Here is a 57,091-nt window from a genome sequence, read left to right as displayed (position 1 = left end):
AGGCTTGCAGAAGCGCGTCGCCGATATCCTCGACAAGCATGGCCTGGACTGGCACATCGACTGGGCGCTGTCCGGTCTGCCGTTCCTCACCGAACCGGGCGCGTTGCTGGACGCCGTCGCGTCGAGCATCAAGGACATCACCGGTCGCGAAACCAAAGCCTCCACCAGCGGTGGCACCTCCGATGGGCGCTTTATCGCGACCATGGGTACACAGGTGGTTGAACTGGGCCCGGTCAACGCGACGATCCACCAGGTCAACGAGCGCGTGCTGGCCGCCGACCTCGACGTGCTGACCGAAATCTACTACCAGACCCTGATCAAGTTGCTCGCCTGATGCTTGCCTGCCCGATCTGCAGCGAACCGCTGAACGCGGTGGACAACGGCGTGGCCTGCCCCGCCGGGCATCGTTTCGACCGCGCGCGCCAGGGTTACCTGAACCTGTTGCCGGTGCAGCACAAGAACAGCCGCGACCCTGGGGATAACCTGGCGATGGTCGAAGCCCGGCGCGACTTCCTGAACGCCGGGCATTACGCGCCGGTGGCCAGGCGTCTCGCTGAGCTGGCGGCGCAATACGCGCCGCAGCGCTGGCTGGACATCGGTTGTGGCGAGGGTTACTACACCGCGCAAATTGCCGAGGCGTTGCCGAACGCAGACGGTTACGCACTGGACATCTCCCGGGAAGCGGTCAAACGCGCCTGCAAACGCAACCCGCAGCTGACCTGGTTGATCGCCAGCATGGCGCGGGTGCCGTTGGCGTCCGGCAGTTGTCAGTTTCTCGCCAGCGTCTTCAGCCCGCTGGACTGGGAAGAAGCCAAGCGCCTGCTCAGCCCCGGCGGCGGTTTGATGAAAGTCGGGCCGACCAGCGGCCACCTGATGGAATTGCGCGAGCGGCTGTACGACGAAGTGCGTGAGTACACCGACGACAAGCATCTGGCCCTGGTGCCGGACGGCATGGCGCTGCAACACAGTGAAACGCTGGAATTCAAGCTGACGCTTGCAAGTGGTCAGGATCGCGCCAACCTGTTGGCCATGACGCCTCACGGCTGGCGCGCCAGTGCCGAACGCCGGGCGGCGGTCATCGAACAAGTGGAACCGTTCGAGGTCACTGTTTCGATGCGCTACGATTATTTTGTTCTTCAATCTTAATTTTTGGTCTTGAGCAGCAGCTTGAGGCCGGCTAAATCCGCGAATGGATTTTTCAGACCCGCAGTGAGGACATCCATGCGCCAACCCGATATCGAGATTTACCTGAAAGACGCCGACGTCGACCACAAGGCCGTATCCGCCTGGCTCGGCGCGGCTCTGGGCCCGTGCACCGATTGGGTTCAGAAAGGTCAGACCTACAAGTGCAAGGCTGGCAACGTGCCAGTGACCTGGCTGCCGAAAGCGGTAGGAAAATGGAACAGCCTGTACCTGGAAAGCGACCAGACCCCGTGGGAAGACGACATCGCCTGCGCCCGCGCCGCGTTTGCCGCGCTGAACGTAGAAGTACGTTGCGCGCCGGGCAGTTGGGTCGAGGAAGAAGGTGAAGAGACAGCGGATCGCTGGATGCGCATCAGCGCCGATGGCGAAGAAGAGATCACCTGGAAAACTGCTTAACCCATCACACCACGAACCTGTCGGAGCGTGGCTTGCCCGCGAAGCTTTTAGCGTCAGTGATGACGCCTTCGCGGGCAAGCCTCGCTCCTACAGTAGGTTTTGGGTGATCTTGAGGGTGGGTTTACAGCCCCACCACATCCTCAGCCTGCAACCCCTTCTCCCCCGTCACAACGCCGTACTCGACCTGCTGGCCTTCAGTCAGCGAACGATGCCCCTCACCGCGAATCGCGCGGTAGTGCACGAACACGTCCACCCCGTCCTCGCGCTGGATGAAACCGTAGCCCTTGGCGTCGTTGAACCACTTCACGTTGCCGGTTTCGCGTGTTGCCATTTGTTCATACTCCCTTTTTATTATTGATCGGGCTTTTCGCAGGAAAGCCTCGGGAACGTCAGCCTGCGCATACCGGTCCCATGAGGGTGACGGCGACAGTGCGCCGAGTATATGTCAGACATTTAATCTCTCAATAGCACTTTGATTGCCGCTTTTTTGCCGATTTTCAGTGAATCCGGCACACTATCGACCGCCCGAGCAAACGCTCGGTTTATTCCACTCACGCAGAAGCCGTATGACCCGTTCCCCGTTCCGCCGTCTTGTGTTTGGCACCCTGCGCCGACTGCTCTATCTCTGGGTTCGCTCGGAGACGATCAATCAGTCGTCGTTCACCCTCAACCTCGACCGCAGCCGTCCGGTGTTCTATGTCCTGCAAAACCCTTCGCTGACCGACCTCGCCGTGGTCGACACCGAATGCAGCAAGGCGGGCCTGCCGCGCCCGGTGCTGCCGGTGTCTGTCGGCAATCTGCTGGAACCTGCCGCGTTCTTTTACCTGACACCGGAGCCCGACTGGCTCGGTCGCCAGGACAAACGCGGCGCGCCACCGACCCTGACCCGACTGGTCAGCGCCCTGAGCCAGAACGCTGCCGAAGACGCGCAGATCATTCCGGTCAGCGTGTTCTGGGGCCAGTCGCCGGACAGCGAATCGAGTCCGTGGAAGCTGCTGTTCGCCGATAGCTGGGCGGTTACCGGGCGCCTGCGCCGCTTGCTGAGCATCATCGTGCTGGGGCGCAAGACCCGCGTGCAATTCTCCGCGCCGATTCACCTGCGCGAACTGATCGAGCACGACAAGGGCCACGAGCGCACCGTGCGCATGGCCCAACGGATTCTGCGGGTGCACTTCCGCAACCTCAAAGCCGCGGTGATCGGCCCGGACATTTCCCACCGTCGCAACCTGGTCAAAGGCCTGCTCAACCAGCCGCTGGTCAAGCAAGCGATCCTCGACGAAGCCGAACGCGAGAATATCTCCCCGGAGAAAGCCAAGGCCCAGGCCCTGCGCTACGGCAACGAGATCGCCTCGGACTACACCTACACCGCGATCCGCTTCATGGAAGTGGTGCTGAGCTGGTTCTGGAACAAGATCTACGACGGCATCAAGGTCAACAACATCGAAGGCGTGCAGAAAGTCGCCCCGGGTTACGAAGTGATCTATGTGCCGTGCCACCGCAGCCATATCGACTACCTGCTGCTGTCCTATCTGCTGTTCCGCAACGGCCTGACCCCGCCGCACATCGCCGCCGGGATCAACCTCAACATGCCAGGGATCGGCGGCCTGCTGCGTCGTGGCGGCGCATTCTTCATGCGCCGTACGTTCAAGGGCAACCCGCTGTACACCTCGGTGTTCAACGAATACCTGCACACCCTGTTCACCAAAGGTTTTCCGGTCGAGTATTTCGTCGAGGGCGGCCGCTCGCGCACCGGGCGCATGTTGCAACCGAAAACCGGGATGCTCGCGATCACCTTGCGCAGCTTCCTGCGCTCCTCGCGCATGCCGATCGTGTTCGTGCCGGTGTACATCGGCTACGAGCGCGTACTGGAAGGCCGGACTTACCTCGGCGAACTGCGTGGTGCGAGCAAGAAGAAAGAATCGATCTTCGACATCTTCAAAGTCATCGGCGCCCTGAAGCAGCGTTTCGGCCAGGTGGCGGTGAACTTCGGCGAGCCGATCAAACTGGCGGAATTCCTCGACAGCGAACAGCCAGACTGGCGTCAACAGGAACTCGGCCCGCAGTTCAAACCGGCCTGGCTCAACGAAACCACCAACCGCCTCGGCGAGAAAGTCGCGCAGCACCTGAACGAAGCGGCAGCGATCAATCCGGTCAACCTCGTGGCGTTGGCATTGCTCTCCACCAGTCGTTTGGCACTGGACGATCGCGCCATGGCGCGGGTGCTGGATCTGTATCTGGCGCTGCTGCGCAAGGTTCCGTACTCGCCGCACACCACGCTGCCGGAAGGTGACGGACGCGCGTTGATCGAGCATGTGAAGGACATGGACCTGCTGTCCGAGCAAAGCGATGCGCTGGGCAAAATCCTCTATCTGGATGAGCAAAACGCCGTCCTGATGACTTACTACCGCAACAACGTGCTGCACATTTTCGCGTTGCCGGCGTTGCTCGCGAGTTTCTTCCAGAGTGCGTCGCGCATGAGCCGCGAGCAGATCCTGCGCTACACCCGCGCACTGTATCCGTACCTGCAATCGGAGCTGTTCATTCGCTGGTCGCTGGACGAACTGGATGCCGTGATCGATCAATGGCTCGAAGCGTTCGTCGAGCAAGGCCTGCTGCGTTTCGAGAACGACGTTTACCTGCGTCCGGCGCCAAGCTCGCGGCATTTCGTGTTGCTGACGCTGCTGTCGAAGAGCATCGCCCAGACCTTGCAGCGCTTCTACATGACGGTCTCCCTGCTGCTCAACAGCGGCCAGAACAGCATCAGCGCCGAAGAACTGGAAGACCTCTGCACCGTGATGGCCCAGCGCCTGTCGATCCTGCATGGCTTAAACGCGCCGGAATTTTTCGACAAGAGCCTGTTCCGCCACTTCATCCAGACGATGCTCGACCTCGACGTGCTCAAGCGTGACGAGGCCGGCAAGCTGAGCTATCACGAACTGCTCGGCGAACTGGCCGAAGGTGCGGCGAAACGGGTGTTGTCGGCGGAGATCCGCTTGTCGATCCGTCAGGTGGCGTTGCATCGCAGCGAAGATGCGGCGGATCTGGTCGCCACACAGCCCGAGACATAACGCAAAACCCTGTGGGAGCGGGCTTGCTCGCGAATGCGGTGTGTCATTCAGCAATGATGTGACTGATACACCGCATTCGCGAGCAAGCCCGCTCCCACATTGATACGGAGATAACCGATGAAAAAACTCTCTCTATTGGCCATGACCGCTTTGCTGGGGGCCTGTCAATCAATGCAACCCGCCGCCAAAACCAGCCTCGATGGCGAAGTCTTCTACCTGCAACGCATCGCCCTGCCGCCGACTGCCACCCTGAGCGTCAGCTTGCAGGACGTATCGCTGGCCGACGCTCCTGCCGTGGTACTCGACGAGCAGAAAGGCCCGGTCAAAGGCCAGGTGCCACTGCCGTTCCATCTGAGTTACGATCCGGCCCAGGTCAAACCCGGCCATCGTTATTCCGTCAGCGCGCGAATCGAAGTAAAAGGCCAACTGATGTTCATCACCACCGAACATCACGCCGTACAACTGAATGGCAGCGACCCGCAGCCACTGAAAATTCGCGTCGACGCCGTCCGTTAATTCTTTTTTTGCTCATTTTTTTCCGAACAAGGAAGCCGCCATGTTCCGCCCTACCCTTCGCTTCGCCGGCCTGTGTGCAGGTTTGATGATTTCCGCCAGTGCCATGGCGCTGTCACTCAGTGACTTGTCGCAAAAGGACGCTACCGGCGGTCTCAAGGATGCCCTGACCCAAGGCGCGCAACTGGCCGTGAAACAACTCGGCACGCCGGGCGGCTTCAGTAACAACCCGGACGTGAAGATCGAACTGCCGGGCAAACTGGGCAAGGTCGCCAGCAAAATGAAACAGTTCGGCATGGGCGATCAGGTCGATCAGCTGGAAACCAGCATGAACAAAGCGGCGGAAACGGCCGTGGTCCAGGCTCAGCCGATCCTCGTGGATGCCGTGAAGAAGATGACGGTCGACGATGCCAAGGGCATTCTCAGCGGCGGTAATGACTCCGCCACGCAATACCTGAACAAAACCAGCCGCGAACAGATCCGCGCCAAGTTCCTGCCGATCGTCAAACAAGCCACCGACCAGGTTGGCCTGGCCAAGCAGTACAACTCGTTCGCCGGACAAGCCGCGACCATGGGCGTGGTGGATGCGAAAAGCGCCAACATCGAAAGCTACGTGACCGAGCAGGCCCTGAACGGTTTGTTCGAGATGATCGGCAAACAGGAAGAAACCATTCGCCAGAACCCTGCGGCGGCGGCGACCAGTTTGGCGAAGAAGGTGTTTGGTTCGCTCTAAGCCTCAACACAACGCCATTGTGGGAACGAGACCGGCTTGCCGGCGAATACAGAGTGTCAGTCGAATTTGATGTCGATTGACACACCGCGTTCGCCGGCAAGCCGGCTCCTACAAAGGCGTGGTACATCCGCGAAAACAGGTCGGCTGTCAGGCCGCCATCGTCGGAACGCCGCCCGCAGCGAGCCGGCTCCTACAGGGGATCGGCGTACACTCGCTTCTCACCACTCATCAGGCCGAGCGTTAGCTCGCCTGCAGCTCTTGATCTTGATCCACCCGCCCCTTCGGGAGGCCGAGTGGAGGTTCTGCGCAGTGGGCAACCCGGCATGGATGCCGGGTTAGCCGCCCCCGGCCATGGATGGCCGATGGCGGCGGCCCACGGAGCAGGACCGGAGCGAGGGTACGCCGAGCCTTAGCGAGGGGCCGGACGCCGGGGCGAGCCTTTTTGGGTACTTTTTTGGCGTTTGAAAAAAGTGCCTCGCCGTAAGGGCGAAACCATAAGCGGCCGTAACCGCAGAAATGGATATGTACTTAATAACCAAGAACCTGGTCGGCCCGAAGGCCGCCAAGACCACCCATCAAACCGTTTCTTTCTTGATGCGGAACCACGCCGCATACAGCGCCGGCAAAAACAGCAACGTCAACGCCGTCGCGACAATCAATCCACCCATGATCGCCACCGCCATCGGCCCGAAGAACACGCTGCGTGACAGCGGGATCATCGCCAATACGGCGGCGAGTGCGGTCAGCACGATCGGCCGGAAACGACGCACCGTGGCTTCGATAATCGCCTGCCACGGTTTGAGCCCGGCGGCGATGTCCTGCTCGATCTGGTCTACCAGAATCACCGAGTTACGCATGATCATCCCGGACAGCGCGATGGTCCCGAGCATGGCCACGAAACCGAACGGCTGGCGGAACACCATCAGGAACAGGGTCACCCCGATCAATCCCAATGGCGCTGTAAGAAACACCATCACCGTGCGTGAGAAGCTTCGCAGTTGCAGCATCAACAACGTCAGCACCACAACGATGAACAGCGGCACACCGGCCTTCACCGAATTCTGCCCACGGGCGGAATCTTCCACGGTGCCGCCGACTTCCAGCAAGTAGCCGTCAGGCAGTTCCGCGCGGATCGGATCGAGCGTCGGCATGATCTGCTGCACCAGCGTCGCCGGTTGTTCCTTGCCATAGATATCGGCGCGGACCGTCACGTTCGGCAAGCGGTTGCGGTGCCAGATGATGCCTTCTTCAAAGCCGTATTCCAGCGTCGCGATCTGCGACAACGCCACGCTGCGACCGTTGTCGGTCGGCACCGCCAGGCTCGGCAGCAACGACAGTTCAGTGCGCTCATGCAATGTGCCGCGCAGCAGGATTTCGATCAACTCGTTGTCTTCGCGGTACTGACTGACGCTGGAACCGGTCAACGAGCTTTGCAGAAACTTCGACAGATTCGCGGTGCTCACGCCGAGCGCGCGGGCGCGGTCCTGATCGACATTCAGATAAACCACTTTGCTCGGTTCTTCCCAGTCCAGGTGGACGTTGGCCACATGGGGATTCTCGCGAACCTTGGCCGCCACTTTTCGAGCCAGGGCGCGGACGTCCTCGATGTGTTCGCCGGTGACCCGGAACTGCACCGGATAGCCCACTGGCGGGCCGTTTTCCAGACGCGTCACCCGCGAACGCAGGGCCGGGAATTGCTCGTTGAGGGTTTCGATCAGCCAGGTGCGCAAGGTTTCGCGGTCCTCGATGGTCTTGGCCAGGACGACAAACTGGGCGAAGCTCGCCGCAGGAAGTTGCTGATCCAGCGGCAGGTAAAAGCGCGGCGAACCGGTACCGACGTAGGCCACGTAATTATCGATGCCAGCGTGATCCTTCAGTAAACCTTCAAGGCGTTTAACCTCGTCGGCGGTGTTGCTCAGCGAAGCGCCTTCGGCCAGTTTCAGATCGACCATCAACTCCAGTCGTCCCGAGGCCGGGAAGAACTGCTGCGGTACAAAACGGAACAACACGATGGAGGCGATAAACAACACCACTGTCAACGTGATCACCGTTTTGCGCCAGCGCACGCACCACTCCACCAGGCGTCGGACACGTTCATAAAAAGGCGTGGCGTACGGATCAGGCTGACCAATGCCGTGTTTCGCTGCATGAATCTTCGCCAGGTCCGGCAGGAGTTTTTCCCCCAGATACGGCACGAAAACCACGGCGGCAATCCACGACGCCAGCAGCGCGATGGTCACTACCTGGAAGATCGAACGCGTGTACTCGCCAGTGCCCGATTGCGCAGTGGCAATCGGCAGGAAACCGGCAGCCGTGATCAGCGTGCCGGTGAGCATCGGGAACGCGGTGCTGGTCCAGGCGTAACTCGCGGCTTTGATCCGGTCAAAGCCCTGCTCCATTTTGATCGCCATCATTTCCACGGCGATGATCGCGTCGTCCACCAACAAGCCCAACGCCAGCACCAGCGCGCCAAGGGAAATCTTGTGCAGGCCGATGCCCAGGTAATACATGCAGGCGAAGGTCATCGCCAACACCAGCGGAATCGCCAGCGCCACCACCATGCCGGTGCGTACGCCGAGGGAGAAGAAGCTCACCAACAGCACGATGGCCAGGGCTTCCACCAACACTTGGACAAACTCACCGACACCGGTTTTCACCGCGGCGGGTTGATCGGAAACCTTGCGCAGCTGCATGCCGGCCGGAAGGTTTTTCTGGATCCTGGCGAACTCGATTTCCAGCGCCTTGCCCAGCACCAGAATGTCGCCGCCGTCCTTCATCGCCACGGCCAGACCGATGGCGTCTTCGGCCATGAAACGCATGCGCGGCGCCGGAGGATCGTTGAAACCACGACGCACGTCCGCGACATCGGAGATACGGAACGTGCGATCACCGACGCGAATCGGGAAGTTCCTGATCTCTTCGACCGTCTGAAAATTCCCCGAAACCCGTAGCTGCAATCGCTCACTGGTGGTTTCAAAGAAACCGGCCGTGGACATCGCGTTCTGCTCTTCAAGTGCCTGCTGCACCGCCGCCAATGGCAAACCGAGGGTGGCGAGTTTGACGTTGGAGAGTTCGATCCAGACCTTCTCGTCCTGCAACCCGAGCAGGTCGACCTTGCCCACATCCTTGACCCGTTGCAGCTGAATCTGGATTCGGTCGGCGTAGTCCTTGAGCACCGCGTAATCAAAACCGTCGCCGGTCAGCGCGTAGATGTTGCCGAAGGTGGTGCCGAATTCATCGTTGAAGAACGGGCCCTGAATGCCCGGTGGCAAGGTATGACGAATGTCGCCGATCTTCTTGCGGACCTGGTACCAGAGATCCGGAATTTCCACCGAGTGCATGGAGTCACGCGCAACGAACGTCACCTGGGATTCACCCGGTCGAGAGAACGACACGATGCGCTCGTATTCGCCGGTTTCCATCAGCTTCTTTTCAATGCGTTCGCTGACCTGGCGCGACACTTCCTCGGCGGTGGCCCCCGGCCAGTTGGTGCGGATCACCATGGCCTTGAAGGTGAACGGAGGGTCTTCGCTCTGGCCCAGTTTGGTGTAGGAAAGTGCGCCGACGATGGCCAGCAACAGCATCAGGAACAGTACGATCTGGCGGTTACGCAGCGCCCATTCGGAAAGATTGAAACCCATCGGGGATTACTCCTTGCCCGCTAGATTGACCACGCGGTTGGAGCGATCCACCGGGCGCACTTGCTGCCCGTCGTGAAGCACATGCACACCGGCCGCCACCACCCAGTCACTGGCGTTCAGGCCTTCGAGCACCGGCACGGTTTTCTCGCCGAACGGGCCGACCCGGACCGGCGCTTTCTTCAGGGTGTTGTTGGCGCTGAGCACCCACACGTAGGTGGCACCGTTTTCGGCGGTAACCGCCGAGAGCGGTACCGACAGCGCCACGACGTCGGCAGTCTGGATAAACACCCGGGCGCTCTGGCCGAGCTCGGCCGGAACCTTGCCGGCAGTAAACGCAATGCGGGCGGCGAAGGTGCGGGACTTGGGATCAGCGGCGGGCGACAACTCACGGATGCGCCCGGCAAAACGCTGGTCAGGTTGGGTCCAGAGTTCCACCGACACCGGCTGGCCGACCTTGAAACGACCGAAGCTCTGTTCCGGCAGGCTGATCAACACTTCGCGCTCGCCATCGGTGGCGAGGGTAAACACGGTTTGACCGGCGGCGACGACTTGCCCGACTTCCACCGCTCGCTTGGCCACCACACCATCCTGAGGCGCACGCAGCACGGCGTAGCTGGCCTGGTTGGTCGAGACGTTGAATTCAGCCCTGATCTGCTTCAGGCGCGCTTCACCGGATCTGTATAGATTTTCGGAATTGTCGTACTGCGAGCGGCTGACCATCTGACGATCCATCAGGGTCTTGTAGCGATCGCGCTCGGCACGTACGAGATTGAGATTGGCTTCGGCCGCCGCGACCTGAGCGCGGGTGGCTTCCAGTTGCAGGCGGACGTCCTGGGGATCGAGTTCGGCCAGCGGTTGATCGGCCTTGACCCGCTGTCCTTCTTCGACCAGTCGTCGGCTGACTTTGCCGCCAATGCGAAACGCCAGATCCGGCTCGTAGCGAGCACGGACTTCACCGGGATAGCTTTCCATCGCCTGCGCCGAAGGCTCTGGCTGCACCACCATGGCCGGTCGGACGGTGACTTGCGGCGCCTCTTCGTGACCACACGCAGACAATAAAAGCGCCAGACTGACTGGCAATGCGAGGGGCAAGGCATAGCGGAACATGGTGAAGGACCTTTCGCTAATGGTGCTTGGAATAATTATACTGACCAGTATGTTATTAATAGCAAACTCACCAGTCCAGTATTAAAAGCGAATAATGCCGAACAACTTTTCAGCACCCAATGGTCCGGGCCGCCCCAAGGATCTGGCCAAACGCCAGGCAATCCTCGATGCGGCGAAAATCCTGTTCCTGAGCAATGGCTATGCGAGCACCAGCATGGACGCCGTCGCGGCCGAAGCTGGCGTGTCGAAGCTGACTGTCTACAGCCATTTCAACGACAAGGAGACGCTGTTCTCCGCCGCCGTTGTCGCCAAATGCGAAGAACAATTGCCTACGCTGTTTTTCGAATTGCCTGACGGCATTTCAGTGGAGACGGTGCTGCTGAATATCGCGCGCGGTTTTCATCACCTGATCAACAGCGATGAATCGGTGAACCTGCACCGGTTGATGATGACGCTGGGCAGCCAGGACCCGAAACTCTCGCAGATCTTCTTCGAGGCCGGGCCAGAACGCATGCTGCATGGCATGGAACGGCTACTGACCAAGGTTGATCAGAGCGGTGTGTTGAGCATCGACAAGCCACGTAACGCGGCGGAGCATTTCTTTTGCCTGCTCAAGGGCGCGGGGAATTTTCGGTTGTTGTATGGCTGTGGCGAACCGTTGACCGGGGATGCGGCGGAGGAACATGTGCGGGAAGTGGTGGAGTTGTTTATGCGGGCTTATCGGCCAGAGACAGCCTGTTAATTATTGGGTGTCTGGACTGGCCTCTTCGCGGGCAAGCCTCGCTCCTACAGGGGCCGCGGTGCTTTTGTAGGAGCGAGGCTTGCCCGCGAAGGGGGCGACGCGGTCTTAAGGCTTGAGCGCCTTCTTCGGATAAATGTCATACCGACTGGATTTCCCGTCCAGCGCATGGCTCGGCTTCGGCCCGGCAATGCACGGCGCCTTGCGCGGACGCTTCACCACCACCCGGTGGCTGGCCAATGCCAACGCCGCTTCGAGCAACGCCGGTGCATCCGGGTCATCCCCCACCAACGGCCGGAACAGGCGCATTTCCTTCTTCACCAGCGCAGTTTTCTCACGATGGGGAAACATCGGGTCGAGGTAGATGACCTGCGGCGGCTCGCCTTCCCAGTTGCGCATGACTTCGATTGAGTTGCCCTTGAGCAATCGCATGCGCGCCACAATCGACGCGACGTCGAAATCTTCCGCGCCGCGCGCCAGGCCATCTTCAAGCAAGGCGCCGATCAGCGGCTGACGCTCGATCAGGCTCATCTCACAACCCAGGCTCGCCAGCACGAACGCGTCCTTGCCCAGCCCCGCCGTGGCGTCCAGCACCCGCGGACGCACGCCCTGGGCGATGCCGACCGCCTTGGCGATCATCTGACCGGTGCCACCGCCGAACAACCGGCGATGGGCGGCGCCACCCTCGACGAAGTCCACCCGCACCGGTCCCGGTGCGTCCGGGCCGAGCTGTTGCAGTTGCAAACCCTGTTCACCCACCTGCAAGGCAAATTCGCCGTCATCGACCTGCAAAGGCAGGCCCAGGCGCTCGGCCCATTGCTCGGCCTGTGGCTGAAAAGCCGTGCCCAGGGCCTCGACATGGATGCGGCAAGCCGCCGGTTGCTCAATCATGGGAAAACACGCTCAAAAAAATTAATGATCGGCAGAAACGGCCGATAACAAAACTAACGAGCATTTTGCCAGAGCTGAGCGTCGACCGAGAGAAATGTCAGACATTCAACGCACATCGATAGGTTACATCTCGCCCCACGGCGATTTTGGCCTGCGAAACTCCCAAGCACTGAGCGGCGTCAGTCACCTGTGGCAGGATTTCTTTGCCCAGGCCCTGGCCGAACAGTCGGGCGATGTCGTTCCGGCGTCTCTCAACTTTCCACCGGTCGATCTCGAAAGCCCGGAAGAACCCACGGTTGGCAGCGAACTGCTGGCGCACATCGTTTCCCAGCGCGAATGCGATGTGAAGGAAACCCAGGTCAAGCCACCCGAGCCGCTGTTCCTGCCGATCGCCGAGTTCGAAATGGACCTGGCCGACAAACCATTCCCACCGTTCCCACCGGAAGAAATCGCTGCCCAGCAAAAGCAGCAGAACTTCGAAAGCGGCTGGGTTCGCCCGATCGTACTGACGGCGGGGCAACCCGTGCCAGAAGCCGGCCCGGCGCCGCAACCACGCCCACTGCACCTGCCGATCGCCGAATTCGAAATGGACCTGCTGGACAAACCATTCCCGCCGTTCCCGCCGGAAGAACTGGCGGAACAACAGAAAAACTTCGATTTCGATATCGGCTGGGCGCGCCCGATCGTGCTGCAGAACCTGCGTATCGCCGCCTGACCCTCAGCAACACCCCCACCTCGCGTAGCCGCATCAGTTTGTAGCGGGTGAGCGATCACCCGCAAAAACCGCGTTGTCAGCCTTTGAACAATTGATTGGCCTGTGCGTATGGCATCGACCGCGAGGTAAAGCCGAACGTGCCCGAAGTCTTGATCTCTTCGGCCGCGCGGTAGAATTCGCCAAGCGCTGCCAGCGCAAGCGCCGAACCGACACTGATACGCTTGACGCCCATTTCGCTCAACTGCTCGACCGTCAGTTTCAACCCGCCGGACATCAACACATTGACCGGTTTCGGCGCCACGGCGCGCACTACCGCCAACACGTCTTCAGCACTGCGCAAACCTGGCGCATAGAGCACATCGGCGCCCGCTTCGGCAAAGGCCTGCAAGCGGCGAATGGTGTCGTCCAGATCGGGATTGCCATGCAAAAAATTCTCGGCCCGGGCCGTCAACGTGAACGGGAACGGCAAACTGCGGGCGGCGGCGACGGCGGCTTCGATTCGCGCCACTGCATGCTCGAAGCAGTAAATCGGCGCGTCTGCACGTCCCGTGGCGTCTTCGATCGAACCACCGACAGCGCCTGCTGCAGCGGCTCGCAGAATACTTTGGGCGCATTCGGCGGGGTCGTCGGCAAAACCGTTTTCCAGATCGACCGCAACCGGCAGGTCCGTCGCCGCGACAATCGCCCGAACGTTCGCCAGGGTATCGTCCAGCGTCAGCCCGCCATCGGGTCGCCCCTGAGAAAAGGCAAAACCGGCACTGGTGGTCGCCAGCGCCTCGAAGCCCAGGTTGGCGAGCATTTTCGCCGAGCCGGCGTCCCACGGGTTGGGAATGACAAAAGCCCCGGCGCGTTCATGCAGTGCTTTGAAGGCTTGGGCTCGAAGGGTTTGCGCATCCATTGGCAGGCTCCTGAAAAAGGCAGGGAATCCGCCTCAGAGCAGGCCAAGTTGCTCCGCGGCGGGCTCTCTGTATAGCTCAGGCAGCGGCGGCAAGCCAGGTAAACGCAGCATCAGCTTTGCGTGAAAACGTTGCGCCAGTTTCGCCGCCAGCAGGTTGTCGGCGGTGTGCAGGAAGATATACGGCGTGCGCCCTTCTTCGATCCACAGGGCGATTTTCTCGACCCAGGGCACCAGGAACGGGTCGTTGGCTTCCAGTTGCGGATGGCCAATGAAGCGCACTTGCGGGAATTGCGTGAAGGCCGCCGGACGTGGCGGAACCCTGGGTTTCTTCGATTGGGCGTGGAGCACCGAAGGATCGGTGGACGTGCAACTGAACAACGCCCGCGGATCGAGGCAGATACGTTCGACACCGCGGTCCAGCAGCAGGCGATTGAGCGAGCGCTCGGCCTCACCCTTGGCGAAGAAATCGTCATGCCGCACTTCGATGGCCAGCGGCCGGTCCACCGCGTCGATAAAACCCGCCAGCTCGTGCAATCGTTGCGGCGTAAAGCTTTTCGACAACTGCAACCACAGCGGCGAGACCCGCTCGCCCAAAGGGCTGAGCAATTGCAGGAAGGTTTCGGTGGCGGTCAATTGTTCGCGCAGGTCACCGCCGTGGCTGATGTCGCCGGGGAACTTGGCAGTGAAGCGAAAGTGTTCGGGCATGGTCTCGGCCCAACGCTGCACGGTGCTGGCAGCCGGGCTCGCGTAGAAGGTCGTATTGCCTTCCACGGCGTTGAATACTTGAGAATACAGATTGAGAAATTCGGAGGTTTTCGCGTCTTGCGGATAAAGATAATCGCGCCAGGCGTTTTCACTCCAGGACGGGCAGCCGAGGTAGTAAGGCAGCCGCATCAGATATACAGGTCGAGACCCATCACATCCGAATCCCAATCGACAAAATTGGCGGTGCTGAGATAGCTGGCCAGGGCCATCGCGACGCTTTTGCTCATGGCGCGGTGGTAAATCATGTCTTGTTGGCGCGCCGGCAGATTGCTCAGGCGCTGCGCGGAGGCTTTGGCGGCGCGGGCGGCCATTTGCTCTTCCGAAGGGAATTCCAGCTCGCCCTCGATATCGACGGATTCGTCTTCAACCACATGCCCTTTGCGAGGCTTGCGCTTGATGGGGTAGGACTGAGAAGAAAGGCCGTCTATGCGCATAATGTCATGCTCGGTATCAGTGATGGCAGTTTAGTGGCGCATAGCCCACTTCGCAAACCGCTTGGTGATAACTAGAACACAGAATTGCGAAAAGGTTTAAAGGCGGGGGGATAAAACGACGATTGGTTACATCCCCTAAATCGCCTTCGCGGGCAAGCCTCGCTCCTACAGGGGCCGCGCAAACCCTGTAGGAGCGAGGCTTGCCCGCGAAGGAGACAACTCGGTATCGCTGATTAACGCGCCTTGGGCGTCGCAACCTTGTCCCGCAGATAAACCGGCTGCGCCTCGTCCGCCACAATCGCTTCACCCCGTTCCCAGGCAAATCGCGCCAAGGTCAGCAGGTCTTCGGCGTGAGGCAGCATGCCCGCGTCCTGACCGCTCAGGCTGACGGCGATGCGTTCGGCATAACCCCAACCGGTGCCGGCGCCAAACCAGTCACCGCTGGCATCCGCCGGCAACGCCGCCACTTCCGGCGGCAATACGGCTTCGTTGCCGACCAGTCGCATCTCACCCGCCGTTTCGCGGTAGCAGCCCCAGTACACTTCATCCATGCGCGCATCGATGGCGGCCGCGACCTGGCTCACACCGTGTTCGCGATACGCCCGCTGCGCCAGCACCGCCAGGTTCGACACCGGCAGGACCGGGCGATCCAGGGCAAACGCCAGGCCCTGTACCACGCCGATGGCGATACGCACGCCAGTGAATGCGCCCGGCCCACGGCCAAAAGCGATGGCATCGACCGCTTGCAAGGTGGTCCCGGCATCGGCGAGCAATTGCTGGATCATCGGCAACAGCTTCTGCGCATGCAGGCGCGGGATCACCTCGTAATGGCTCGTCACTTTGCCGTCATGCAGCAAGGCAACGGAGCAAGCTTCAGTCGCGGTGTCCAGGGCCAGCAAGGTGCTCATCGATGTTTCCGTAAGAGAGGTCAGAAAAAGTGCGCCAGTATAAACAACTACGGCCCGCAAGCGGGCCGTAGAAGATGAAGCGATTCAGACTTTTCAGCTCAGCGCTTCAAGCACCTTGCCGGTGATCGCTTCAACCGAACCGACGCCAGCAATGTGGCTGTACTTCGGCTTGCCTTGAGCCGCCGACAGCTTCTGGTAGAAATCCACCAGTGGCTTGGTCTGCGAGTGGTAGACCGACAGGCGATGACGCACGGTTTCTTCAGTGTCGTCCTTGCGCTGCACCAGATCTTCGCCGGTGATGTCGTCTTTACCAGCAACTTTTGGCGGGTTGTAGACGGTGTGGTACACGCGGCCGCTGGCCTCGTGAACACGACGACCAGCAATACGCTGAACGATTTCTTCGTCATCGACCGCGATTTCGACCACGTGGTCCAGCTCGACGCCGGCCTTCACCAGGGCTTCAGCCTGAGGAATGGTGCGCGGGAAACCGTCGAACAGGAAACCGTTGGCGCAATCCGCCTGGCTGATGCGTTCCTTGACCAGATTGATGATCAGGTCATCGGAAACCAGGCCACCGCTGTCCATGACGCTCTTGGCGATCAGGCCCAGCTCGGTGCCGGCCTTGACCGCAGCACGCAGCATGTCGCCGGTGGAGATTTGCGGGATGCCGAACTTTTCGGTGATGAACTTAGCCTGAGTACCTTTACCGGCCCCGGGAGCTCCCAGCAGAATGACGCGCATCGATGTGCTCCTCAATTTTTATATAGATAACAAAGGATTCGCCTCGTGGGGCCAATCTCAAAACAGGGTCGTGACCGCCCAAACGGCCAAAGGCTGATCAAGATACACAGCAGATCCTACGCACACAAGCCGTCGAAAGTCGGAGAAACCCGCGCCTTGCGTGACCTTGCGACGGGGTACCCCAAGTCGCAACCCCATCATTAAGTGTCGCCTTGCAGCACTTTCCAACCCCGCGCAAACCGGCACTCGACGCCCGCGTCGAGTGCCCGAACCCACGACGAAAACCTTAGCCGGTATTTCGCAAACCGGCGGCAATCCCCGCCACAGACACCAGCAACGCCTGTTCTACCGGGCTGCCCTGCGCCACTTCCTGCAGGCGCGAACGTGCCAGCAACTCGGCCTGCAATAGATGAAGCGGGTCGAGGTAGGTGTTGCGCAAGCGGATGAATTCGAGGGTAGCTGGGCTATGTGCCAGTAGCTGCGACTGACCGGTCAACCCCAGAACAATCGAACACGCCTGCGACAATAGGTCGCGTAAGTGCGCACCCAAAGGCAGCAGATCCGGCTCGACCAGCCGCTCATCGTAGGAGCGGGCGATATCCGCGTCGGCCTTGGCCAGGACCATCTCCAGCATATCGATGCGCGTGCGGAAGAACGGCCACTGCTCGCGCATTTGCCCCAGCAGCTCGCCTTCGCCGCGCGCCAGCGCCTTGCTTAACGCGGCTTCCCAGCCGAGCCAGGCCGGCAACATCAAGCGGGTCTGGGTCCAACCGAAGATCCACGGGATCGCCCGCAGGCTTTCGATCCCGCCGGCGCGGCGCTTGGCCGGGCGACTGCCCAGTGGCAGGCGCCCCAACTCCTGCTCCGGGGTGGACTGGCGGAAATACTCGACGAATTGCGGATTTTCCCGCACCACGGCGCGGTAAGCACTGACACCGTCTGCCGCCAATTCGTCCATCAAATGGCGCCAGGCGGGTTGTGGTGGTGGCGGTGGCAACAACGTCGCCTCCAGCACCGCCGCCAGGTACAGGTTGAGATTTTGCTCGGCGATGTCCGGCAGGCCGAATTTGAAACGAATCATTTCCCCCTGCTCGGTGGTGCGGAAACGCCCCGCCACCGACCCCGGCGGCTGCGACAGAATCGCCGCGTGCGCCGGACCGCCACCACGCCCTACGGTGCCACCGCGACCGTGGAACAACAGCAGTTCCACTTGCTGCTCGCGGCAGATGTCGACCAGACGTTCCTGAGCCCGATATTGCGCCCAGGCCGCCGCCGTGGTGCCGGCGTCCTTGGCCGAGTCGGAATAACCGATCATCACTTCCTGCGGCCCTTGCAGGCGCGCGCGATAACCCGGCAGCAGCAACAGTTTTTCAATCACCGGACCGGCGTTATCAAGGTCGGCAAGGGTTTCGAACAGCGGCACCACGCGCATCGGCCGCAAAACACCAGACTCTTTGAGCAGCAGTTGCACGGCCAACACGTCGGAAGCGGCGCCGGCCATGGAGATCACGTAGGAACCAAGCGAAGCGCCCGGCGCGGCGGCGATTTCCCGGCACGTGGCGAGCACTTCAGCGGTGTCGGCGGAGGGTTTGAAATACGCTGGCAACAACGGCCGACGGTTGTTCAACTCGCGCATCAGGAAGGCGATGCGCTCCTCTTCGCTCCAGTCTTCGTAGCGACCGAGGCCGAGGTAATCGGTGATTTCCGTCATCGCCGCCGTGTGACGGGACGAGTCCTGACGCACATCGAGGCGCACCAGGAACAAGCCGAAGGTCACCGCACGACGCAGGCAATCGAGTAGCGGCCCATCAGCGATCACGCCCATGCCGCACTCATGCAGCGACTGGTAGCAGAGCTCCAGCGGGTCGAGCAAATCGCGGTTGTTTTGCAGCACATCCGCGGGGGCCGGCGTGGCGGTCGTCAAGGATGTGTGGGCCCAGCTTCGAGTGGCGCGCAGGCGTTCACGCAGTTGTTTAAGGACGGCACGATAGGGTTCGGCGCTGTCACCGGCCTTGGCTTTCAGCGCGTCGCTGGCCTGTTGCATCGACAGTTCAGCGGCGAGGTGATCGACATCGCGCACGTACAGATCGGCGGCCATCCAGCGTGCCAGCAGCAACACCTCACGGGTCACGGCAGCCGTGACGTTGGGGTTGCCATCACGGTCGCCGCCCATCCACGAAGCAAAGCGAATCGGCGCGGCTTCCAGCGGCAAATGCAGGCCGGTGGCGTCATGCAGGGCCTTATCAGCCTTGCGCAAATAGTTCGGGATCGCTTGCCACAGCGAATGCTCGATCACCGCGAAACCCCATTTGGCTTCGTCCACCGGTGTCGGGCGGGTGCGACGGATTTCTTCGGTGTGCCAGGCTTCGGCGATCAGGCGCTGCAATTTCGATTGAATCTGCTCGCGCTCGGCGCTGGTCAGGTCGCGGTGATCCTGAGCGGCAAGTTGCGCGGCGATGGCGTCGTATTTCTGGATCAGCGTGCGGCGCGCGACTTCGGTCGGGTGCGCAGTCAACACCAGTTCGATTTCCAGGCGCCCCAACTGTCGTGCCAGGGATTCGGCCGCATGACCTTCGGCCAGCAGGCGCGTTAGCAACTCCGGCAACACGCGCGCCTCGAACGGCGCGGGCTGGGATTCTTCGCGGCGATGGATCAGTTGATATTGCTCGGCGATGTTGGCCAGGTTGAGGAACTGGTTGAACGCCCGCGCCACCGGCAGCAATTCGTCTTCGCTCAGTTGATTGAGGCTGGCGCTCAGTTCGGCGTCCATCGAACCGCGACGGTCGGCCTTGGCGCCTTTGCGGATCTGCTCGATTTTGTCGAGAAAATCGTCCCCGTACTGTTCACGAATGGTGTTGCCCAACAGCTCACCCAACAGGTGAACATCCTCGCGCAAGCGTGCATCAATATCGGTCATCAGCCGTTCTCCAGCGAAAAATCCGGGGTGCCTTGTGGTTCAAGAGTGCCGCCGTAAAGCGCTTCTTACAAGCACACGACGAAGGGACTTTAAACCCCGGGCACGCAAGCTAGTCTGAAGAGTAAGCCGCACAACGGCTTTCGCCGGCCATGGCCGGACACTTACCCGCCCTGCCATGAGCAGGCGTGCCATGAGGTTTTTATGAAAATCCGCGAGCTTGCCCATCATTGGGAAGAAAACGCCAAGGGTCGCCTGACCGACACCGGCTACTCGATTCATCTGGATGTGGAGGCCGCCGCGCGCTTGGCGGCGATCATCGAGATGTACCCCAAGCGGCACCCTGAAGAACTGCTCGGCGAGTTGATCGGCGCGGCGCTCGAAGAGCTGGAAAAGAGCTTCCCGTACGTGAAAGGCTCGACCATCGTGGCCACCGACGAAGAAGGCGATCCGCTGTACGAAGACATCGGCCCGACCCCGCGTTTTCTCGCGTTGTCCCGGCGGCATTTGCATGATTTGTCGTCTGGTGAGGACAAGCAGAAGCACTGAATTCACCACATCCCCTGTGGGAGCGGGCTTGCTCGCGAAGGCGGTGTGACAGTCAACTTCAATGTCGACTGTTAAACCGCTTTCGCGAGCAAGCCCGCTCCCACATTGGATTGCAGTCCCCTTCAACAATTGCGTGTTTCCGCCCTTGGAATACCCCCTCCTATCGCCAAAGTTCCCGATTTAGAGCCTTGTCCGTTCGGTCAAAGTTTTTTCGGGCGACAGGCCATATTCTCTGAACTTTTAAAAAATGCCTCGGGTCGTAACCAGTAACCACGCCTGGGACGGCCGTTTCAAAACGCTTCGAAAATTGATGGTTGCGGCTCCTTGCCCAGGATGGATGTTCAGTTTTTCAGGAGTTATTCCAATGGAGTTGAAGACCATGAAGATCAACACTGCCAAGCCCGCTTCCACCCCCCTGCGCAGCCTGAAACTGGCCGCCCTGGCCATCGGCAGCAGCTTCGTTCTGGCCGGTTGCGCCGGTAACCCGCCGACCGAGCAATACGCCGTGACCCAATCGGCCGTAAACAGCGCCGTCAGCGCGGGCGGCACCGAATTCTCGGCGGTTGAGATGAAGTCCGCCCAGGACAAACTCAAACAAGCCGAAATCGCGATGCACGACAAAAAGTACGACGAAGCCCGCGTGCTCGCCGAACAGGCCGAGTGGGACGCGCGCGTCGCCGAACGCAAAGCCCAGGCGATCAAAGCCGAACAGGCGGTGAAGGACTCTCGGATAGGGGTTCAGGAACTGCGTCAGGAAAGCCGGCGCACCGTGCAATAAGCGCCGCCACGACGTACTTCTTACTCGACTTAAAAGGACGATACCCACATGCGCAATCAATTGATGATCCCTGCCCTACTGGCCGCAAGCGTTGCACTGGCTGCCTGCTCCACGCCGCCTAATGCGAACCTTGAACAGGCCCGCACCAACTACAGCGGCCTGCAAGCCAACCCGCAGGCGAGCAAAGTCGCGGCGCTGGAAACCAAGGACGCCAGCGATTATCTGGACAAGGCCGACAAGGCTTATCTGGACAAGCGAGACGCGAACGAAGTCGACCAACTGGCCTACTTGACCAATCAGCGTGTTGAAGTGGCGAAGCAAACCATCGCCCTGCGCACCGCTGAAGCCAACCTGAAGAACGCTGCCGCACAGCGCGCCCAGGCACGTCTGGATGCTCGCGATGCGCAGATCAAGCAGTTGCAGGACAGCCTGAACGCCAAGCAGACCGATCGCGGTACGCTGGTAACCTTTGGTGATGTGTTGTTCGCAACCGACCGTGCCGACCTGAAGTCCAGCGGCCTGGCGAACATCAACAAACTGGCGCAGTTCCTTCAGGAAAACCCGGACCGCAAGGTGATCGTCGAAGGCTACACCGACAGCACCGGCACGGCGTCGCACAACCAGTCGCTGTCCGAGCGTCGCGCCGGTTCCGTGCGCACGGCACTGGTGAAAATGGGCGTTGATCCTGCGCGCATCGTTGCCCAGGGTTATGGCAAGGAATACCCGGTTGCTGAAAACGGCGACGCTTCGGGTCGAGCCATGAACCGCCGTGTAGAAGTGACCATTTCCAACGACAACCAGCCGGTGATCCCACGTTCGGCGGTGAGCGCCAACTAAGCTTCATGCCGTAACGCAAAAGCCCCGCCTGATCTGATCAGGCGGGGCTTTTTGTTTTCGCGGTTTGGCAGAACACCGCGTCGCGTCCATCGCCAGCAAGCCGGCTCCTACAGGATCAACGCAAACCTGTAGGAGCCGGCTTGCTGGCGATGAAGGCAACTCGGTCTGTGTGATTTAACCGCGTTACAGTTACTGCTCGAGTTTTTGCGGGGTTTCCTGGCCCATGCAGCGCACGGCTTTTTTCTTGTTGTTGACCAATACGCCGGTCAGGCCTTTCTGTTCGGTGTCGAACATCACCAGCACGCCATCGATGCACTGGGCCACTTGTGGAGCCGGTTCCAGGGAGACTTTGTAGTCTTCGCCCGGCACGGTCTTGAGCATGGTGAAGTCGCTGAGCAGCAGCGCATCTTCGGGTTTGGCGAAGTGCAGGTAACCGTAGTACCACAGGGCCCCGACGGTGCCGAGGATGCTGCAGATACCGGTGATGATCAGCGGGATGGCGTTACGTTCTTCACTCATTGCGGACTCTCTGGTGGTTCATCTTCTGAATTCGGGGGTGCCGGGTAGTTGGGAATTTCACCCAAGCGGCGCAGGCCGTTGAAATGCTGCGGGTCATCGAGGTATCGCAGCATGACCTTGCGCCAGACCGGGTCGGCGAACGTCTGCACATGACCGCCACGGGTCAGTTGCAGCACTCGCGGCGGCGGCGCAGCTTGATACAGACGGATGCCGTTGGAAAGGGGCACGATCGGATCGTCGATGCTGTGATAGATCAGTTTCGGCACGCCGTTGAGCTGCGTCATCGAGTGGATCGCACTGTCACCGTCCGGCACCAGCCACGACAGCGGCACCTGGAACGCCCACGTCAGCCAGGAATTGCTCAGGGCGAATTGGCCGATGCTGCGATAACTGGCGGGCACGCCATCGAGGACGAAGGCCTTGAGTTGTTTCTGGCGTTCGGGATGCTGAACCAGGTAATGCACGGCCATTGAGCCGCCCAGACTTTGCCCGAGCAGGATCAACGGTTTGCCTTTGACCTCCGGCGCCTGGTCGAGCCATTTGAACGCCGCGTCGATGTCCTGATAAATCGCCGGCAAACTCGGTTCGCCTTCGGACAAACCGTAACCGCGATAATCGATCAGCAGTACTTGATAGCCTTCCTCCGGCAACCACCAGCTGCCGCCCAGATGCATCGGCAGATTGCCGCCGTTGCCGTGCAGGTGCAGCACCGTGCCTTTGACTTCGACGCCTTTTTTCACCGGCAGCCACCAGCCATGCAGCTTGAGGCCATCGGCCGTGGTGAGGGTGACGTCGCGGTATTCGAGTTTGGCTTTTTCCGGGGTGAACAGCTGTCCGGGCTCGGGGTAGAACAGCAAAGAGCTGCACCCGCCGAGGGTTAGAAGCAGGAAGAGGATGCCGAGGATTCTCATCCGTTGAAACCTCGCTTTTAGGATTGATAGCAAGTCCTGTAGGAGCGAGGCTTGCCCGCGAAGGCGGTATAACATTCAACAGGCATGTTGACTGACACAACGCCTTCGCGGGCAAGCCTCGCTCCTACAAGGTATGCGGTGATTAGAGGATGTTGGAGTAATCCGCTTCGATCCGGTCCAGGCTCAGGTGGTTCAGGAAGTTGGAGAAGCACATCCACGCCGACAGCGCGTTCATGTCACGGAACTGCTCCGGCAGATACTTCGGCGGTACCACCAGGCCTTCGTCCACCAACTGGCGCAAGGTGCGCATGTCTTCCAGCGTAGTCTTGCCGCAAAACAGCAGCGGCACTTGCTCAAGCTTGCCTTTACGCACGGCCAACTGAATGTAGTTGTAAACCATGATAAAGCCCTTGAGGTAGGACAAGTCTTTGGTAAATGGCAGACCGTTCGGCACCGAACCACGGAAAACCCGACTGGCGTTGCCGTAGCTTTCCGCCATTTCAAAGCCCTGCTCGCGGAAGAACTCGAAGATCTGCAGGAAGTCCGCGCCCTCCTCCACCATGTGGATGGCGCGGGTGCGGTTGGTCAGTTTGCGCAGGCGGCTCGGATAAGAGGCGAAGGTGATGATTTCCATCAGGATCGCCAGCCCTTCCTGGGTCACCGTCGACGAGGGCGGCCCCTTGGACAGGAAAGTGCAGATCGGCTGGTTCAGACCGTTGAGCGTAGTGCCGACATGCACCAGCCCTTCGTGGACTTCCAGCGCACGCACGTCACGCTCGTTGAACATCGCGTCGGTGCGGATCTTGATGTAGTCGGCGCCGGCCGCCGCATCGGCGACGATGCCGTCGGACTCGAACACCCGGATGGTTTCCTCGGCCTCGCCAAACACTTTGCTCAGCCGGGTTTGCAACAAATGCACGGCGTCCTTGGCGGTGAGGATTTTCGGCTCGTCCTTCAGGTCACCACGACCATCGATGTTGTTCAGATAATCGGAGAGCATCAGGCCGAGGTCGGACAGGGTCGGATCACCGGCGTGAAACGCATCGGATGCCGCGCCATACAACTCTTGGGAAATCAGGCCGAAATCCTCGGTGCCGCGCGCTTCAAGCATGCGCACCACCATCCGGTATTCCTTGCACATGCGCCGCATGATCTGGCCGACCGGGTTGAACTGGCCAAGCTGACGGGTGATGTCACGCTCGATGTTCTGGAACTCCAGCTTCACTTTGCTGGAGTCGAAGGACAGCGGCCGGTTCAGGTAGTAATCACGGTCCACCGCCGGCATTTCCTTGCCCTTGGCCTTGAGGAAACCCTTGCGGATGCTGTCGTCCCACTTCACTGCATCCAGGACGCGAATCGGCGTCTGCGCCAGCACAATGCGATCGGACAACATGCGTATCGTCTGCTGGTAATCGTCCACCCGAAACTCCTGTAGAAAAACCGTTATGTGCTGGGTTTATTTGGCTTTGGCCAGGCGCTGATAGCGCACGGCTTCGACGAAGACATCGGAATTGGCCGGATCGTCGAGGTAAGCGAAGACTTGGTCCATGCGTGTGTTGATCAGCACGCCGTCGCCGTCGTCGGTCTGGAAACCTTCGCCGCTGAGGACTTTTTGCCCCAGGGCCTGGTTGATCTGTTCGAGGTCGAGGTTGTAGACCACCAGTTCATGCTTGTCGGTGAGTTCGAAACCGGCAATGGTGAAATGCCCGCCGAACTGTGCCGGGACTTTTGCCGACAGGTACCAGCGGTTGCCATGGCGCGAGACGGTGAAGGGATAGGCTTCGCGTTCCTTGGGTTTGGCCTTGAAGTAGCTGACCGCCTGATAGCGATTGTCGCCGATGCGCGTCAGCTCCAGGTTCAGCGGCTCGCCCCAGGCATTGGTGCTGGTCCATTTGCCGAGTAATCCTTTGGGCGCGGGGTCGCTCGTGGGCAATGGCTCCCTGAAGGTCACCAGACAGCCACTGAGCAGCAGGATCGACAAGGCGATCACAACGACGCGCCAGGCTTTCATTCAATACTCCCTATGAACACAGTCCCCGAATGCTCACTGTCCCTGTAGGAGCGTGGCTTGCCCGCGAAGGCGATGTGTCAGTCAACACATCATCTGTTGAATGTTAAATCGCCTTCGCGGGCAAGCCTCGCTCCTACAGGTTCATCGCAGGATCACACCGACGCCAATACCAAATGCATGTAGCGGGTCAGGATACCGAGCATTTCAGCTTCGGCGTCAGGCTCGGCGTCGTTGAGCAGCCCCTGATATTCCATCCGTCCGATAATCGCCGTCAACACTTTGGCATCCTGGTGTGGCTCACGGGAACCCAAAACCTGGAAAAGCTGACACGTACCCTGCAGGAGAATCTGCTGGTGCGAGCGCACCAGCTCCGCCAGGCGGGGGTTCAGCAGCGCTTCCTGACGGAACGCCTGTTCGGCCATCAGGTGTTCGCGACGGTTGATCAGTTGCCGGTGAACATAGTCCGCCATCAACCGTGCGATGTCGTCCGCCAGTTGCGAGCGCGACTCGGGGCTGCCGTCGCCGCTGACGACCATCTCGCGCAGCAGCCCTTCATTGTTCACCCACAACTTGGCCATGAACGCCGCGCTGCGCTCCACGTATTGGGCAAAGGTATCGGTGAGCAAGTCATCGATGTCCTTGAAATAGTAAGTGGTGGCCGACAGTGGCACACCCGCTTCTGCAGCAACCGCACGGTGACGCACGGCCCGCACGCCATCGCGCACGACAATGCGCATGGCCGCATCGAGAATGTCCTGTCGACGCTGCTCGCTGCCCTGACGGCTGGCCTTGCGGCCCTGGTACTGAACACTTTCAGCGACCGCAGTGGCGATACCCGCTGCACCTTCTTGAGCCATTGCACGGTTCACGACAGGAATTCCTCTCTCATTTCAAAAGTAACCAATTGATACGTTTGTACCAGACAGGCAATAAAAAGCCGCCTGTTATAGGCGGCTTTTTAATTGAAACATTTACGCTTGCGGCCGCATGTGCGGGAACAGGATCACGTCGCGGATCGACGGGGAGTTGGTCAGCAGCATCACCAGACGGTCGATGCCGATGCCTTCACCGGCCGTTGGCGGCATGCCGTACTCCAGCGCGCGAACGAAGTCGGCGTCGTAGTGCATGGCTTCGTCGTCGCCGGCGTCCTTGTCGGCCACCTGCGCCATGAAGCGCTCGGCCTGGTCTTCCGCGTCGTTCAACTCGGAGTAGGCGTTGGCGATTTCACGGCCACCGATGAACAATTCGAAACGGTCGGTAACGTTCGGGTTGTCGTCGTTGCGACGGGCCAGCGGCGACACTTCGAACGGGTACTGGGTAATGAAGTGCGGCTGCTCCAGCTTGTGCTCGACCAGCTCTTCGAAAATCATCACCTGCAATTTGCCCAGGCCTTCGAAGCCCAGCACCTTGGCGCCGGCTTTCTTGGCGATGGCGCGGGCCTTGTCGATGTCATTCAGATCATCGGCAGTCAGCTCAGGGTTGTACTTGAGGATCGAATCGAACACCGACAGGCGCACGAACGGTTCGCCGAAGTGGAACACCTTGTCGCCGTAAGGCACGTCGGTGCTGCCCAGAACCAGCTGCGCCAGCTCGCGGAACAGTTCTTCGGTCAGGTCCATGTTGTCTTCGTAGTCGGCGTAAGCCTGGTAGAACTCCAACATGGTGAATTCAGGGTTGTGACGAGTCGAAACGCCTTCGTTACGGAAGTTGCGGTTGATCTCGAACACTTTCTCGAAACCGCCAACCACCAGACGCTTGAGGTACAGCTCAGGCGCGATACGCAGGAACATTTCCATGTCCAGCGCATTGTGGTGCGTTTCGAACGGCTTGGCCGCTGCGCCGCCCGGAATGGTTTGCAGCATCGGCGTTTCCACTTCCAGGAAGTCACGTTGCATCAGGAAGCTGCGGATGTGGGCGATGACTTGCGAACGCACGCGGAAGGTCTGGCGCACGTCTTCGTTGACGATCAGGTCAACGTAACGCTGACGATAGCGCTGTTCGGTGTCGGTCAGGCCGTGGTGCTTGTCCGGCAGCGGGCGCAGGGATTTGGTCAGCAGGCGCACGCTGGTCATTTCAACGTACAGGTCGCCCTTGCCGGAACGGGCCAGGGTGCCTTCGGCGGCAATGATGTCGCCCATGTCCCAGGTTTTCACCGCGGCCAGGGTTTCTTCGGACAGGGTCTTGCGGTTGACGTAGACCTGGATGCGACCGGTCATGTCCTGGATCACCATGAACGAGCCACGGTTGAGCATGATGCGACCGGCAACCTTGACCGGGATTGCAGCCTCTGCGAGCTCTTCCTTGGTCTTGTCCACGTACTGTTTCTGCAAGTCTTCGCAGTAGTTTTCGCGGCGGAAGTCGTTCGGGAAGGCATTGCCCTTGGCGCGCTCGGCAGCCAGCTTTTCCTTGCGCAGGGCGATCAGGGAGTTTTCTTCCTGTTGCAGGGCTTGCGGGTCGAGTTCTAGGTCGCTCATGTCTTTAAATATTCCATCAGGTTCGTTGTCCCCGGCGTGGGGCCGGGGATCGCCGGCAAGCCGGCTCCTACAGGGGGGGCGGCGTTACAGGCCTTGTTTCAGGCTCGCTACCAGGTATTCGTCGATGTCGCCGTCGAGCACCTTGTCGCAGTCGCTGCGTTCGATGTTAGTGCGCAAATCCTTGATTCGCGACGCATCGAGTACGTAGGAGCGAATCTGGTGACCCCAGCCGATGTCCGACTTGGTGTCTTCCAGGGCTTGCGAGGCGGCGTTGCGTTTCTGCACTTCCTGCTCGTACAAGCGCGCCCGCAACATTTTCATCGCGGTGTCTTTGTTGGCGTGCTGGGAGCGTTCGTTCTGGCAGCTGACCACGGTGTTGGACGGTACGTGGGTGATACGTACGGCCGAGTCGGTGGTGTTTACGTGCTGACCACCGGCACCGGAGGAGCGGTAGGTGTCGATGCGCAGGTCCGACGGGTTGATGTCGATTTCGATGTTGTCATCGATTTCCGGCGACACGAACACGGCCGAGAACGAGGTGTGGCGACGGTTGCCGGAGTCGAACGGGCTCTTGCGCACCAGGCGGTGCACGCCGATTTCGGTACGCAGCCAGCCGAAGGCGTATTCGCCCTTGATGTGCACGGTGGCGCCCTTGATACCGGCGACTTCACCGGCCGACAGTTCCATGATGGTCGCGTCGAAACCGCGTTTGTCAGCCCAGCGCAGGTACATGCGCAGCAGGATGTTGGCCCAGTCCTGGGCTTCGGTGCCGCCGGAGCCGGCCTGGATGTCCAGGTAGGCGTTGTTGGCGTCCATTTCACCGCTGAACATGCGACGGAATTCGAGTTTTTCCAGCGATTCGCGCAGGCGTTCGACTTCGGCGGCGACGTCATCGACGGCGGCCTGGTCTTCTTCTTCTGCGGACATCAGCAGCAGGTCTTTGGCGTCGGCCAGGCCGGCGTGCATTTCGTCGAGGGTTTCGACGATCTGCGCCAACATGGACCGCTCGCGGCCCAGTTCCTGAGCGTACGACGGGTTGTTCCAGACAGACGGATCTTCAAGCTCGCGATTGACTTCGGTCAGACGCTCATGCTTTTGATCGTAGTCAAAGATACCCCCGAATAGTTTCGGAGCGCTCGGACAGGTCCTTGATACTGTTAAGGATCGGGTTGATTTCCATGGCGGGCAGCACTCGTTGGCGAACTTTTGAAAGCCGGCGAGTATAACGGCAAACGGCCGGAAACGGCAGCCCGCTTGGCCGAAAAGGCCCGATGCGTTTTCGGAGCGGCCGTACACCGATCAACTGTAGGAGCCGGCTTGCTGGCGATGGCGGACTGTTAACCGACCATTTTCTCTCGGGTGTACATATCCGTTTCTGCGGTAACGGCGGCTATCAGTTTCGCCCTTACGGCGAGTCACTTGGAAGAGCCCCAAGTAACCAAGGGCTCTTGCCCCTTTCGTTCGGTGCCTCGCCTAGGCTCGGCATGCCCTCGCTCCGGTCCTGCTCCGTGGGCCCGCCGCCATCGGCCATCCATGGCCGGGGGCGGCTAACCCGGCATCCATGCCGGGTTGCCCACTACGCAGAACCTGCGCTCGGCCTCTCGAGGGGGCGCTCAGATCAAAAGCGGAAGGCGAGCTAACGCTCGGCCTGATGAGTGGTGGGAATCAAAAGCGTACGTGCCCCTGTAGGAGCCGGCTTGCTGGCGATAGCGGTGGGTCACCTGTTTATTGGCTGGACGGACGCTATCGCCAGCAAGCCGGCTCCTACAGGAAATGAGGTCGCCCTGTTACTCGATACCCACCTGATTGCGCCCATTGTTCTTCGCCAGGTACAGCCCCTTGTCCGCCGCCGAGATCAATTGACGGCAATCGGCGCCCGCTTGCGGGGTCATGGTCGACAGGCCGATGCTGATGGTCAGGCTTGAGCCTTCGCTCGGTGAAATGTGCGGGATTTTCAGTGCAGCCACGGTCTGGCGCAGTTTTTCCGCGACCAATCGCGCACCGCCCGGTGATGTATTGGGCAGGACCAGCGCGAATTCTTCGCCGCCATAACGGGCCGGCAAGTCAGAAGGTCGGGCGCTGGCGTCGCGGATGGCTGTGGCGACTTTGCGCAGGGCTTCGTCGCCTTCGAGGTGGCCAAAGTTGTCGTTGTAGGACTTGAAGTAGTCCACATCGATCATCAGCAACGACAATTGGCTCTGGTCGCGCAACGAACGTCGCCATTCCAGTTCCAGGTACTCGTCGAAGTGACGACGGTTCGACAAACCGGTCAGGCCGTCCGAGTTCATCAGGCGTTGCAGCACCAGGTTGGTGTCGAGCAACTGCTGCTGGCTGACCCGCAACGCGCGGTACGCGGCGTCACGCTGCAGCAGGGTCATGTAGGAACGCGAGTGATAGCGGATGCGCGCCACCAGCTCGATGTTGTCCGGCAGTTTGACCAGGTAATCATTGGCCCCGGCCGCGAATGCCGCGCTTTTGATCAGCGGGTCTTCCTTGGTCGACAGCACGATGATCGGAATGTCCTTGGTGGCCGGGTGATTGCGGTATTCGCGCACCAGGCTCAGGCCGTCGAGACCGGGCATGACCAGGTCCTGGAGGATCACCGTCGGCTTGATCCGGATCGCCTGCGCAATCGCCTGATGCGGGTCGGCGCAGAAGTGGAAGTCGATGTTTTCTTCATTCGACAACCCGCGGCGCACCGCTTCGCCGATCATGGCCTGATCGTCCACCAACAACACCATGGCGGCGTTTTCGTCGGTTTTGAAGCCGTCGAGCTGTAAGTCATTCATGTGCGGTCACCTGAGTACTGCCTGGGCCAGGATTGCTGCTGAGCATAGTCATTTGGCAAAAATCTCCAGCAATCGTGGCGCTATCTTTTCCAGCGGGCGAATTTCTACAGCGGCGTCGATGGCCGCTGCCGCTTTCGGCATGCCATACACCGCGCTGCTTTGTTGGTCCTGAGCGATGGTCAGGTAACCCTGTTGGCGCATGAGTTTAAGCCCCTGCGCGCCATCGCGTCCCATGCCGGTCAATAAAACCCCTACGGCATCGCCATTCCAGTAACTGGCCACGCTCTCGAAAAACACATCGATCGAGGGCCGATAGATCTCGTTGACCGGCTCGGCGGTGTACGCCAGCGTGCCGTTTTTCAATAAACGAATATGGTGGTTGGTGCCGGCCAGCAGCACGGTACCCGCCTGCGGTGGCTCGCCTTCCTGGGCCAGGCGCACATTCAGGCCGCTGGCGCCGCTGAGCCACTCGGCCATGCCGGCGGCGAACACCTGGTCAACATGCTGCACCAGCACAATGGCGGCGGAAAAATTTATCGGCAGCCCCTTGAGCAGTATTTCCAGGGCTGCCGGCCCACCTGCGGAGGAACCGATGGCGATCAGTTTTTGCCGGGAACCTGAGTGGCGCAACGGGCCCGGCGCGGGGCGCACGCGATTGCCTTTGTCGCCGATAATCCAACCGATGTTGAGGATTTTGCGCAGTAACGGCGCCGCTGCTTCCTGGGCATTGCCGGCACCGATTGCCGGCGTATCGACCACATCCAGAGCGCCGTGGCCCATGGCCTCGAACACCCGGTGCACGTTCTGCTGGCGGTCAACCGTGACGATCACGATGGCACACGGCGTCTCGGCCATGATTCGCCGCGTCGCCTCGACGCCATCCATCACCGGCATGATCAGGTCCATCAGGATCAGGTCCGGGGTGTTTTCCACGCAACGCTGCACGGCCTCGGCGCCGTTGCTGGCGACCCAGATCACTTGATGCTCCGGCTCAAACGCTAAGGCGCGACGCAGGGCCTCCACCGCCATGGGCATGTCGTTGACGATTGCGATTTTCATGCCCGCGCTCCTCCTATGAGCTCAACCACTGCATCAAGCAGGGCGTCGTCGTGAAAACTGGCTTTGGCTAGATAATAGTCGGCCCCGGCGTCCAGTCCACGACGACGGTCTTCTTCGCGATCCTTGTAGGACACCACCATCACCGGCAGCGATTGCAGGCGGTTGTCCCGGCGCAACAATGACACCAGTTCGATACCGTCCATGCGCGGCATATCGATGTCGGTGATCAGCAGATCGAAATCCTCGGAACGCAGGGCATTCCAGCCATCCATGCCGTCCACCGCCACGGCCACGTCGTAGCCGCGATTGAGCAACAGTTTGCGTTGCAACTCGCGGACGGTCAGCGAATCGTCGACCACCAGAACCCGTTTGCGCGCGGCTTCGGCCGCCTGATTGCTGTGACGGGCAATCCGCTCCAGACGCCCGGTATTGAGCAGTTTGTCCACCGACCGCAACATGTCTTCGACATCGACGATCAGCACCACCGAACCGTCGTCGAGCAGCGCGCCTGCGGAAATGTCCTGCACTTTGCCCAGACGCTCGTCCAGCGGCAAGACCACCAGCGTGCGCTCGCCGACAAACCGCTCGACCGCCACGCCGTAGATCGCATCGCGCTCGCGGATGACCACGACCTTGAGGGTTTGCTGACTGTTGGTGCTCGCCGGACGCTGAAGCAATTGGCTGGCCGCGACCAACCCGACATGCCGGCCTTCGTACCAGAAATGCTGACGGCCTTCGACCTGCACGATGTCCGCCGGCTCCAGGTCGCACATGCGCTCAATGTGGGCCAGCGGAAACGCATACGCCTCTTCGCCGACCTCCACCACCAGGCTGCGCACCACCGACAGGGTCAGCGGCACTTCGAGATGGAAGCGGCTGCCCTCGCCCGCCGTCTGCTCCAGCACCACCGCGCCGCGCAACTGGCGGACCATGTGCTGAACCGCGTCGAGGCCGACGCCACGTCCGGACACTTCAGTGACCGCGTCGCGCAGGCTGAAACCCGGCAGGAACAGGAACGTCAGCAACTCCTCTTCGCTCAACTGCGCGGCGGTGTCGGCCGGGGACAACTGACGTTCGATGATGCTGCGGCGGACCTTTTCCAGGTCGACGCCGTTGCCGTCATCGCTCAGTTCCAGCATCAGCAGACCGGCCTGATGCGAGGCGCGCAGGCGGATCAAACCTTCTTCCGGTTTACCGGCCAGCAGCCGTTGCTCCGGGGATTCGATGCCGTGGTCGACGGCGTTGCGCAGCAAGTGCGTCAGCGGCGCTTCGAGTTTTTCCAGGACGTCGCGATCGACCTGGGTTTTCTCGCCCTCGATCTCCAGCCGCACCTGTTTACCGAGGCTGCGCCCCAGGTCGCGGACCATGCGTACTTGCCCGCTCAGCACATCGGCAAACGGCCGCATGCGACAGGCCAACGCGGTGTCATAGAGCACTTGCGCACGTTGACTGGCCTGCCAGGCGAACTCGTCCAGCTCGACGTTTTTTTCCACCAGCAATTGCTGGGATTCCGCCAGCAACCGACGCGCATCGTCGAGGGCTTCCCGGGCTTCCAGGCTCAAGGTCTGATCCTTGAGATGGACATTGAGGTTTTCCAGCGCCCGCAGGCCGTTGTTCTGCATGCGCTTGAGGCGTTGCATGGTGGCCAGGTGCGGTTTGAGCCGCAGGGTTTCCACCAGGGATTTGCTCGACAGGTCGAGCAGGCTGTTCAAGCGCTCGGCCGTAACGCGCAATACGCGCTCGCCACTTTCGGTGGTGCGTTTGGTCTTGGGCGAGGGCTCGGCGGCAGCTGCCGAGGGGGCTTGCGTGGCGGCCGGCATGGGCGACTCAACCGTGGCCGTCGGCGGCTCCAGCTGAAGTTCTGCCATCGGCGGCGCGATGGGGGCAACCGTCGCCATGTGAACAAGCAGCCGTCCCATCAAGACGACATAAGCTTCGATATCCGCAGGCGCCGGTGCGTTGTTCGGCGTCGCGATGCGCATCAGCAAATCGGTGCCCTGCAGCAAGGCATCAATGTGCTCGGGCCGCAGATACAACCGGCCTTCCTGGGCGCTGACCAGGTAATCTTCCATCACATGGGCAACGCTGACGCCGGCATCGACGCCGACGATCCGCGCCGCGCCCTTGAGCGAGTGCGCGGCGCGCATGCACGATTCGAGGTAATCGGCCTGGGTCGGATCGCGTTCAAGCGCCAACAGCCCCGTGCTCAACACCAGGGTCTGGGCCTCGGCTTCGAGGCTGAACAGTTCCAGCAAAGAGGCGTCGCGCATTTGCTCGGGGGTCATGTGAGGCTCCGGGTCACGGCGGACAGCAGCTGTTCTTCATCCAGCCAACGCAGGCTGCGACCTTTGAATTGCAATACGCCACGGGTGTATTTGGCGCTGGCTTGCGCACCGGAACGCGATGCGGCCTCAAGGAGGCGCTCGTCGATGGCATGGATCCCGTCGACTTCGTCCACTGGCACCACTACCGGCCCGCCGTGGGCCGCGATGATCAACATGCGCGGCATCACGCGCGCACCAGGCGTCACGCTGCTCACGCCGTCGAGTCCGAGCAGTTCCACCAACGACAGGCACGCCACCAACGCGCCGCGCACATTCGCCACGCCGAGCAAGGCCCGGGAGCGCTGGTGCGGCAGGGAATGAATCGCTTGCAGCGGCGCCACTTCCACCAGGCTGCGGGTGGCCAGGCCTAACCATTCTTCGCCGAGGCGGAACATCAGCAGCGAGCGGGTTTTCACCTCGCTTTCGACCGCGACCGAGACTTGCCCGCGGTCTTCCTGTTGCAACGCATAACGGTCGAGCAAACGCGTAGCGGCCGCCGAGTACACCGCGCAATTGCGGCAATGAATGTGTTCGATCAGCAGCGGGCAGGACTTGTCGCCGTGGATACCGATACGGTTCCAGCAATCGTCGATGGCCTGGGCATCTTCATGGGTGAGGCTAAAGCTGTCGGCGGCATTCATCGTTTGCGCTCACTGTTTGCGCGCTCGCTGCGGGCGGCGCGGTCCTGCAATCGTTTGGCGCCCGCCGTGTCGCCCTGGGATTGCAGCAAGGCCGCCAGGTGCATCAACGCGTCGGGATGTTGCGGTTCGAGGTACAACGCCTTGCGATAAAAGCCCTGGGCTTCGAGGGCGCTGCCGGCGACATCGCTGAGCAGCCCCAGCCAGTAAAACACCTGGGCTACCGGTTCATGGCTGCGCAAATAACTTTCGCACGCGGCGCGGGCTTCGGCGCTTTTGCCTTCATTGGCCAGTGCGGCGATGTTTGCCAGCAACGTAGCGGCGTCGGGACTGGCGGCTTTTGTCGCCACCGGCAGCGGCGTCACCGTTGCGAAGGGCCGCAGGCGTACCGGCGCCGGTGTGACGTTGCGCACCGGTTGGCGCACTGGCAACGGCGTCGGCACGAAGGCCGCAAAAGGCTCGGGCTCTGGCGCGCTCTGGCGACTGAACGCAAATGACTGTGGAATACCAATCGAACGCATGCCCAAGCGCCCCAGCAAACTGCCCTCGGCCGGGCCGATAAACAGCACACCCTCGACATGGGTCAGGCGCTTGAGCACTTCGAACACTTGTTGTTGCGTCGGCTGATCGAAATAGATCAGCAGGTTGCGGCAGAACACGAAGTCATAAGGCGATTCGTTGGCCAGCAACGACGGATCCAGCAGATTGCCGACCTGTAAACGCACCTGTTCCAGCACGCGCTCGCTGAGGCGATAGGACTCGTCCTCGGCGGTGAAATGCCGCTCGCGAAACGCGATGTCCTGGCCGCGAAACGAATTCTTGCCGTACTGCGCGCGCCTGGCTTTTTCCACAGACAGCGGGCTGACGTCCATGCCTTCGACTTTGAACTGATGCGGTTTGAACCCGGCATCGAGCAAGGCCATGGCAATGGAATAGGGTTCTTCACCTGTGGAACACGGCAGGCTGAGAATCCGCAATGCGCGCATGTTGTTGATATCGGTCAGGCGCTTGGCCGCCAGTTTCGCCAGGGCGGCGAAGGATTCCGGGTAACGGAAAAACCAGGTTTCGGGAACGATCACCGCTTCGATCAGCGCTTGCTGCTCATCCTGCGAGCCCTGCAAGGTGTGCCAATACTCATCGGCCGTCAGCGCGCTGGACGCCGTGCTGCGCTGGCGCACCGCTCGTTCGATGATCGCCGGGCCCACCGAGGTGACGTCGAGGCCGATGCGCTCCTTGAGAAAATCGAAAAACCGCTGATCGCTGCTCATGGCTGCACCTCAAGCTGCGCCAGGTCCAGCGGGGGTGATGGAAACAGCAGCGCCCGAACTTGCTCGTCCAGCAGATCGGCGACGCGCACCCATTGCAGCAAACCTTGCGCGTCTTCACGCACCGGTCCGAGGTACGGCGCCTGGCGATTATCCAGGCCGTACGGCTGAAAGTCCGCCGGGTTGCAGCGCAGCGTGTCGGTGGCCTGCTCCAGGATCAGCCCGAGCAATTGCGCCTCGGCGGTTTCATCCGCACGGTAATTGACCAGCACCAGGCGCGTGCTGGTACGCGCCTGGGCCGGTTCGCCAAAGGTCAGCGCACTGAGGTCGATTACCGGCACTACCGCGCCGCGATAGGCGAACACCCCGGCGACCCAGTCCGGCGCGCGGGGTATCGGCTTCAACGGCAGGCGCGGCAGCACTTCCGCCACTTCGATCGCTTGCAAGGCATAGCGCTCGCTGCCGATGCGAAACACCAGAAACAATGCATGCATCGCCGGCTTCACGGCGGTGCGTTTGGCCGTGAGTTCGCTCATCAGACTTTGAATCGCGAAACGCCGCCGCGCAGCCCGACGGCCACCTGGCTCAGTTCGTCGATGGCAAAACTGGCCTGACGCAAGGACTCGACGGTCTGGCTGCTGGCATCGCCCAACTGCACCAGTGCATGGTTGATCTGCTCGGCGCCGGTGGCCTGGGCCTGCATGCCTTCGTTGACCATCAACACCCGCGGCGCCAGCGCCTGAACCTGATGGATGATCTGCGACAGCTGCTCGCCGACCTGCTGCACCTCGGACATGCCGCGACGCACTTCTTCAGAGAACTTGTCCATGCCCATGACCCCGGCCGACACCGCCGACTGGATCTCGCGCACCATCTGCTCAATGTCGTACGTGGCCACGGCGGTCTGGTCCGCCAGGCGCCGCACTTCGGTGGCAACCACAGCAAATCCACGACCGTATTCACCAGCCTTCTCGGCTTCAATGGCAGCGTTCAGCGACAGCAGGTTGGTCTGGTCCGCGACTTTGACGATGGTCACCACTACTTGATTGATGTTGCCGGCCTTCTCGTTGAGGATCGCCAGTTTGGCGTTGACCAGATCCGCGGCGCCCATCACCGAGTGCATGGTCTCTTCCATTCGCGCCAGCCCTTGCTGCCCGGAACCGGCAGCCACCGAGGCCTGATCGGCAGCGGTGGAGACTTCGGTCATGGTCCGCACCAGGTCACGCGAGGTGGCGGCGATTTCACGGGAAGTGGCACCGATTTCGGTGGTGGTGGCGGCGGTTTCCGTAGCGGTGGCTTGCTGCTGTTTGGAGGTGGCGGCGATTTCGGTCACGGACGTGGTGACCTGCACCGACGAGCGCTGCGCCTGAGACACCAACGAAGTGAGTTCGGCCATCATGTCGTTGAAGCCGGTTTCCACAGCGCCGAATTCGTCCTTGCGCTCCAGGTTCAAGCGGCCGCTGAGGTCGCCGGTACGCATGACTTCGAGGATCTGCACGATGCGGTTCATGGGCGCCATGATCGCGCGCATCAGCAGCAGGCCGCAGAGACCGGCGGCCAATACCGCCACCAGCAGGGAAATGCCCATGATGACTTTCGCGGTGAACACCGCATCATCAATGTAGGCCATGTCCTGATCCGCCACGGCTTTGTTTTCGCGCAGGATGTCATTGAGCTTCATGCGCCCCGCCGTCCAGGTCGGGGTCAGTTGTTCATTGAACAACTTGATGGCCTCGGCTTCCTGATTGCGCTTATGCAAGTCGAGCACTGCGGCCAGGATCTTGCCGTAATTCTCATGGTATTTTTCGAAGGCTGCGAATTCGAGCTTGTCTTCATCCGTGGTGACGGTGGCGCGATAGCTATCCATCGCGTCCTGCACGCGCGCTTCAAAATTCTTGAAGTCTGCGGCGTCCTCGGCACTGATGCCCTGCCCTTCCTTCAAGCCCAGCATTTCCTGGGTCTGGAGATAGCTGTCGACCCAGGCGCCACGAATCATCGAGCTGTAATACACCCCGGGGAGCGCGTCGTCACGAACGCTGACTTCGCTGGCCTCGATCTTCAACAGCCGGGAATACGAGACGACGACCATCAGCAACATGATGGCGATAATTACCGCAAAGCTCGCCAAAATGCGTTGGCGCAACGTCCAGTTCTTCACAGTCAGTCCTCGGGGCCATTTCAAATGCTGCGCAGTATAGCCGAGGGCGGTGTTTCATTTATAAGACGGATGCGCGGCGGTTCACATCTCGGCGAATGAGGATGTGGCGGGGCTGAAAAGGCTATCGCCAGCAAGCCGGCTCCTACAGGGGATCGGCGTCGGGCATGCATGCTGTGCGCACCGCAGTTCCCTTGTAGGAGCTGGCTTGCCGGCGATGGCGGCCTTGAGGGCGGGGCAGGATTTTAGGGCCTCATCGCCAGCAAGCCGGCTCCTACAATTCATCATCGTCACAACCACGCCGAAACTCGCTGTAGGCGTTGGGTTGCAGATCGCTGGCCATGACATCCGTCGAGGGCGTTGGGGCAACAATACCCAGCGTGACAGCCACTGACTGAGACATCGACCACGCGAAAAGGAATTGGAAGGAACGGTATTACCGCTCGTCGAAACTGTCATTTTTAACAGGTAGGTTTCGCCCGGCGTCCGGCGTAGAAGGACCGTAGGTAGTCATTCAACAGCCAGCGGTAAACGAAGGGGAAGAATCATGTCGAAATATGAAAGCGAGCCTGGTGGATCACAAGACATTTCTGTATCGGAAGACAACGGGAGGGACACTGTTGAACGATCAGAGTCCCCGCTAGTGTCTCCACCGTATATCACTGAACCAAAGTGGGGAGCTGAAGTTGGCAACCGACCAACCCTGCAAGTAGGTGGACATGCCAGGCATCGCGTCCAGATTAGAGACGCACACACATTAGAGGCGTTGAGTGCGGAGGGCCTGATAAACGACCACGGAGCCTTCAACCTCATTGTCAATAAAACCCTCGCGCCTGGCCCCCACGACGTGATCGTTGAATTATGGAGTGACGGTCAATGGGCCATGGCGACCAAAATCCTCCGCCTCAACGTAAGTTCGGGCAAGGATAGTGCTGACATCACTCATGACGAGTCCGAACTCTGGGCCCCCGGTGCAGGCGAAAACCCAGAGAGTCATAGCGAAGCGATGTGGGGTTTCACACGACCATATTTCAGTAACGCACATCTGGGGATGAGAATTGAAGAGGGGCACACTTTTCATGTGGGTGGTCATGCCAGAAGTTGGAAGTGGATAGAGGATGCCCATACAGGCGAACAGGTGAGTGAGGGTAAACTCACTGACCATGGCGGGGGGACCAACCTAAAAATCATTAGACATCTAGGAGAAGGCGTCCACGATTTGAGAGTGAGAATGGAGGGGCTCGGTAGTTGGTACATGTGCAGCCCAGCTTTGCGAGTTGTGGTACTTCCGCCGCCACGCATCACACATCCGAATATCAACCAACTACTCGGCGAGGGTATTCCAGGGGCAGATATAGAGCTGCATCAAGCCGGAGTAGGGAGCTTTCACGGCAAGACGATTGTCTACCCCAATCGTGCCTGGGAGATACGGCCTACTGGTGTACATAAAGGCATGGAGGTCACTTGCCGGCAGCGGCTTTCAACCGTCAAGTATGTTGAAAATACATACTCCGACTGGTCGAATTCGATCCTCTTGAGGTAAAAATTGTGCAGGTATAGCCTGGACGGAGAACGCGCGCCTTCCCCTCGTCCAGGTTTACCTGAGCAATCAAACCAAGGCCTGGCGCACCTGTTTTTCCAACTCGACTTTCAACGCTGGCTCAAGCTTGAGTTGGCGCGCCAGTTCGTCCAGGTAAGACTTCTCCATGAAGTTCTCCTCGTCCACCAGCATCACGCTGGCGATGTACATCTCGGCGGCCATTTCCGGCGTGCTGGCCGCACGGGCGACATCGGTTGGATCGAGGGGTTTGTTCAGTTCGGCGTGCAGCCAGTGTTGGAGCTCCTGATCGTTATCGAGCTTGGTGAACTCGCCTTCGATCAACGCGCGTTCGCGCTCGTCGACATGACCGTCAGCCTTGGCCGCCGCCACCAGCGCCTTGAGAATCGCCTGGCTGTGTTGCTCGACCTGCGCCGTCGGGACGCGGTCCACGGTTTGCGGCTCTTGTTTCGGTGCTGTGCCCTGCTGGGCCTGCCAGTTGCCGTAAGCCTTGTAGGCAATCACGCCCAATGCCGCGAGGCCGCCGTAGACAGCGACCTTGCCGCCGACTTTGCGAGCCTTCTTGTTACCCATCAACAGGCCCATCGCGCCAGCGGCCAATGCACCGCCACCCGCGCCTGACAACAAACTGCCAAGGCCACCCGAACCACCGCCACCACCAAGCAATCCGCCCAACCCAGCGCTGGACGCCTTGTTCTGCGCGCCACCGGTCTTGTTCTGCAACAGGTCCTGGCCGGATTTGAGTAATTGATCGAGCAATCCACGGGTATTCATTCTTGCCGCCTCCACAAAAGGGGTTAACCGGACACATAAGGCCACCAGCCTAGATCGAAAGTGCCCAGCCCTTCCCAGCGAGAGTGCTTCCAGATGTTGCTCACCTTCTGTAACGCTAAAAAGCCCATCGATTAAAAAGATATACACTCAAGCGAATCTATAAAAACCGCCCACCGGGTACTTCTTCATGATGACTTTGCGTCAAATTCGTCATTTCATCGCCGTGGCCGAGACCGGCTCGATCTCTGCCGCCGCGCAAACCGCGTTCATTTCCCAATCGACATTGACCCTGGCCATCCAGCAACTGGAGCAGGAAATCGGCGTCGGGCTGTTCAACCGCCATGCCAAGGGCATGACGCTGACCCACCAGGGCCATCAATTCCTACGTCAGGCACACCTGATTCTGGCAACGGTGGACAACGCCAAACGCAGCCTGCAACAAAGCACCGATCAGGTCGCCGGGCAGTTGATCATCGGTGTAACCAGTCTCGTCGCCGGTTATTACCTCGCGGACCTGCTCACCCGCTTTCAACGCGCCTACCCCAACGTCGAGATCCGCGTGATGGAGGATGAACGCCCGTACATCGAGCATTTGCTGGTCAGCGGCGAGATCGATGTCGGTGTGCTGATCCTCTCCAACCTCGAAGACCGCCACGCCCTGCAAACGGAAGTGCTGACCCATTCGCCTCACCGTTTATGGCTGCCGGCCCAGCATCCGCTGCTGGAGCACGACAGCATCAACCTGGCCGACGTCGCCCGTGAGCCGCTGATTCAACTGAACGTTGATGAAATGGACCGCAACGCCCAGCGCATGTGGTCGGCAGCATCGCTTCAACCGCGCATCACCCTTAAAACCGCTTCGACCGAAGCGGTACGAAGCCTGGTGGCCGCCGGGTTGGGCGTGTCGATCCAGCCCGACATGACCTATCGCCCCTGGTCATTGGAGGGCGACATCATCGAAGCGCGGCCGATTGCCGACCTGAGCCAGACCCTCGACGTCGGCCTGGCCTGGCGCCGCGGCACGGCGCGTCCGGCACTGGTCGACCCGTTCCTGACCGTCGCGCGCGAGCAGCCCCACGGCGGGCGCAAGCCATCTATTTAATCGAACGCCACCTTCAGTATTTAGTATTTGTCGACCTCGGGTCCGGGCACTAGTCTTGGAACATCTATAAGACGGCCGGGCCCCAGTCACAGGGAGCAGCATGGCCACACAAGAAAAGAGAACCCGAAAAATGGCTGGCGCGCAGACCCCGTTGTTCACCGCGTTGTTGATCGATGGCGAACTGGTCGCGGGTCAGGGTTTTGTCGAACCAATCCTCAACCCGGCCACCGGTGAAGTGCTGACGCACATTGCCGAAGCCAGCACCGAGCAAGTCGAAGCCGCGATCCTCGCCGCGCACCGCGCGTTCGCCAGTTGGTCGCGGACCACGCCGCAGCAGCGCTCGAACCTGCTGCTGGACATCGCCAATGCCATCGAAAAACAAGCCGACCTGCTCGCCCGCCTCGAATCCCTGAACTGCGGCAAACCGTTGCACCTGGCGCGTCAGGACGACTTGAGCGCGACGGTCGACGTGTTCCGCTTCTTCGCCGGCGCGGTGCGCTGCCAGACCGGCCAGCTCAGCGGCGAGTACCTGCCGGGTTATACCAGCATGGTCCGTCGCGATCCGATTGGCGTGGTCGCCTCGATTGCACCGTGGAACTACCCGATCATGATGGCCGCGTGGAAAATCGCCCCGGCCCTCGCTGCCGGCAACACGCTGGTGTTCAAGCCTTCCGAGCACACGCCGCTGTCGATCCTGGCCCTGGCCCCCGCGCTGGCCGAGATCCTCCCACGCGGCGTGATCAACATCATTTGCGGCGGCGGTGAAGGCGTGGGCAGCCACTTGGTCAGCCACCCGAAAATCCGCATGGTGTCGCTGACCGGCGATATCGTCACCGGGCAAAAAATCCTGCAGGCCGCAGCGAAAACCCTGAAGCGCACGCACCTCGAACTCGGCGGCAAGGCCCCGGTGATCGTCTGCAACGATGCCGACATTCAGGCGGTAGTCGAAGGCGTGCGCACGTACGGTTACTACAACGCCGGCCAGGATTGCACCGCCGCTTGCCGCATTTATGCACAGGCCGGCATTCATGACCGCCTGGTGGCCGAACTCGGCGCGGCGGTCAGCAGCCTGCGCTTCGCTGGTAAACGCGATGCCGACAACGAAATCGGGCCGCTGATCACCACCCGCCAGCGCGACCGCGTGGCCAGTTTCGTCGAACGCGCCCTCGGCCAGCCGCACATCGAGCGTGTGACCGGCGCGGCCGTGCATTCCGGTGCCGGCTTCTATTACCAACCGACGCTGCTGGCCGGCTGCAAGCAGAGCGATGAAATCGTCCAGCGCGAAGTGTTCGGGCCGGTGGTCACCGTGACCCGCTTTGATGGGCTCGAACAAGCCGTGGACTGGGCCAACGATTCGGAATACGGCCTGGCTTCCTCGATCTGGACCCAGAACCTGGACAAGGCGATGCAGGTCGCCGCGCGCTTGCAGTACGGCTGCACCTGGATCAACAGCCATTTCATGCTGGTCAGCGAAATGCCCCATGGCGGCCTGAAACGCTCGGGCTACGGCAAAGACCTGTCCAGCGATTCGCTTCAGGACTACAGCGTGGTGCGGCACATCATGGCGCGCCACGGACAGCATTTATAAAAGCGCACTACGCTAACAATTAGCCGTAAAGGCATTAGCGCAGAAACGCTGGAACACCGCGAATCCTGTAGGAGCCTGGCTTGCCAGCGAAGGCGTCCGTCCAGTTGACCATCAGGTTGACTGACCCACCGCTATCGCCAGCAAGCCGGCTCCTACAAGGATCGTGTTTACAACGCTGAACCACGTTCAAAACTGCCCCGACCATAATTTAAAGAAGAGGGAATTCCCATGTTCGTGCACAAGACCGCACTGCTCAGTGCTATCACCACCGCGCTGTTGGCCAGCGCCAGTATCCAGGCCGCCGAACCGCTGAAAGCCGTCGGTGCCGGCGAAGGTCAGCTGGATATCGTGGCTTGGCCCGGCTACATCGAACGTGGCGAAAGCGACAAGGCCTACGACTGGGTGACCAGTTTCGAGAAGGAAACCGGCTGCAAGGTCAACGTCAAAACAGCCGCCACTTCCGATGAGATGGTCAGCCTGATGTCCAAGGGCGGCTACGACCTGGTGACCGCGTCGGGCGATGCGTCGCTGCGGCTGATCGTCGGCAAACGCGTGCAGCCGATCAACACCGCGTTGATTCCGAACTGGAAGAACATCGACCCGCGCCTGAAGGATGGCCAGTGGTACGTCGTCAACAAACAAACCTACGGCACCCCGTATCAGTGGGGCCCGAACGTGTTGATGTACAACACCAACGTCTTCAAGACAGCCCCGGACAGCTGGGGCGTGGTGTTCGAGGAACAGAACCTGCCGGACGGCAAATCCAACAAGGGCCGGGTCCAGGCCTACGACGGTCCGATCTACATCGCCGATGCAGCGCTCTATCTCAAGGCGAAACGGCCGGAACTGGGGATCAAGGACCCGTACCAGCTCAACGAAGAACAGTACAAGGCCGCGCTGGACCTGCTTCGCAAGCAACAGCCTCTGATCCACCGCTACTGGCATGACGCGACCGTGCAGATGAGTGACGTCAAGAACGAAGGCGTCGTGGCGTCCAGCACCTGGGGCTACATGGTCAACGGCCTGGTGGCGGACAAGCAGCCAGTGGCCTCGGTCATTCCGAAAGAAGGCGCAACGGGCTGGGCCGACACCACCATGCTGCACGCCGACGCCAAGCACCCGAACTGTGCTTACAAATGGATGGACCATTCGCTGCAACCGAAAGTCCAGGGTGACCTGGCCGCCTGGTTCGGTTCGTTGCCGTCGGTTCCGGCGGGGTGCAAAGAGAGCGAATTGCTCGGTGCCGAAGGCTGCAAGACCAACGGCTTCGACCAGTTCGACAAGATCGCCTTCTGGAAAACCCCGCAGGCTGAAGGCGGCAAGTTCGTGCCGTACAGCCGCTGGACCCAGGACTACATCGCGATCATGGGCGGTCGCTGATCTGAGAGTTGACGCTGATCCCATTGTGGGAGCGGGCTTGCTCGCGAAAGCGGTGGGTCAGCCAACATCAATGTTGAATGTGATGACCCTTTCGCGAGCAAGCCCGCTCCCACATTTGATCTGTATTCCCCTGTGGGAGCGAGCCTGCTCGCGAAGCTTTTAAAGATTCTGTTTTTCGGAGCACCGCACCATGACGCTTGCAGTCCAGTTCACCAACGTTTCCCGTCTGTTCGGCGAAGTGAAAGCCGTAGACCGGGTTTCCATCGACATCCAGGACGGCGAGTTCTTCTCCATGCTGGGCCCTTCCGGCTCGGGCAAAACCACGTGTTTGCGCCTGATCGCCGGTTTTGAACAACCGAGCGCAGGCTCGATCCGGATTCACGGCAATGAAGCCGCCGGGCTGCCGCCGTATGAGCGTGACGTCAACACGGTGTTTCAGGATTACGCCCTGTTCCCGCACATGAACGTACTCGACAACGTCGCCTACGGTTTGAAAGTCAAAGGCGTCGGCAAGGCTGAACGCCAGAAACGCGCTGAAGAAGCCCTCGACATGGTAGCCCTCGGCGGCTACGGCGCACGCAAACCGGTGCAACTGTCGGGCGGTCAGCGCCAGCGTGTGGCCCTGGCCCGTGCATTGGTCAATCGCCCTCGGGTGCTGCTGCTCGACGAACCGCTGGGCGCCCTCGACTTGAAGCTTCGCGAGCAAATGCAAAGCGAGCTGAAAAAACTGCAACGCCAGCTCGGCATCACCTTCATCTTCGTCACCCACGACCAGACCGAAGCACTGTCGATGTCTGACCGTGTGGCGGTGTTCAACAAGGGGCGCATCGAACAAGTCGATACCCCGCGCAACCTCTACATGAAACCGGCGACCACCTTTGTGGCGGAATTCGTCGGCACCTCCAACGTGATTCGCGGCGATCTGGCGCAGCAGCTCAGCGGCAATCCGCAGCCGTTTTCGATTCGCCCGGAACACGTGCGTTTCGCCGACGGCCCGTTGGCCAGCCACGAAATCGAAGTCAGTGGTTTGCTCCACGACGTTCAGTACCAGGGCAGCGCCACCCGTTATGAACTGAAGCTGGAAAACGGCCAGACCCTGAACATCAGCCAGGCCAACAACCAATGGCTGGACGTCAGCGCGCAACATCAGACCGGGCAACGCATCAGCGCACGCTGGGCACGGGAAGCGATGATCCCGCTGCACGACACCGTTGCCGGCGGGGTGTGAGATGACCAGCGTGGCTCTCCCTCAATCCCCGGCCAGCGGTTCGCCGCTGCGCAGGTTTTCCAACCTGCTGTATCGCCGGCCGAACTTTTACCTGGCGCTGCTGCTGGTGCCGCCGCTGTTGTGGTTTGGCGCGATCTACCTCGGTTCGCTGCTGGTGCTGTTGTGGCAAGGTTTCTACACCTTCGACGACTTCACCATGGCGGTCACGCCCGACCTGACCCTGGCGAACTTCGCCGCGCTGTTCCAGCCGTCGAACTTCGACATCATTCTGCGCACCCTGAGCATGGCCGTCGTGGTGTCGATTGCCAGCGCCATTGTCGCGTTCCCGATCGCCTACTACATGGCGCGCTACACCACCGGCAAGACCAAGGCGTTTTTCTACATCGCGGTGATGATGCCGATGTGGGCCAGTTACATCGTCAAGGCGTATGCGTGGACGTTGCTGCTGGCCAAGGGCGGCGTGGCGCAGTGGTTCGTTCAACACCTGGGACTGGAGCCGGTGTTGCAATTTGTGCTGGGCATTCCGGGCGTGGGTGGCAGCACCTTGTCGACCTCGCACCTGGGGCGCTTCATGGTGTTCGTCTACATCTGGCTGCCGTTCATGATCCTGCCGATTCAGGCCTCGCTGGAACGCCTGCCGCCGTCGTTGCTGCAAGCCTCCGCCGACCTCGGCGCCAAGCCGCGCCAGACCTTTATGCAAGTGATTCTGCCGTTGTCGATTCCGGGCATCGCCGCCGGGTCGATCTTCACGTTTTCGCTGACCCTGGGCGACTTCATCGTGCCGCAACTGGTGGGCCCGCCGGGGTACTTCGTCGGCAGCATGGTGTACGCCCAACAAGGCGCGATCGGCAACATGCCAATGGCCGCGGCGTTCACGCTGGTGCCGATTGTGTTGATCGCCATTTACCTGACCATCGTCAAACGACTGGGGGCCTTCGATGCACTCTGACTCTTCATCTCAAGGGCAGGCATCTTTAGGTCTGCGCATCGCAGCCTGGGGCGGGTTGGTATTCCTGCACTTCCCGATCCTGATCATCTTCCTCTACGCGTTCAACACCGAAGACGCGGCGTTCAGCTTTCCGCCCAAGGGCTTCACCCTGAAGTGGATCGGCGTGGCGTTCGCGCGGCCGGATGTACTGGAAGCGATCAAGCTGTCGCTGCAGATCGCCTCCGTCGCGACGTTGATCGCGTTGGTGCTCGGCACGCTGGCGTCGGCGGCGTTGTACCGGCGAGATTTCTTCGGCAAGCAAGGCATCTCGCTGATGCTGATTTTGCCCATCGCATTGCCGGGGATCATCACCGGGATCGCGCTGTTGGCGACCTTCAAGACGCTGGGCATTGAGCCGGGGATGTTCACCATCATCGTCGGCCACGCGACCTTCTGTGTGGTGATCGTCTACAACAACGTCATCGCCCGGTTGCGCCGCACTTCGCACAGTTTGATCGAAGCCTCGATGGACCTCGGCGCCGATGGCTGGCAGACCTTCCGCTACATCGTCCTGCCGAACCTCGGCTCGGCGTTGCTGGCCGGCGGCATGCTCGCGTTTGCGCTGTCGTTCGACGAAATCATCGTCACCACCTTCACCGCCGGCCATGAACGCACCCTGCCGCTGTGGCTGCTCAACCAGCTCAGCCGCCCACGGGACGTGCCGGTGACCAACGTCGTCGCGATGCTGGTGATGATGGTGACCATGCTGCCGATTCTCGGCGCCTATTACCTGACCCGTGGTGGTGAAAGCGTGGCGGGGAGTGGCGGGAAGTAACGAACAACTCAATATCCACTGTAGAAACCGAATCCTGTGTAGGAGCGAGGCTTGCCCGCGAAGGCGTCCTCGAGAGCGCCAAAAGCTTCGCGGGCAAGCCTCGCTCCTACACAGGATCCGGTTTCGGCAGAAAAATAATAGATTCAAAGAGGACAACGCCATGCAAACCAAACTCTTGATCAACGGCCAACTGCTCGACGGCGAAGGCCCCGCCCAACCGGTGTTCAACCCGGCCCTCGGTCGTGTGCTGGTGGAAATCAACGAAGCCAGCGAAGCCCAGGTCGATGCTGCCGTACGCGCCGCCGATGCCGCGTTCGAAAGCTGGTCGCACACCCCGCCGAAAGAGCGCTCGCTGTTACTGCTCAAACTTGCCGACGCCATCGAAGCACACGGCGAAGAGCTGGCCAAACTCGAATCCGACAACTGCGGCAAACCCTACAGCGCTGCGCTGAACGACGAAATCCCGGCGATTGCCGACGTGTTCCGTTTCTTCGCCGGCGCCAGCCGCTGCATGAGCGGTTCGGCAGGCGGTGAATACCTGGCCGGGCACACCTCGATGATCCGCCGCGACCCGGTGGGCGTGATCGCCTCCATCGCGCCGTGGAACTACCCGTTGATGATGGTCGCCTGGAAAATCGCCCCGGCCCTCGCCGCCGGTAATACCGTGGTGCTCAAGCCGTCGGAACAAACCCCGCTGACCGCACTACGCCTGGCACAACTGGCGTCGGAAATCTTCCCGGCCGGCGTACTCAACCTGGTGTTCGGCCGCGGTCCTACCGTCGGCAGCCCACTGGTCACCCACCCGAAAGTGCGCATGGTGTCGCTGACCGGTTCCATCGCCACCGGCTCGAACATCATTTCCAGCACCGCCGCCAGCGTCAAACGCATGCACATGGAATTGGGCGGCAAGGCCCCGGTGATCATCTTCGACGACGCCGACATTGATGCCGCCGTGGAAGGCATTCGCACCTTCGGTTTCTACAACGCCGGACAGGACTGCACAGCCGCGTGCCGCATCTACGCACAAGCCGGCATCTACGAAAAATTCGTCGAGAAGCTCGGCGCGGCAGTCAGCAGCATCAAGTACGGCGTGCAGGATGATCCGTCGACCGAACTCGGCCCGCTGATCACCGCGCAGCATCGCGACCGGGTAGCCGGGTTCGTCGACCGCGCCGTGGCGCAACCGCACATCCGCCTGATCACTGGCGGCAAGGCAGTTGAAGGCAACGGTTTCTTCTTCGAACCAACGGTGCTGGCCGATGCACAGCAGGACGACGAAATCGTCCGCCGCGAGGTGTTCGGGCCGGTCGTGTCAGTGACCAAATTCAGCGATGAAGCGCAGGTGCTCGGTTGGGCCAACGATTCGGACTACGGCCTGGCGTCGTCGGTGTGGACCTCGGACGTCGGCCGCGCGCATCGCCTGTCGGCACGCTTGCAGTACGGCTGCACCTGGGTGAACACGCACTTCATGCTGGTCAGCGAAATGCCCCATGGCGGTCAGAAACTGTCCGGGTACGGGAAGGACATGTCGATGTATGGGTTGGAGGATTACACCGTTGTGCGGCATGTGATGTTCAAGCACTAAAAGCTTCGCGAGCAAGCTTCGCTCCTACAGGTTTTGCGTCGTACGCATTTTTTGCGAACACCCTCAATCCTGTAGGAGCGAGCGGTGCGGCGATCCGACTTGCCCGCGAAGGTGTCACCTCGGTTTCAAGGTAGAAACCGTCAATACGCACCACCAGGCTTCAACGCCAGACCAAAAAAACAATAACCACCGATCCCGGCAGCGCCATCACGGCCCTGCCACGGTTTCGGACATCCGAAATCTGCCGATTTTCCGGAGCTAACACACCATGAGTGCACTACCTGAATTCTCCGCAGCCGTTGCCGACAGCGATGCCGAGCAACTCCGAAAGCTGGGTTACACCTCCAACTTCAACCGCAGCATGAGCCTGTGGGAAAACTTCGCCCTGGGCTTCACTTACCTCTCACCGGTCGTAGGGGTTTATACCCTCTTCGGCCTGTGCCTGGCCGCCGGTGGACCACCGATGTTCTGGGCGTATTTGCTGGTCGGTTGCGGCCAATTGCTGGTGTGCCTGATCTTCGGTGAAGTGGTCTCGCAGTTCCCGATTTCCGGTGGTGTTTACCCATGGGCTCGCCGTTTGGTGGGCAAACGCTGGGCGTGGATGGTCGGCTGGATCTACTCCATCGCCCTGTGCGTGACCATCGCCGCCGTTGCGGTCGGTGCCGGACCTTACCTTGCCGCGATGATGGGCTTCGAACCGAGCAACAACACCAACATCGTCATCGCCCTGGTGCTGACCCTGTTCGCCACGCTGGTCAACCTCAGCGGCACCAAAGTGCTGGCGCGAATCGCCATGTTCGGCTTCCTCTGCGAACTGGTCGGCGCGGTGATCGTCGGCATGTACCTGCTGATTTTCGAACGTCATCAATCGATCAGCGTGTTGTTCAACACCTTCGACATCAGCGTTGACGGCTCTTACCTGCCGGCCTTCCTCACCGCTTCGCTGGCGGGGATGTTCCTGTACTACGGCTTCGAGGCCTGCGGCGACGTGGCCGAAGAAACCCCGAACCCGAGCAAGAAAATCCCGGTGGCCATGCGCATGACCATCTACATCGGCGGCGTTGCGGCGATGTTTGCTTGCCTGGCGCTGATCCTCGCCGTGCCGGACATGCAAGCGGTGATCAACGGCACCGACAAAGACCCGGTCGGCACCATCCTCAACAACGCCTTCGGCCCGGTCGGTTCAAAAATGGTCATGGGCGTGGTGATGATTTCCTTCATCTCCTGCGTCATCAGCCTGCAAGCGGCGGCGAGTCGTCTGCTGTATTCCTACGCCCGGGATGAAATGGTCATCGGCAGCTCACTGCTGAAAAAGATTTCGCCTACAACCCAGGTTCCGGTTGCTGCACTGTTCGTCTCCGGCGTCCTGCCAGCGCTGATCATCATTCTGGGCTTCTTACTGCAAGACGCCGTGGCCACCATCGTCAGTTTCGCAGCGATCGGCATCTACCTCGCGTTCCAGATGATCGTGCTTGCAGCCCTTTATGCCCGCCTGAAAGGCTGGAAACCGAGCGGTAAATTCACCCTCGGCGCCTGGGGCTGGGCGGTGAACATCGGCGCGCTGGTCTACGGCGTCGGCGCCATCATCAACATGGCCTGGCCGCGCACGCCGGATGCGGCGTGGTACATCAACTATGCGATGGTGCTGAGCACGGCGATCGTGATTGGGTTGGGGCTGGTTTATATGTGGATTGCCAAGCCGTATGACCATGGTACGGCGCCTGCGGGGGATGCCTGGAAGGTTAGTCACTAAGGACAATTACCCCGGGATCCTGTCGGTTCCCGGGGCAAGCTTTGCTTCTCTGTTTCCAGTTTTCTGCGCTCGGTGAAAAAACAGGAAATTCCTACAGATCGAGCCTTCCTGAAAAGACTCTGATTCCTACGACAAGCGTCGCCAGAGTAGGCTTGGCGCCGCGAGCGCCTGACCGATAGGCTTTGTCCCGTCGCTGCCAAATCAGCGGCCCGGGGTCGAAGCAGGTCAATCAACAACATGGCACATCCGCACCACCATAGGAACTGGGGCACAGTTTTGCCTTTTCGTTTCGCTTTATGGTGGACCGTGTGGCGCGGGCCTCTCGGCTTTTCCGTGTTGATCGAGAATGTTCCGACTTCGAACGCCACATGGTCCGCAACCCAAATCTGTCGAAGGATTAGTGGCGGCTCCTTTCTCAACATGGAGTCGAAGAAATGCACACGCTAAATCCGTCTGAAACTCACCCTCATTTCATCCCCACTGTTTTTCCCCGCCACAACCGCTTCCTCCACGCTAACCAAGCCTGGCTCTGCGTCCATGACCTGGGACGTTTGATGGGGCGGGCTCTCGGTGCCGCTGCTGCACTGGCAAGATTCGGCGTGGATCAAGTGGCGGGATATGCCGGATCTGGTGCAGGCGCAGCGACCGTTTCCGATCATGGGCATTTGCAGTTGAAGGCAGGCTGAGACATGAAAAAGGCCCGTTCAGACTGACTGATGGGCCTTTTTTTTTGCCTTCATTTCCCCCTCGGTATCAGCCAATCGCACTGCGCTACGACCTTGCCTGCACCGCTCACCCGCCTGCCTTTCTACAGCTTTTGCACCCATGGTTTTTTTTAAAAATCATGGCACTTTGGTTTGATTGAACTACCGTCAAACAATAAGAAGTCATAACGGCTCCAGTTTCCAAGTTAGCTTCAATGATCAGATTGGCAAAAGGAGTTAGCTCACTATGATCATGGCAGGCGTATTCCGGCTCTGTACCTACATGGCCGTTTACTTTTCGGGGGGGGCAGGTCGGCGGACAGTAGCGTCCGTAACTGCCAGCGTCACTCTGGCGCGCAGTCCAGGTAACCGCCTCACTAAAAACCGTTTTAGCAAAGGTCGCTCGCTGTTCAGCCCGGTCAGCGAACTGCGCCCGCTCGTGTGTTGCACGCAAGGAATAACGCCAAAGCCATCGATAAGTGGTGTGGCGCATTGGGGGGGATAGTCCGATCCCCGTGAAGTGATCAGAGACAACTTTGTCTGCCTATAGATGGCCTATCCAGTGAGGATGCATTAAATGAGCCTTCGTCCCGCGCCCGCTTTCAAGAAAATTATCCATGGCCTGTTCTGGACGGGCCTCAGCGTGAATGCGGCTCAGGCCGCACCTGCCAATTGTTCGCAACTGGACAGTTGGTCGACAACGTTCGAGGTCGGTCAGGGGCTGCAGAATGAACTGCGCAGCCCCGTTCCGGTAACGCAACTGGCGGTGGGTGACCCGAAAATTGCCGACGTGCAACCCAGCGGCAACAACGCGTTCATACTCACGGGCATTGCACCGGGGACCACCAGCCTGATGGTCTGGACTGCCTGTTCGAAAACGCCGCGCCAAAGCATGGTGTTCGTCAAGGGTAAAGCCACATCGGCACTGACCAGTGTGCCGTCGGTGCCCTCCGACGACCCGCTGCTGCCGAGCCAGGTGCAGACCGATATCCGTTTCGTCGAAGTCAGCCGGACCAAGCTCAAGGAAGCTTCCGCCTCGATTTTCGGCATCCGTGGCAACTTCCTGTTCGGCTCGCCGAGAACCTTGCCCACCATCGGCGGCATAGTCACGCCGGTGCTGCCGGTGAACAACAACAACTTCAACCTCTCTTTTGCTACCGGCAGTACCCTGGTGGCGCTCAATGCGCTGGAAGGCAGTGGTTTCGCCTACACCCTGGCGCGGCCAAGCCTGGTAGCGCTCAGCGGGCAGAGTGCGAGCTTCCTGGCCGGCGGTGAAATACCGATTCCGGTGCCCAGCTCAGGCAGCGATAACGTGTCCATCGAGTACAAGGAATTCGGTATCCGCCTGACTCTGACGCCGACCATCGTCGGGAAAAATCGCATCGCGCTGAAGGTGGCGCCGGAAGTCAGTGAACTGGACTTCACCAACGCCGTGAGCATCGCCGGCACGATAGTCCCGGCCCTGACCGTGCGCCGTACCGATACCAGCATTTCCCTGGCCGACGGCGAAAGCTTCGTCATCAGCGGCCTGATCAGCTCCCGCAACAATTCCCAGGTGAACAAATTTCCGGGGCTGGGCGATATCCCGGTTCTGGGCGCATTTTTCCGCGACAACACCATCAACCGTGAAGAGCGCGAACTGCTGATGATCGTCACCCCCCATCTGGTCCAGCCACTGGCTGCCAATGCAACACTACCGTCATTGCCTGGCGAACAGCTGCGCAATTACGACCCGAACTTCTACCGCATGTTTTTCCTGGAAAATGGCGACTTCGACAGTCTCAGCGGTCTCTCGCAATGATCCGGAGCCTGAACCAGACTCGCCTCGCCCTCACTCGTAACGGTGACGTTGAACGCCTGCCGGGCCAGCTTCATTGCCATTGGCCGGGCGTTCAACCTGTTGTAGCCAGAGGACATACGATGAAAGCAGTCATTGCAATAGCGACGACGTTAATGCTCGCAGGTTGCGCCAGTAATGGCCTGACTTCGCGACCGCCCAGCTGTGCCAAGCCCGGTTCGGAGCAGGAACTGGCCCTGAACCTGGCCGACAACATGGCCGACGAAGGCCGTTTGTATGCCAGCCTGGCGAATCTGGAAGGTTTGCCCGATGACCTGGTCCAGGTTCGCCTGCGCAAGGCTCGGGTGTTGCGCATGATGGGGCGTAGCGGCGACGCGCAGCCGTTGTACGAAAGCTTGCTCGGCACCTGTCTGACGGCTGAAGGGGAACATGGCCTGGGCCAGTTGGCCGCCGCCAAAAATGATAACGCCTCCGCTGCCACTCACCTTGAGCGTGCGGTGAAGATGGCCCCCACCGACGACAGGATGCGAAATGACCTGGGGGTCGTCTACCTCAATCAGCGACGGATCCCTGAAGCACGCTTTGAGTTCATGACCGCCATGGAGCTCAAGCAGGCAAACACATTGGCGGCACTCAATATGGTGACGCTGCTGATCTACCAGGATAACTGGAAGTCGGCTGCTGACCTGGTGACCCGCGCCGACTTGAGCCCCAAGCAAGTCGCCGAGGCGCAAACCCGCGCGGAAAAACTCAAGGCCTCCGCCAAAAAAGTGGTGGCTACCGAGGGGAATCGCAAGACGGAAGTAGCCGATGCCTCTTCCAGTGCGAACAAGTAGAACGTACGAGGAGTCGAGATGAATACCAAAAGGCTGTTGATCGTGTGCATGGCTAGCCTGTCCACCACTGCCTGGGCTATTGAGCCGGGCCCCTCTTCGCCATATCAACAAGGCACCGAACAGTGGTTGCAGTTGCAGATTCGAGGTGTGGTTGCCTCCCCTATTCTGCAAACCGCTTCGGCCACCGAACGTGACCTGGCCATGCAGCGCTGGCTGAATAGCTTCAACTTCCCGATTCCGATGTTTTTTGAACAGGATGCTGGGGGAGATATGAGTAGCGGCAACTGAGGCATGTCGATGGGTGATCAGCCTCTGGCGTAGTCCAGAGTAGCCTGGCTGCAAAGCCGGGCTTGATGTCGTGTTCAGGAAAGTAGTCTCTACACATTATCCAACCCTGGTCGGATTATCCCGTTGCGGGAAATGTGTGAATCCATGACAGGAAAGCGCAGATCAGGCTCGGGTGGTGGCCATCGCACTCGATAGCCTCCACCCGTTTGACCTCACCCGAATACTTTGAGAACACCGATCATGGCCGGGCCGATAGCGACCAGAAAGAAGCTCGGCCACAGACAGAAAATCAGTGGGAATATCAGCTTGGTACCAATTTTCGCCCCCATCTCTTCGGCGGCCTGCGTACGCCGGTCACGGAATTCATCGGCATAGATGCGCAGCGTATCGGCCACGCTGGTACCAAAGCGGATACTCTGCGCCAACAGGCTGACCAGCCCTTGTACGTCATCCAGGCCCGTGCGCACAGCCAGTTGTTTGAGCGCCGCGGTACTGGAAATACCCGCGCGGATTTGTGCATTGACCAGGGCCAGTTCTTCAGCCAGTTCGACCTGACTGACCGACATCTCCTCAGCCACCCGTTCGATCGTCGTAGGCAAGGCCAGGCCCGACTCCACGCACACGACCATCAGATCCAGCGCATCCGGAAATGCGGCACGCAACCGACCTTGTCGCAACTGCTTGCGCTTGGCGACATACAGCGCTGGCAGCAACCATCCGATACCGGCTGCCAAGACCACCACCAGCAGCCCCATGGCCAGGGAAACCCTGGGAATCATCGGCAATAGCAGCAACGTAATACCGACTAATAACAGCGGCGTCATCAAGCGCACAGCCCAGTACATCTGCACCGCTGAAGTGGAACGGTACCCAGCATGCGTCAATAACGTCTGGGTGACGGAGGTCTGAGCCGATTCGGCCGAGGCAAAGCGCTGGCCGACCCGTTCCAGTAACAGTTGCAGATTACCCGGGGCTTCTTGCCCGGCGGTGTTGCCTAAATGACCACGCTTGATCAGCGCCAGACGACGCTGCACCGGATCCTGAAGCCCCAAAATCAGCAAGCTCACGGCGACAACTGCAAGCACCGTACTCAAACCGATCGCGCCGAGGAACAACAGGCGCGCCACCTCCTCGCTTCCCGTGACCCGACTGAACAACCCGAGCAAAAAGTCCATGACCTGTACCTCCCGGTAGCGAAAACCGCTTAAACCTGAATCCGAATGATTTTGCGTATCCAGAAAATCCCGAGCAGCATGGCGAAAAACGCCCCGATGATCAGTTTGTGGCCTATGGGATCATTGAGCAGCACAGGCATGTAGGTGGGGCTTGTGACAACGATCGCAATCGCCAGCACGAATGGAATCGACACCAGCACCCAGGCTGACATTCGCCCTTCGGCCGACAGGGTCCTGACCTTGCGCTGGAAGCGAAAACGCCCGCGGATCAGGCGACTCAAACGCTCCAGCACCTCGGTCAGATTACCGCCGGTCTCGCGATGGATGAGGATTGAGGTCACCAGCATCATCACCGTCATGCTCGGCATCCTTTCCAGCAGGCCGAGCATGGCCCGACGTACATCGTTGCCATAGTTGATGTCCGCGAAAGTCAGGCCAAACTCCTGAGCGACCGGCCCCTTATGCTCCTCGCCGACCAGGCGCAGGGTTTCGTTGAACGGGTGCCCGGCGCGCAGGGCACGGCAGATGGCATCCAGTGCATCCGGCAGGCCTTCCTCAAACCCGGCGAAGCGTTTGCCACGGTCACGAGAAATTTTCAGCAGTGGCAGCCAGAACGCTCCGAAGCCCGCCAGCAACGCCATCCACCAGACTGACGAGATCATCCAGATCGAGAAACCTGCACAGGCGCCCAGGAACAGCCCGAGCAACAACACCCGATAAGCACGATATTCATGACCGGACTGCTCGATCATCTGGGTCAGGCTCGCCATAAAGGGCAACTGCTCGAGCATGGCCTCCAGCGGCGTCAAGCGCGTCAGGTACTTCTGTCTCAACACCGTCTGCATATTGGGCAGGTTGTTGGCTTTCTCCAGAACGTGCAAACGGCCGCGGATACGCTTGCGCATCTTGCCGGCCTCGCCGAACACCGGCACCACCACCCCCTGAGACAGGAGGAACACAGCGATAAACACCATGCCGAGGAACATCAGAATGAATTCACCAGGAATATTGTTCATGACTGCCGTGCCTCCATCCATTCAGGCCTGAACATCGTAAGCGGCAACTCGATGCCGCGCTTGGCCAGCACATCGCGGAACGCGGGGATCATGCCGCTGGGCCGGTAATCACCAAGCACTTCGCCGTTTTCGCCCATGCCATGGCGCACGAAGGAAAAGATTTCGGTCATGGTGATGATCTCGCCTTCCATGCCGTTGATTTCCTGCACGCTGACCAGTCTGCGCTTGCCATCCTCTTGGCGTTCCAATTGGATCACCACATCAATGGCCGAAGCGATCTGTTGCCGCATGGCCTTGATCGGAAAGGTCGCCCCGGTCATCGACACCATGTTCTCGACTCGCCCCAACGCATCGCGAGCGGTGTTGGCGTGGATCGTGGTCAACGAGCCGTCGTGGCCGGTGTTCATCGCAGTCAGCATGTCCAGCGCCTCGACGCCGCGCACTTCGCCGATCACTATGCGGTCCGGACGCATCCGCAGGCTGTTGCGCACCAACTCCCGCTGGCTCACTTCGCCACGACCCTCGATGTTCGAAGGCCGGGTTTCCAGGCGCACCACATGGGGTTGCT

51 protein-coding genes and 1 pseudogene (2 of these 52 cut by a window edge) are annotated in these 57,091 nt (G+C 60.4%); 24 read left to right on the top strand and 28 right to left on the bottom strand.

The genetic code is table 11. The annotated features are described in order from the left end of the window. From dapE to IB245_RS20420, 3 genes are all read left to right on the top strand, one after another. Positions 1-334, top strand: partial view of a succinyl-diaminopimelate desuccinylase gene (gene dapE, locus IB245_RS20430; protein ID WP_192228489.1) — the 3' portion only. The gene continues 818 nt to the left of window position 1, outside the view; the window shows 334 of its 1,152 coding nt (coding positions 819-1,152); its start codon lies beyond the left edge, outside the window; the stop codon is at positions 332-334. Next, entirely contained in the window at positions 334-1,146 is an 813-nt protein-coding gene (locus IB245_RS20425) for a putative RNA methyltransferase (protein ID WP_008039372.1), read from the top strand. The genes dapE and IB245_RS20425 overlap by 1 nt, the downstream gene beginning before the upstream one ends. Positions 1,147-1,221: 75 nt before the next feature. Beyond that, entirely contained in the window at positions 1,222-1,599 is a 378-nt protein-coding gene (locus tag IB245_RS20420; protein ID WP_008035469.1) for a hypothetical protein, read from the top strand. A gap of 121 nt (positions 1,600-1,720) precedes the next feature. On the opposite strand, the gene IB245_RS20415 is transcribed toward IB245_RS20420, so the two are convergent. Beyond that, a complete protein-coding gene (locus IB245_RS20415; RefSeq protein ID WP_008035470.1) occupies positions 1,721-1,930 on the bottom strand; it encodes a cold-shock protein in 210 nt (69 codons plus the stop codon). Between the two features lie 235 nt (positions 1,931-2,165). Between IB245_RS20415 and plsB the strand changes: the two genes are divergently transcribed. The 3 genes from plsB (at position 2,166) to IB245_RS20400 (ending at position 5,913) form a co-directional block, all read left to right on the top strand. Then, positions 2,166-4,667 (top strand): glycerol-3-phosphate 1-O-acyltransferase PlsB, encoded by a 2,502-nt coding sequence (gene plsB, locus IB245_RS20410; protein WP_192228488.1) that lies wholly within the window; start codon positions 2,166-2,168, stop codon positions 4,665-4,667. A 117-nt stretch (positions 4,668-4,784) separates the two neighbouring features. Next, positions 4,785-5,183 carry a YbaY family lipoprotein gene (locus tag IB245_RS20405; RefSeq protein WP_192228487.1) on the top strand — a complete coding sequence of 133 codons (399 nt, stop codon included), beginning with the start codon at positions 4,785-4,787 and terminating at the stop codon, positions 5,181-5,183. A 40-nt stretch (positions 5,184-5,223) separates the two neighbouring features. Then, complete coding sequence (locus tag IB245_RS20400; protein ID WP_008039365.1) at positions 5,224-5,913, top strand: DUF4197 domain-containing protein; 690 nt, start codon at positions 5,224-5,226, stop codon at positions 5,911-5,913. 575 nt (positions 5,914-6,488) lie between these two features. On the opposite strand, the gene IB245_RS20395 is transcribed toward IB245_RS20400, so the two are convergent. Together IB245_RS20395 and IB245_RS20390 are read right to left on the bottom strand one after the other, a co-directional pair. Beyond that, the gene (locus IB245_RS20395; RefSeq protein ID WP_192228486.1) at positions 6,489-9,554 is read right to left on the bottom strand and encodes an efflux RND transporter permease subunit; all 3,066 of its coding nucleotides are present in this window, start codon (positions 9,552-9,554) and stop codon (positions 6,489-6,491) included. Between the two features lie 6 nt (positions 9,555-9,560). Next, positions 9,561-10,661: an efflux RND transporter periplasmic adaptor subunit gene (locus tag IB245_RS20390; RefSeq protein ID WP_008039358.1), complete on the bottom strand. Its 1,101-nt coding sequence runs from the start codon at positions 10,659-10,661 to the stop codon at positions 9,561-9,563. Between the two features lie 94 nt (positions 10,662-10,755). Between IB245_RS20390 and IB245_RS20385 the strand changes: the two genes are divergently transcribed. Continuing rightward, on the top strand, positions 10,756-11,403 hold the full coding sequence (locus IB245_RS20385; protein WP_008039356.1) for a TetR/AcrR family transcriptional regulator: 648 nt from the start codon (positions 10,756-10,758) through the stop codon (positions 11,401-11,403). A gap of 105 nt (positions 11,404-11,508) precedes the next feature. Here IB245_RS20385 and IB245_RS20380 read toward each other — a convergent pair whose 3' ends face one another. Further along, entirely contained in the window at positions 11,509-12,291 is a 783-nt protein-coding gene (locus IB245_RS20380; protein WP_008035485.1) for a class I SAM-dependent methyltransferase, read from the bottom strand. 94 nt (positions 12,292-12,385) lie between these two features. Between IB245_RS20380 and IB245_RS20375 the strand changes: the two genes are divergently transcribed. After that, entirely contained in the window at positions 12,386-13,006 is a 621-nt protein-coding gene (locus IB245_RS20375; RefSeq protein ID WP_192228485.1) for an energy transducer TonB, read from the top strand. Positions 13,007-13,082: 76 nt separating this feature from the next. Here the strand turns inward: IB245_RS20375 and IB245_RS20370 are convergent, their stop codons facing one another. The 6 genes from IB245_RS20370 to ppc form a co-directional block, all read right to left on the bottom strand. Then, positions 13,083-13,904, bottom strand: coding sequence for an isocitrate lyase/PEP mutase family protein (locus IB245_RS20370; RefSeq protein WP_192228484.1), 822 nt, complete (start codon positions 13,902-13,904; stop codon positions 13,083-13,085). Between the two features lie 33 nt (positions 13,905-13,937). Continuing rightward, positions 13,938-14,798: a DUF72 domain-containing protein gene (locus IB245_RS20365; RefSeq protein ID WP_008039350.1), complete on the bottom strand. Its 861-nt coding sequence runs from the start codon at positions 14,796-14,798 to the stop codon at positions 13,938-13,940. Further along, positions 14,798-15,103 carry a hypothetical protein gene (locus IB245_RS20360; protein ID WP_008039348.1) on the bottom strand — a complete coding sequence of 102 codons (306 nt, stop codon included), beginning with the start codon at positions 15,101-15,103 and terminating at the stop codon, positions 14,798-14,800. The genes IB245_RS20365 and IB245_RS20360 overlap by 1 nt, the downstream gene beginning before the upstream one ends. Before the next feature lie 233 nt (positions 15,104-15,336). Next, the gene (gene tsaB / locus IB245_RS20355; protein ID WP_192228483.1) at positions 15,337-16,011 is read right to left on the bottom strand and encodes a tRNA (adenosine(37)-N6)-threonylcarbamoyltransferase complex dimerization subunit type 1 TsaB; all 675 of its coding nucleotides are present in this window, start codon (positions 16,009-16,011) and stop codon (positions 15,337-15,339) included. 93 nt (positions 16,012-16,104) lie between these two features. After that, on the bottom strand, positions 16,105-16,752 hold the full coding sequence (gene adk, locus IB245_RS20350) for an adenylate kinase (RefSeq protein ID WP_008039344.1): 648 nt from the start codon (positions 16,750-16,752) through the stop codon (positions 16,105-16,107). A gap of 286 nt (positions 16,753-17,038) precedes the next feature. Continuing rightward, a complete protein-coding gene (ppc, locus tag IB245_RS20345) occupies positions 17,039-19,669 on the bottom strand; it encodes a phosphoenolpyruvate carboxylase (protein ID WP_192228482.1) in 2,631 nt (876 codons plus the stop codon). A 201-nt stretch (positions 19,670-19,870) separates the two neighbouring features. Here ppc and IB245_RS20340 point away from each other — a divergent pair, with 201 nt between their 5' ends. The 3 genes from IB245_RS20340 (at position 19,871) to IB245_RS20330 (ending at position 21,830) form a co-directional block, all read left to right on the top strand. Continuing rightward, on the top strand, positions 19,871-20,215 hold the full coding sequence (locus tag IB245_RS20340; RefSeq protein WP_008024664.1) for a hypothetical protein: 345 nt from the start codon (positions 19,871-19,873) through the stop codon (positions 20,213-20,215). A 364-nt stretch (positions 20,216-20,579) separates the two neighbouring features. Next, on the top strand, positions 20,580-20,993 hold the full coding sequence (locus IB245_RS20335; RefSeq protein ID WP_192228481.1) for a DUF4398 domain-containing protein: 414 nt from the start codon (positions 20,580-20,582) through the stop codon (positions 20,991-20,993). A gap of 48 nt (positions 20,994-21,041) precedes the next feature. Beyond that, positions 21,042-21,830, top strand: a complete 789-nt coding sequence (locus IB245_RS20330; RefSeq protein ID WP_008039336.1) for an OmpA family protein — start codon at positions 21,042-21,044, stop codon at positions 21,828-21,830. A gap of 189 nt (positions 21,831-22,019) precedes the next feature. Here the strand turns inward: IB245_RS20330 and IB245_RS20325 are convergent, their stop codons facing one another. From IB245_RS20325 to IB245_RS20260, 14 genes are all read right to left on the bottom strand, one after another. Continuing rightward, positions 22,020-22,349 (bottom strand): hypothetical protein, encoded by a 330-nt coding sequence (locus IB245_RS20325; protein ID WP_008039335.1) that lies wholly within the window; start codon positions 22,347-22,349, stop codon positions 22,020-22,022. Continuing rightward, positions 22,346-23,260, bottom strand: a complete 915-nt coding sequence (locus IB245_RS20320; protein WP_192228480.1) for an alpha/beta hydrolase — start codon at positions 23,258-23,260, stop codon at positions 22,346-22,348. The genes IB245_RS20325 and IB245_RS20320 overlap by 4 nt, the downstream gene beginning before the upstream one ends. Before the next feature lie 142 nt (positions 23,261-23,402). Further along, on the bottom strand, positions 23,403-24,653 hold the full coding sequence (locus IB245_RS20315) for a flavohemoglobin expression-modulating QEGLA motif protein (RefSeq protein ID WP_177318173.1): 1,251 nt from the start codon (positions 24,651-24,653) through the stop codon (positions 23,403-23,405). Between the two features lie 63 nt (positions 24,654-24,716). Continuing rightward, entirely contained in the window at positions 24,717-25,271 is a 555-nt protein-coding gene (locus tag IB245_RS20310) for a hypothetical protein (RefSeq protein WP_008034193.1), read from the bottom strand. Positions 25,272-25,423: 152 nt separating this feature from the next. Continuing rightward, positions 25,424-26,140 (bottom strand): TetR/AcrR family transcriptional regulator, encoded by a 717-nt coding sequence (locus tag IB245_RS20305; RefSeq protein ID WP_008034197.1) that lies wholly within the window; start codon positions 26,138-26,140, stop codon positions 25,424-25,426. Between the two features lie 102 nt (positions 26,141-26,242). After that, positions 26,243-27,745 (bottom strand): lysine--tRNA ligase, encoded by a 1,503-nt coding sequence (lysS, locus tag IB245_RS20300; protein WP_008034198.1) that lies wholly within the window; start codon positions 27,743-27,745, stop codon positions 26,243-26,245. An 84-nt stretch (positions 27,746-27,829) separates the two neighbouring features. After that, positions 27,830-28,925, bottom strand: a protein-coding gene (gene prfB, locus IB245_RS20295; RefSeq protein WP_192228479.1) for a peptide chain release factor 2 whose coding sequence is annotated in 2 segments (ribosomal slippage) — positions 27,830-28,852 and positions 28,854-28,925 — 1,095 coding nt in all. Because the reading frame shifts where the segments join, the coding sequence is not laid out codon by codon here. 607 nt (positions 28,926-29,532) lie between these two features. Continuing rightward, a complete protein-coding gene (locus IB245_RS20290; RefSeq protein ID WP_192228478.1) occupies positions 29,533-30,534 on the bottom strand; it encodes a response regulator in 1,002 nt (333 codons plus the stop codon). A 48-nt stretch (positions 30,535-30,582) separates the two neighbouring features. Further along, positions 30,583-31,593, bottom strand: a complete 1,011-nt coding sequence (locus tag IB245_RS20285) for a chemotaxis response regulator protein-glutamate methylesterase (RefSeq protein WP_192228477.1) — start codon at positions 31,591-31,593, stop codon at positions 30,583-30,585. Then, positions 31,590-33,878 (bottom strand): hybrid sensor histidine kinase/response regulator, encoded by a 2,289-nt coding sequence (locus IB245_RS20280; RefSeq protein WP_192228476.1) that lies wholly within the window; start codon positions 33,876-33,878, stop codon positions 31,590-31,592. Before IB245_RS20280 ends, IB245_RS20285 begins: the two co-directional genes overlap by 4 nt. Then, positions 33,875-34,558 carry a chemotaxis protein CheW gene (locus IB245_RS20275; protein ID WP_192228475.1) on the bottom strand — a complete coding sequence of 228 codons (684 nt, stop codon included), beginning with the start codon at positions 34,556-34,558 and terminating at the stop codon, positions 33,875-33,877. The genes IB245_RS20280 and IB245_RS20275 overlap by 4 nt, the downstream gene beginning before the upstream one ends. Continuing rightward, positions 34,555-35,823, bottom strand: a complete 1,269-nt coding sequence (locus IB245_RS20270) for a CheR family methyltransferase (protein ID WP_192228474.1) — start codon at positions 35,821-35,823, stop codon at positions 34,555-34,557. Before IB245_RS20270 ends, IB245_RS20275 begins: the two co-directional genes overlap by 4 nt. Then, positions 35,820-36,356, bottom strand: a complete 537-nt coding sequence (locus IB245_RS20265) for a chemotaxis protein CheW (protein WP_008029747.1) — start codon at positions 36,354-36,356, stop codon at positions 35,820-35,822. Before IB245_RS20265 ends, IB245_RS20270 begins: the two co-directional genes overlap by 4 nt. Continuing rightward, the gene (locus IB245_RS20260; RefSeq protein ID WP_192228473.1) at positions 36,356-37,978 is read right to left on the bottom strand and encodes a methyl-accepting chemotaxis protein; all 1,623 of its coding nucleotides are present in this window, start codon (positions 37,976-37,978) and stop codon (positions 36,356-36,358) included. The genes IB245_RS20265 and IB245_RS20260 overlap by 1 nt, the downstream gene beginning before the upstream one ends. A gap of 544 nt (positions 37,979-38,522) precedes the next feature. Between IB245_RS20260 and IB245_RS20255 the strand changes: the two genes are divergently transcribed. Further along, positions 38,523-39,518 (top strand): hypothetical protein, encoded by a 996-nt coding sequence (locus tag IB245_RS20255; RefSeq protein WP_192228472.1) that lies wholly within the window; start codon positions 38,523-38,525, stop codon positions 39,516-39,518. 66 nt (positions 39,519-39,584) lie between these two features. On the opposite strand, the gene IB245_RS20250 is transcribed toward IB245_RS20255, so the two are convergent. After that, positions 39,585-40,307: a tellurite resistance TerB family protein gene (locus IB245_RS20250; protein ID WP_192228471.1), complete on the bottom strand. Its 723-nt coding sequence runs from the start codon at positions 40,305-40,307 to the stop codon at positions 39,585-39,587. Between the two features lie 187 nt (positions 40,308-40,494). Here IB245_RS20250 and IB245_RS20245 point away from each other — a divergent pair, with 187 nt between their 5' ends. The 12 genes and pseudogenes from IB245_RS20245 to IB245_RS20190 all read left to right on the top strand — a co-directional run bounded on the left by IB245_RS20245 (position 40,495) and on the right by IB245_RS20190 (position 54,332). Beyond that, on the top strand, positions 40,495-41,409 hold the full coding sequence (locus IB245_RS20245; protein ID WP_192228470.1) for a LysR family transcriptional regulator: 915 nt from the start codon (positions 40,495-40,497) through the stop codon (positions 41,407-41,409). 100 nt (positions 41,410-41,509) lie between these two features. Further along, positions 41,510-42,997 carry a gamma-aminobutyraldehyde dehydrogenase gene (locus tag IB245_RS20240; protein WP_081500226.1) on the top strand — a complete coding sequence of 496 codons (1,488 nt, stop codon included), beginning with the start codon at positions 41,510-41,512 and terminating at the stop codon, positions 42,995-42,997. Between the two features lie 228 nt (positions 42,998-43,225). After that, positions 43,226-44,377 (top strand): putative ABC transporter substrate-binding protein YdcS, encoded by a 1,152-nt coding sequence (gene ydcS, locus IB245_RS20235; protein WP_008029736.1) that lies wholly within the window; start codon positions 43,226-43,228, stop codon positions 44,375-44,377. Positions 44,378-44,567: 190 nt separating this feature from the next. Further along, positions 44,568-45,605, top strand: coding sequence for an ABC transporter ATP-binding protein (locus tag IB245_RS20230; RefSeq protein ID WP_008029734.1), 1,038 nt, complete (start codon positions 44,568-44,570; stop codon positions 45,603-45,605). A gap of 1 nt (position 45,606) precedes the next feature. Next, positions 45,607-46,554 carry an ABC transporter permease gene (locus IB245_RS20225; RefSeq protein ID WP_192228469.1) on the top strand — a complete coding sequence of 316 codons (948 nt, stop codon included), beginning with the start codon at positions 45,607-45,609 and terminating at the stop codon, positions 46,552-46,554. Beyond that, positions 46,544-47,368 (top strand): ABC transporter permease, encoded by an 825-nt coding sequence (locus IB245_RS20220; RefSeq protein WP_192228468.1) that lies wholly within the window; start codon positions 46,544-46,546, stop codon positions 47,366-47,368. Before IB245_RS20225 ends, IB245_RS20220 begins: the two co-directional genes overlap by 11 nt. 160 nt (positions 47,369-47,528) lie before the next feature. Beyond that, on the top strand, positions 47,529-48,953 hold the full coding sequence (locus IB245_RS20215; RefSeq protein WP_008029727.1) for a gamma-aminobutyraldehyde dehydrogenase: 1,425 nt from the start codon (positions 47,529-47,531) through the stop codon (positions 48,951-48,953). A gap of 268 nt (positions 48,954-49,221) precedes the next feature. Next, positions 49,222-50,706 carry an APC family permease gene (locus tag IB245_RS20210; RefSeq protein WP_192228467.1) on the top strand — a complete coding sequence of 495 codons (1,485 nt, stop codon included), beginning with the start codon at positions 49,222-49,224 and terminating at the stop codon, positions 50,704-50,706. 434 nt (positions 50,707-51,140) lie between these two features. Then, positions 51,141-51,381 (top strand): annotated as a pseudogene (locus IB245_RS20205) (hypothetical protein). A 606-nt stretch (positions 51,382-51,987) separates the two neighbouring features. Beyond that, complete coding sequence (locus tag IB245_RS20200; protein ID WP_008042348.1) at positions 51,988-53,211, top strand: type II and III secretion system protein family protein; 1,224 nt, start codon at positions 51,988-51,990, stop codon at positions 53,209-53,211. A 119-nt stretch (positions 53,212-53,330) separates the two neighbouring features. Continuing rightward, entirely contained in the window at positions 53,331-54,044 is a 714-nt protein-coding gene (locus tag IB245_RS20195) for a tetratricopeptide repeat protein (protein WP_008029716.1), read from the top strand. A gap of 18 nt (positions 54,045-54,062) precedes the next feature. Further along, a complete protein-coding gene (locus tag IB245_RS20190) occupies positions 54,063-54,332 on the top strand; it encodes a DUF3613 domain-containing protein (RefSeq protein ID WP_192228466.1) in 270 nt (89 codons plus the stop codon). Positions 54,333-54,544: 212 nt separating this feature from the next. Here the strand turns inward: IB245_RS20190 and IB245_RS20185 are convergent, their stop codons facing one another. The 3 genes in view from IB245_RS20185 to IB245_RS20175 are tightly spaced (at most 29 nt apart) and all read right to left on the bottom strand, a layout consistent with a single transcriptional unit that may run on beyond the window. Continuing rightward, positions 54,545-55,507, bottom strand: coding sequence for a type II secretion system F family protein (locus IB245_RS20185; protein WP_192228465.1), 963 nt, complete (start codon positions 55,505-55,507; stop codon positions 54,545-54,547). A 29-nt stretch (positions 55,508-55,536) separates the two neighbouring features. After that, entirely contained in the window at positions 55,537-56,523 is a 987-nt protein-coding gene (locus IB245_RS20180) for a type II secretion system F family protein (protein ID WP_008042351.1), read from the bottom strand. Further along, positions 56,520-57,091, bottom strand: the 3' end of a protein-coding gene (locus tag IB245_RS20175) for a CpaF family protein (protein ID WP_008029707.1). The gene runs 862 nt beyond the window's last position; only the last 572 of its 1,434 coding nucleotides appear in the window; its start codon lies off the right edge, out of view — the gene reads right to left on this strand; the stop codon is at positions 56,520-56,522. The genes IB245_RS20180 and IB245_RS20175 overlap by 4 nt, the downstream gene beginning before the upstream one ends.

The sequence above is a fragment of the Pseudomonas sp. PDM02 genome (assembly GCF_014852285.1).
GTDB lineage: Bacteria > Pseudomonadota > Gammaproteobacteria > Pseudomonadales > Pseudomonadaceae > Aquipseudomonas > Aquipseudomonas migulae.
Note: the sequence above shows the minus strand (reverse complement) of the source record. Positions and strands in the feature narration are given on the sequence as shown.

What these genes read in the sequence shown, in the direction of transcription:
- IB245_RS20425 (WP_008039372.1), top strand. Translation starts at nt 334, where the DNA reads ATGCTTGCCTGCCCGATCTGCAGCGAACCGCTGAACGCGGTGGACAAC.
- IB245_RS20420 (WP_008035469.1), top strand. Translation starts at nt 1,222, where the DNA reads ATGCGCCAACCCGATATCGAGATTTACCTGAAAGACGCCGACGTCGAC.
- IB245_RS20415 (WP_008035470.1), bottom strand. Translation starts at nt 1,930, where the DNA reads ATGGCAACACGCGAAACCGGCAACGTGAAGTGGTTCAACGACGCCAAG.
- plsB (WP_192228488.1), top strand. Translation starts at nt 2,166, where the DNA reads ATGACCCGTTCCCCGTTCCGCCGTCTTGTGTTTGGCACCCTGCGCCGA.
- IB245_RS20405 (WP_192228487.1), top strand. Translation starts at nt 4,785, where the DNA reads ATGAAAAAACTCTCTCTATTGGCCATGACCGCTTTGCTGGGGGCCTGT.
- IB245_RS20400 (WP_008039365.1), top strand. Translation starts at nt 5,224, where the DNA reads ATGTTCCGCCCTACCCTTCGCTTCGCCGGCCTGTGTGCAGGTTTGATG.
- IB245_RS20395 (WP_192228486.1), bottom strand. Translation starts at nt 9,554, where the DNA reads ATGGGTTTCAATCTTTCCGAATGGGCGCTGCGTAACCGCCAGATCGTA.
- IB245_RS20390 (WP_008039358.1), bottom strand. Translation starts at nt 10,661, where the DNA reads ATGTTCCGCTATGCCTTGCCCCTCGCATTGCCAGTCAGTCTGGCGCTT.
- IB245_RS20385 (WP_008039356.1), top strand. Translation starts at nt 10,756, where the DNA reads ATGCCGAACAACTTTTCAGCACCCAATGGTCCGGGCCGCCCCAAGGAT.
- IB245_RS20380 (WP_008035485.1), bottom strand. Translation starts at nt 12,291, where the DNA reads ATGATTGAGCAACCGGCGGCTTGCCGCATCCATGTCGAGGCCCTGGGC.
- IB245_RS20375 (WP_192228485.1), top strand. Translation starts at nt 12,386, where the DNA reads ATGTCAGACATTCAACGCACATCGATAGGTTACATCTCGCCCCACGGC.
- IB245_RS20370 (WP_192228484.1), bottom strand. Translation starts at nt 13,904, where the DNA reads ATGGATGCGCAAACCCTTCGAGCCCAAGCCTTCAAAGCACTGCATGAA.
- IB245_RS20365 (WP_008039350.1), bottom strand. Translation starts at nt 14,798, where the DNA reads ATGCGGCTGCCTTACTACCTCGGCTGCCCGTCCTGGAGTGAAAACGCC.
- IB245_RS20360 (WP_008039348.1), bottom strand. Translation starts at nt 15,103, where the DNA reads ATGCGCATAGACGGCCTTTCTTCTCAGTCCTACCCCATCAAGCGCAAG.
- tsaB (WP_192228483.1), bottom strand. Translation starts at nt 16,011, where the DNA reads ATGAGCACCTTGCTGGCCCTGGACACCGCGACTGAAGCTTGCTCCGTT.
- adk (WP_008039344.1), bottom strand. Translation starts at nt 16,752, where the DNA reads ATGCGCGTCATTCTGCTGGGAGCTCCCGGGGCCGGTAAAGGTACTCAG.
- ppc (WP_192228482.1), bottom strand. Translation starts at nt 19,669, where the DNA reads ATGACCGATATTGATGCACGCTTGCGCGAGGATGTTCACCTGTTGGGT.
- IB245_RS20340 (WP_008024664.1), top strand. Translation starts at nt 19,871, where the DNA reads ATGAAAATCCGCGAGCTTGCCCATCATTGGGAAGAAAACGCCAAGGGT.
- IB245_RS20335 (WP_192228481.1), top strand. Translation starts at nt 20,580, where the DNA reads ATGGAGTTGAAGACCATGAAGATCAACACTGCCAAGCCCGCTTCCACC.
- IB245_RS20330 (WP_008039336.1), top strand. Translation starts at nt 21,042, where the DNA reads ATGCGCAATCAATTGATGATCCCTGCCCTACTGGCCGCAAGCGTTGCA.
- IB245_RS20325 (WP_008039335.1), bottom strand. Translation starts at nt 22,349, where the DNA reads ATGAGTGAAGAACGTAACGCCATCCCGCTGATCATCACCGGTATCTGC.
- IB245_RS20320 (WP_192228480.1), bottom strand. Translation starts at nt 23,260, where the DNA reads ATGAGAATCCTCGGCATCCTCTTCCTGCTTCTAACCCTCGGCGGGTGC.
- IB245_RS20315 (WP_177318173.1), bottom strand. Translation starts at nt 24,653, where the DNA reads ATGTTGTCCGATCGCATTGTGCTGGCGCAGACGCCGATTCGCGTCCTG.
- IB245_RS20310 (WP_008034193.1), bottom strand. Translation starts at nt 25,271, where the DNA reads ATGAAAGCCTGGCGCGTCGTTGTGATCGCCTTGTCGATCCTGCTGCTC.
- lysS (WP_008034198.1), bottom strand. Translation starts at nt 27,745, where the DNA reads ATGAGCGACCTAGAACTCGACCCGCAAGCCCTGCAACAGGAAGAAAAC.
- IB245_RS20290 (WP_192228478.1), bottom strand. Translation starts at nt 30,534, where the DNA reads ATGAATGACTTACAGCTCGACGGCTTCAAAACCGACGAAAACGCCGCC.
- IB245_RS20285 (WP_192228477.1), bottom strand. Translation starts at nt 31,593, where the DNA reads ATGAAAATCGCAATCGTCAACGACATGCCCATGGCGGTGGAGGCCCTG.
- IB245_RS20280 (WP_192228476.1), bottom strand. Translation starts at nt 33,878, where the DNA reads ATGACCCCCGAGCAAATGCGCGACGCCTCTTTGCTGGAACTGTTCAGC.
- IB245_RS20275 (WP_192228475.1), bottom strand. Translation starts at nt 34,558, where the DNA reads ATGAATGCCGCCGACAGCTTTAGCCTCACCCATGAAGATGCCCAGGCC.
- IB245_RS20270 (WP_192228474.1), bottom strand. Translation starts at nt 35,823, where the DNA reads ATGAGCAGCGATCAGCGGTTTTTCGATTTTCTCAAGGAGCGCATCGGC.
- IB245_RS20265 (WP_008029747.1), bottom strand. Translation starts at nt 36,356, where the DNA reads ATGAGCGAACTCACGGCCAAACGCACCGCCGTGAAGCCGGCGATGCAT.
- IB245_RS20255 (WP_192228472.1), top strand. Translation starts at nt 38,523, where the DNA reads ATGTCGAAATATGAAAGCGAGCCTGGTGGATCACAAGACATTTCTGTA.
- IB245_RS20250 (WP_192228471.1), bottom strand. Translation starts at nt 40,307, where the DNA reads ATGAATACCCGTGGATTGCTCGATCAATTACTCAAATCCGGCCAGGAC.
- IB245_RS20245 (WP_192228470.1), top strand. Translation starts at nt 40,495, where the DNA reads ATGATGACTTTGCGTCAAATTCGTCATTTCATCGCCGTGGCCGAGACC.
- IB245_RS20240 (WP_081500226.1), top strand. Translation starts at nt 41,510, where the DNA reads ATGGCCACACAAGAAAAGAGAACCCGAAAAATGGCTGGCGCGCAGACC.
- ydcS (WP_008029736.1), top strand. Translation starts at nt 43,226, where the DNA reads ATGTTCGTGCACAAGACCGCACTGCTCAGTGCTATCACCACCGCGCTG.
- IB245_RS20230 (WP_008029734.1), top strand. Translation starts at nt 44,568, where the DNA reads ATGACGCTTGCAGTCCAGTTCACCAACGTTTCCCGTCTGTTCGGCGAA.
- IB245_RS20225 (WP_192228469.1), top strand. Translation starts at nt 45,607, where the DNA reads ATGACCAGCGTGGCTCTCCCTCAATCCCCGGCCAGCGGTTCGCCGCTG.
- IB245_RS20220 (WP_192228468.1), top strand. Translation starts at nt 46,544, where the DNA reads ATGCACTCTGACTCTTCATCTCAAGGGCAGGCATCTTTAGGTCTGCGC.
- IB245_RS20215 (WP_008029727.1), top strand. Translation starts at nt 47,529, where the DNA reads ATGCAAACCAAACTCTTGATCAACGGCCAACTGCTCGACGGCGAAGGC.
- IB245_RS20210 (WP_192228467.1), top strand. Translation starts at nt 49,222, where the DNA reads ATGAGTGCACTACCTGAATTCTCCGCAGCCGTTGCCGACAGCGATGCC.
- IB245_RS20200 (WP_008042348.1), top strand. Translation starts at nt 51,988, where the DNA reads ATGAGCCTTCGTCCCGCGCCCGCTTTCAAGAAAATTATCCATGGCCTG.
- IB245_RS20195 (WP_008029716.1), top strand. Translation starts at nt 53,331, where the DNA reads ATGAAAGCAGTCATTGCAATAGCGACGACGTTAATGCTCGCAGGTTGC.
- IB245_RS20190 (WP_192228466.1), top strand. Translation starts at nt 54,063, where the DNA reads ATGAATACCAAAAGGCTGTTGATCGTGTGCATGGCTAGCCTGTCCACC.
- IB245_RS20185 (WP_192228465.1), bottom strand. Translation starts at nt 55,507, where the DNA reads ATGGACTTTTTGCTCGGGTTGTTCAGTCGGGTCACGGGAAGCGAGGAG.
- IB245_RS20180 (WP_008042351.1), bottom strand. Translation starts at nt 56,523, where the DNA reads ATGAACAATATTCCTGGTGAATTCATTCTGATGTTCCTCGGCATGGTG.